Here is a 57,671-nt window from a genome sequence, read left to right as displayed (position 1 = left end):
TCCCTCTCGCGCCGGGCGATTATTCAATGAAACTGGCTTTGACCGATCGCAACTGCGAGGTCGATGCAGTCGAGCATGCCATGCTGTTTACCGTTCAGGATGCTGAACAGTTTGGCGAGGGCAGGGTGTTTCATCGCGGCGTGTGTATCGCACCATCCGTGTGGTCCGTTAAACCTTCAGGTAATTAATTTGATGCCATCCATTCAGGGCATAGTCTGGCGTGGCATTAAGCCGGTAGTCAAGCCATGGATGATGTCTCGCTTCTGCAAAGGTAATCTTCCATCCTTCAGTTGGACTGCCTGGAAAAAACTGAGTAGAGATTTCTGGTACAGCCTCGATCATCACCTGATCCAACCAGGTGAAAACCTGGCCGCTGAGGAAATTCAGAACAGGCATGTTTTGCAAAACATCATAACCAGAGTAGATCTGGAAAATGCATGGGCTGCTTCACCTGCAACCATTCTGTTTATCTGGAGACAGTTACAGCTCAAACAGCCCAAAACCATTGTCGAAATGGGCTCAGGCGTATCAACACGGCTCTTTTCGTTCTTCGCAAAACAACAGGAACTCAAGGGCAGAGATGTTCCCCGCATTTATTCTTTCGATCATGATGAACACTGGCTGCACTTGACCGAAAACAGGCTGAAGGAATGTGGACTGAATCAATTCGTTAAACTTACGTATGCTCCGTTGTCTCCTTTTACCTGGAATGGCCACCCAGATACCTGTTATGAAATTCCATCTGGAATCCTCATTGAACTGGACAGATCGATAGACTTCTTCATGATCGACGGCCCGCCCAAAGATGTTGGCAGGTCTGGTACATTACCTCGTTTATCGAATCATCTTGCGTCTGGTGCGCGTATCTTCCTGGATGATGCACGTCGCCCGGGTGAAATTGCCGCTGTCGATCTGTGGATGAATGAGTACTCAGGTTTCATGTCACAAGTGCGTGGCCGCCCAACAATTCGCGGCATGATTGATTTTCAATGGCAACTAGCCTGATCAAGTTACCCCATGTCTAATCCCACCGTCTCAGTCGTCATCCCCTGTTATAACGGAGCGAAGTTTCTGCGCGAAACGCTCGACTCTGTCTTGGCCCAGACCTATCCGGTACTGGAAGTACTGGTGATCGACGATGGCTCAACAGATGATTCCGCCGCGATTGCCGAGTCGTATGGTTCACCCATCCGTGTGATCCGCCAACCCAACCAGGGAGAATCCGTAGCCCGCAACCGGGGAATTGACGAAGCTATAGGGGATTGGATAGCATTTCTCGATGCGGATGATACTTGGTTACCAGATAAGAATAGAAAACAGCTTGAGGCCATAACCCGAACGGACGCAAGAGTATCTGTAACATGGTTCCATTATTTTGGTGCACAGAATGGGGTGCCAGATATCCATCCTGCTCAACTGCAGAAGCAGATCAGGATTAGCGATTTGCTTTTTAATTATGTGCTGAACATGTCATCAGCATTGGTAAAAAATGGCATCGAAACCCGATTTCCTACATGGACCAAACATGGTGAAGATAGAATTTTTATGATCGATATTCTACTCCGATATCCAGGGGCAATGGAATTTCTGCCCGAGAATCTGGTAGGCTATCGCAAACATTCAACGCAACAAACAAGTCAGACGCGTTTTGTAGTCGATGGAACGAATTCGATGTTGAAGTGGCTGAAACAGAATCCGTTGCTTTCCCAAGATGATCTATCGGAATGCGAAAAACAGATCATTACAGTACTGACCGAGAGAGCTCAGGCATTGAAGTATAAACGAAACTGGGAAGGTTATTGGCAGGTGAGAAGACATCTCGAATCAATTGATAATGACAAGAAGTCAAATCCTGTGTGCAGGGAGATTATTCTTCCTCCATGGATTTATCAGTTGAAAGATATGTTTGATAGACGTTCAAAACCATCACAAATAGCTAATTAACAGGCAAGCTGTGAACGTCATGATTTCAATTGTTATACCAAGCTTTCGTCGCGGGGCGAAGATCGAGAAGACGCTTCGATCTATCGAAGCGCAAGCATTGCAGCCCGACGAGGTCATCGTTGTCAACGATGGTGGCTTTTTCGAAACCACCCAGTACGTTCATGAACATTTTCCAAAAGTAACTGTTCTGGATATCGCGCACGGTGGAGCAGCCATTGCGAGAAACACCGGCGTGAAGGCTGCCCGTAATGCCATCGTTGCACTGATTGACGATGATGACACGCTGCGTCCTGAAGGGCTGAAGCTACTTTATGAGACCCTGACAACTTTCCCTGAAGCCCGAGCTGCACACGGTGATAACAGTTTCACTCACCTGGGAACGGGTGAACATCGCGAACGAAATAATCGCGACATACCTGCATTGTCTGAGAAACTGGCCAGGATAACGCCTCTGAAATCGCAGGCACGAGCAAAGCTCTTTGGAAAGAATCTCTACTATGCCATGCTCAAGGGAAATCTGATTCAGCAGCCGTGGATGTTTTATCGTGATATTTATCTAGAGGTGGGGGGCTTTCAATCAGGATTAGTCTCGGCAGATGATTGGGACTTATATCTGCGAATTACTCGCAAGTATCCGGTGGCCTTAACGAATGAACTCATTGGACATCAGTATGCAGAGCCGGGAAGGCCTCATCTTACCACTGATCCGCGTCAGCGGCAGGGACAGATGGAAGCAGCGAGACGGCAACTTGTTCTTGCGGGGTGGGCAGATTTCCGTGCAGTGATATCGCTACGCAAGACTCTGGGAGGCCATCACAAGGCACTGGGTGATGATCACTTGCAGGAGAGCCCTTCAGATGCCTGGCAGGAATACTGGCAATCATGGCTATACTGGCCATTTGATACGATGGTTGCATTGCGAACCTTACTGATACTTCCGTTACGAGTGGCTGCTCACAGGATCAGCAGAAGTCCCAAGCCAGTTAAGCAAGGTCCAGCAAGCTAGAAAATGTAATGCGTAACTACGTCAAAAAGCTATTGCATAGTCCCCGATGGCAGTTTCTCAAACCTGTTCTGGGGCCTTACGTTCTGGCCGGCTCACCTGATAATCAATGGTTAAGAATCGTTCTCAACAAGGAAACACAACGCATCGTTGACTCACTGGAGCCTGGGAAACTAAAGGCACTAGAGATTTCGGGTGAGAATTGGAACAGACCGGGGTACTTCAAAGAATACCGATCAGTGGAGTATCCGGAGTTTGACATTACGAAGGATGTTCTCGACGAGCAGTTTGATCTGATCATCGCTGAGCAAGTGTTTGAACATCTGTTGTGGCCTTATCGGGCTGCAAAGAATGTCTTTCAAATGTTAAACGAAGGTGGGGCATTTTTTATAAGTACGCCTTTCTTAATTCGTATCCACCATCACCCGGTAGATTGTAGCCGCTGGACTGAGACTGGTCTCAAGCACTTCCTGGCAGAGGCTGGATTTGAATTAGATAAAATTGAAACTGGTTCATGGGGAAATCGCGCCTGCATCAAGGCGAACCTTGATCATTGGCAGATTTATCAGCCTCAGCGCCATTCACTGCAAAATGAACCAGATTATCCGGTAGTCGTTTGGGCCTTGGCACGAAGATAAACTCAATCATCATTCCAAAGCGGACAGGAGTAATCGTTGAATTCGGACAGGAAGCAGGAGCTATCACAACATTATGGCTCAGATTTTTACCAGAAGGAAAACAGACATTCTCAGTCATCTGCGCAGGTGATTGTCCCATTGATTATGGAGTTGCTTGCTCCTTCCAGTGTTATTGACATCGGCTGTGGGCAAGGCGAATGGCTCTCTGAGTTCGCAAAGACAGGTGTGGAGATATTTGGTGTAGATGGTCCGCATATTCAGGAAACTCAGTTGCTGATCCCGAAAGATAAATTTCAGCAATTTGACTTATCGAAGAGTTATTCCACGAATCAAAAATACAGCTTGGCCATATCTTTGGAGGTGGGAGAACATCTGCCGGAGAATATATCTCAAGAGTATGTGAATTCTCTGACCCGTCTTGCTCCAGCCGTCGTTTTCTCAGCAGCATTGCCGGGGCAGGGTGGAGTCAATCATGTGAATGAGCAATGGCCCTGGTATTGGAAGTCTCTCTTCGAAAAGCAGGGTTATGTACGACTTGATCCGTTTCGCCATCGAATTTGGCACAATCCGAAGGTAGCCTTCTATTATCAACAGAACTTGTTCTTATACGTCGACCCGAAGCATCATCACAAGCTGATTAGTGAATCGGTTGTTGAAGATAAGTATTCGGAATTAACATTGATAAAAACGACACTATTACAGGATATGACAGCAGACAGTACCTTGTTGCGAGCCTGGAAGAAAACAAAAAGAATGATTGGTTTAAGTTAATCATGAGTTCGACAATGCTCTCCGTCATTATCCCCACCTACAATCGAGCCTGTTATGTGCTCGATTGCATGACGGCGTTGCAGCGAAGTGGGGTTGCTGATCTGGAAATCATTGTTGCTGATGATGGTTCAACGGATGACACGCGGGAAGTGGTGAGCCGGGTTGATCCCCGTGCGAAATATCACTGGCAGGCCAATACGGGCACACCTTCGACAGCCCGCAATGCTGGATTTACCTTAAGCACTGGAAAGTATGTAGCGTTTCTTGATTGTGATGATGGCTGGCTTCCCGATGCCCCACGAAAAGCAGTGGAATTACTTGAGCGCTATCCCGAAGTAGATATTCTGTTTGCAGATGCAAAGATGGGGAACCTGACACAGGGTTTTGTTTCCTGGATTGAGGAAGCAGGGCAGCAGGCCTTTTTCGATTTGCCTCATCGTGAACCGGAATCGGGGTTTCGCATTCTGGAGCGACGGCCTTTACTACGGCGAATGGCAGTTCGTAACCCTGTTTTCATCGGCGCCTGCATACTTCGCCGAGAAGTCTTTGAAAAGAGTGGAGGCTTTCTGCCTCGCTTGCGCGGAGCAGCAGACTGGGATTTATGGCTGCGGCTGGCAACGCGGCACACCTATGGGTTTATGAGTGAGCCTATGGCGATCTATACCAGGCACGATGACAACATGTCGAGTAATATGGATCACATGAGCGAAGAGTTTTGCGATGCATTAGCCAACACGCTGGCTCTGGATTCATTGGAAAAAGAGGATCGAGAGCATATTCGTCAGCGATTGCTGCATCACCGGTTTGGTTATGCTTATATGGCGTATGATCGAGGCGATACGAGGGAAGCACGGAAACGCTTTCGCCAGGCGATTCATGCAGGCGACTGGAGCCCCCGAACGCTGGCACTGGCCACGACCTGCATGCTGCCTGCCTGGGCTGTATCGCGATTGAGAAACATCAAGAGAAAAGTCTCGTAATGCAACCCTGGCTCGTCATCGTCAATTACAACGGCTGGGAAGATACCATCAAGTGTCTTCATTCAGTGGAGCCATTGATTTCGCAGTGTCAGACAGTGCTGGTGGACAATGCCTCCAATGACGATCGTTGTGACGAGATGCGGAAGCAGTTTCCATGGTGCCATGTTGTGCGTGAGGCAGAGAATGGCGGCTGGGCCGGGGGAAATAATGCTGGATTGAAATATGCATTGGAGCGTGACGCTCAATGGGTGGTGTTGCTGAATAATGATACCACGGTTGATGCAAGGATTATTAATCAACTGCAGCAGGCGATTCGAGAGAATCCTGAATATGGCATCATCGGGCCGGTGATTAATCACATGCATCAGCCTGATGAAGTAATGACCGATGGCTGTCGGTTCAATCGGCCGGGTTGTCCCGGCTTTTTCCAGCGTTTGGAGGTTCCTGTTGATGCACAGGCGCCTTTGCAGATGACCGAAGTAGATATTGTCAACGGTTGTTGTCTGGCAGTTTCCCATGCAGTATGTGAGAAGATCGGGCTGGTGGATGAATCGTTTTTCCTCATCCATGAAGAATCAGATTTCTGTTTGCGGGCACGCGAAGCGGGGTATAAATGTGGTGTCTTTAATCGTTCGCTGGTACTGCACAAAGGTTCCAGCAGCTTTAAGCGTACGGGGCAGCGAACCCAGCGGTATTACGACTCACGCAATCTGCGGCTGTTGCTTCGGAAACACCTGGGCAAGCATCGCGAAGGGCGTGGAACTCTGAGTTCCTATCGTCACTATTTCAATTATCTGTACTACCGCTATGATCTGGAATGCGAAAATGGTAGTCATGAAGCTGCATCCGCGGTGTTGGATGGCTTATATGATGGGCTTACTGGCCGATATGGGCCATATCAGGTGAAACGCAGGCGTTGGGGCATCAGCATTTTGAAGTGTCTATTTGAGTTTCGACGGGCCGTGACAGGCTGGCTGTCGCCAAGCGTGAAGGAGTCACCCAGCAGTGCGACTGCTCTTCGTTAAGGAACAGATGTCGTGGCCTCGTTCCAGCGGCCATGATGTGCATTCCTATTACAGCATGCAGGCCCTGGTGAAACAGGGCCATGTTGTTGGACTGGTTACACTTCGAGAAATCAATCCGCAGGCAATTGCAGGATGTGGCTTAGCTGAAACATGGTGTCTCAACAAGGAGCAATTGACCAAAGATTCTCCACTGCTGTTGAATGCATCGCAGGAGAAATTCCGCAACTACTGGGGGATTGAAAAGAAGAACATTGTTCGCATTGGTGAGATTGCGAAAGAGTTTCAGACGGATGCAGTGGTGGTCGTCGGGTTAAATGTATTGCCTTATTTGGGAGCTGTGGATCAGGCATTGCGAATCTGGTATGCCGGTGATGAGTGGGTTTGGCATCATCTCTCGCAAGTGAAATGGTTACGTCCCTCCACCTGGGGAGAACTCAAGCAGGCACTGGTGAAAGGATTGTATGAACGTGCATATGCACCATTCCTTGATCGTGCCTGGATGGTTTCACAGGCTGATGAGAAGGCCATTCATCGCATTGCAAAAATCAAAGCGGTTGATGTGCTGCCCAACGGTGTGGATACGGATCATTTCAAGCCAATGGATGTTCCACAACAGCCACGCTCGTGTACCTTCTGGGGCAGACTGGATTTCGGGCCGAACATTCAGGCATTGGAATGGTTTTGTCAAAAAATCTGGCCTGCAGTCAGGCAGGCAGTCAAAGATGCGAACTTTACTATCTATGGTTTCATGCCAACTGATCCTGTTAAGCGACTGGTAATTGCTGCACAGGGAATTGAGTTAAAAGCCGATCTGCCTGATCTACGTGAAGAGATCGCAAAACATGAACTGGTAGTGTTGCCTTTTGTCAGCGGGGGTGGCATTAAGAATAAATTGCTGGAAGCCAGTGCGATGGGGAAGGCAATCGTCTGTACGCCTCGAACAACGGAAGGATTGAGTACAGGATCTTCCGTACGTATTGCATCAACGCCGCAAGAATGGTTGCAGGTCATTCAGTCGTTATGGAATAGTTCAGCTGAACGTAACCATTTGGGACAGGAAGCGCGTCGTTGGGTGAAGCAGGAACACACGTGGGATGCAGTTGCAAGCAAAGCAGTGCAGGGGATCGAAGAATCGATCAGGATGCGTAAGTCAGCATGAAGCAGATGTTTTTCATGGTCCCAACCATGGCAATTGGGACTTTGGGAAGTTTTTTCTCACACCCTTATCAGGGTGTGTTGATTTATTATTTGTATGCAGTTCTCAGGCCGCAATTTATCTGGCAATGGTCATTGCCGTTGGTGGCCTGGTCTTTTTATGTTTCACTCTGTGCCATCTTAGCCACTATCGCCTGGCGAATAGGCATTCTTGATTTTGATGGTGATGAGAACAAGCTATCGAACAATATAGGACACTATTCGGTTTTTGCCTTTGCAACGTGGATCAGCTTGACGTACTTTACCGCGAGGCATCCAGAAGTTTCATATCCGTTTTTCATTGAATACCTGAAGATGTTTACCATGTTTATTGTTGCACGATATGCAATAGCATATTTACAGCATGTATGGTTTATCTATTTATCGATTACAATAACATTGTGTTACATTGCTTATGAAGTAAACGAAATTTACTTATCGTTAGGTTACTTATATGTTTATCGTCGAGGATACGGTGGGCTGGATAATAACGGCGCTGCATTGATGCTGGCCATGGGAGTTCCGCTCTGCCTGTATGCATGGGATGGGATAAGACACTGGGTACGATGGGGGTTCTTGTTGTTCATTCCCGTTATTATTCATGCAGTGCTGACATCTTATTCCAGAGGGGCAATGCTCGCTACCGTACTATGCATTCCATTGTTTTACATGCGATGCAGAAGTAAAAAGCAATTGGCCATCATTCTGCTTGGGATTGCGGCAATTATGCCTTTTCTAGCTGGTAAGGAAATTCAGGAACGTTTTTTTTCAATACAGCAACATGATATTGATGAAAGCGCTAATAGCAGAAGGAAGAGTTGGTCAATTGCAATACAGATGGCGACTGAATCGCCCATTGTTGGTTTTGGTATTCGTAATTCAAATCTTTATACCTATGCATACGGTGCTGATATGGAGGGTCGAACCATTCATTCGCAATGGCTTCAGACAGCTGCTGACAGTGGATATGTTGCACTAGGACTGTACTTAGTATGTTATGTCGGGATGTATCTTTGTTGCCGACGAGTACGTAAAGCGCTTGGAAAACGGGATGACTACGATGCCAGGCGTGCCAGAATAATCGTTAACGGGTGCGAAGGAGCCTTAGTCCTTTTCGCCATTGGAGCCACATTCTTATCATTGGAGAATTTTGAATTACCTTACATCCTTTTTCTTTTAGCAGCACAAATCTGGTCAATTTGCCAGGCAACTAACTCATTCACTGATGCTGGTCAGGCAGGTCAGGCAATTGATGAACAATCACAGTGTGAACAGCATTGATATTCAAATGACCTTAAGTAACAGACAAATCAAAGTAGGTTTTGTTCTTCATGTCATGCAGGTCGCTGGTGCTGAAGTTTTAGTCGCCGAGACGATTAGAAGATTACGAAGGGAGATTAATGCCACAGTTTTTTGTCTTGATGCCATTGGAGCGATTGGGGAACAACTGCGAAGAGAAGGTACAACAGTAATCTGTCTACACCGAAAACCAGGGCGTGATTGGAGTTTGAGTAAACGACTTGCAGATGCTTCCAAAGCAGAGAATATTGATGTCATGCATGCGCATCAGTACACACCGTTCTTTTATGCAGCATTAAGTCGAATCTTCAACAATACCGATTATCGATTAATATTCACAGAGCATGGCAGGCACTATCCAGATCATGTTGGTGCAGTCAGGCGAAATGTGAACCGAATGATTCTATCCAGATACGCTGATGTCATTAACGCCTGTTGTGGCTTCAGTGCAAATGCGCTGGCTGTCAAGGACGGCTTTTCATGCAAACCAGTAGATGTGATTGAAAATGGTATAGATTTTCAAAGATACCAATCATCAGTTAATAAATACGCAAGCAAACTCAAGTTAGGTCTCGCGCCTGAAAAACGGTATATTGCCTGTGTTGCCCGGTTTCATCCTGTAAAAGATCATTTCACACTGATCAAGTCATTTGCTAATTTAGCAGATGACATTTCAGATGTTGAATTGCTCCTGATCGGGGATGGTGAGTTGCGAGAATCGTTAACGCAACTTTGTTCAGAATTAAAGATCAGTGATCGCGTTCAATTCCTGGGAATACGATCCGATGTCGCAGAAATTCTTCAAGCTGTAGATATTTTTTCACTGACATCATTATGTGAAGCCGCATCATTGACAGTACTTGAAGCCATGGCTTCCGGTTTACCTGTTGTGATTACTGATGTAGGTGGTAACCCTGAGATGGTCAGAGATGGCATCGAAGGATTCCTTACACCCCGTCAAGACGTGCAGGCTATTGCCTCAGCATTAAAAAAGCTGCTTCATCAACCTGATCTTGCACTTACCATGGGGCAGGCAGGTAAAAACCGTGTCCAGAAGCATTACTCATTAAGTGGAACTATTGATCGTTACTATCAACTGTATCGACAACTATCCACGCATGGCCTAACTGCGAGCATGCAGGCACAATTGGCATGAAGTAAGGAAGCTAACAAATAAAATGCGGAACATTACAAAGCTGGTCTCGAGAGCTATCGCACACATTATCATATTTCCAGTATTGTTGTGGCATTGGCTCTGGGTACCGCTGCTGGGCAGAGACAGATGTTTACAAGGATCAAGTGAATGGTTGAGCTTATTGCCGGGAATATTTGGTCAATATTTAAGAAACGCATTTTTATCATGGACCATACAGGCATGTCACCCAACTGCGACCATCTCATTCGGCACAGTGTTTTCCAAAACTAATGCCCGCATCGATGAAAATGTCTATGTCGGTCCGGGCTGTTTTCTGGGCTTAGTACATCTTCAAAAGGATGTGTTGATTGGATCAGGAGTTCACATCACGAGCGGTGCACAAACGCATGGATTCAGCGATGTAAGTAAACCCATCCGTGAACAGCAAGGTGTTCTGACGTTGGTTACCATCGGTGAAAGATCATGGATAGGAAGTGCTGCCATTGTCATGGCTGATGTAGGGCGCAATTCAGTGGTAGGAGCAGGTGCTGTGGTGACCAAAGCAGTCCCCGATAACGTTATTTCAGTGGGGGTGCCTGCAAGAGTAGTTCAGCATCGCATTCAACATCGAAACAGCCAATAAATAACCATTGCAATCAAAATGAGGAAAGTGAATCCAACAGTAGCTACTATCAATTTTGCTCGTTTCAGGGCAATAACCTTCTGTGGAACAAAACGCAAGGGGTTTCCAAAAGCATGATTTCCTGAAGGTTCGGGAGCTTTAATAGTAGTATTCATTCTGTACCAGTTATGTGAAAAACCAAAATTCAGCATCAGAACAACAGGTCGACAGAGGGTTCGAGTGGGCATCGCCAGTAATGTTGAAGTGGAATAGCGAAAGAAAAAGTCAGCCTTACTTCTGAACAGTTCTGCTTCCTTTTCATCACTGCAATATAGAGAAGCAAGATTGAATATCTCGCATTTTCTCATGTCTTGGGCAGCCCAGGTTTCTGTTGGATATTCAAGAATTTCAGGCTTCTCAAGGTATGGATATTCGTGCAGAACCATCCAGCGAACATAGTGGAGTAAGCTAGCGCGTGCGTAAGCATACATCTTGTCAATCTGATTCAGTTCCTGCTTATACGCCAGGTATTTCCCTAAAGATTGCAAAAACATGGTGTAGAACCAGCGGTTCTCAGCATCCAGAAGTTGATGTTTTTCAATTGTATCTTCTGGATGAATACACCGACGAATAAGCTGTTCGGCTTTATCAAGAAAGTTCTGTGAACGTGAAAGTCGATGTCCATCCAGGAGTACTGAAATGCTGTTAGCAGCACCGCGACCCGGTCCGTGATACTCAGGTGTTCTACTTTTGCTCGCCAATCCGGTATCGGCTCTGCTGAGCCAGCGAAAGACAGTTTTGTTACCATCATCCATATCGATCACCCACTGAGCCAGACCCAGCGCTGCACGGCGGGAAGCTTGGTCGCCAGTCAGGAAAAAATGAAGCATCAAACCTGCAGCATAATTCTGTTCATTAGCAGGCCCACCACCAGGAACAGGGTTGCCATGAGGCGGTACTCGGGCATCTTTAGGGTAGCTTCGATGTGTTCCGGTATGAGCATCGACATAGTGAAACGTGTGCCAGAAAAGGCCATGGTTGTAAGCTGATTTATCCTGATCGGTGTGATAGATATCGATGTCAATGACGTGCCTGACAAGATATTTCATCTCATGTAACCAGCGAGAGTCTGTAGAACGCAGGTACTGATATCCTAAACCCGCCACCGCATCGTACTGATTGTTGTAATGTGAAATCAGGGGAGCAGGTCCCTGGTGAAACACTGCTTCGTGATCACCATAGATATCACCAAAGTGCCTCCAGCCATATTCATCAATAGCTTCTCGTTTAGTTTGAAGTGTATCGGGTCCATCCAGCGCCGCATCGACAAGAGTTAGATATTCAGTATGTGGGTCATCCTTCCGCGGGGTTAAGCAGGGTACCACCTGACAACTTGCATACCATTCAGGAGTAGCAGCAGCGTGACCTGGTGATCTGCACCAATCGAGATGAGTTTCTGTAACGGTATCGCGATCGAATGCAAGATAACAACAGTGAGTTATCTGTTCCCCACCCTGTAGCTCAAGAACATCGGCAGTTTGCCTGGGAATAAACCTGTAAGTCAATTCCCCTGGCTTTGCTTCCACAGCTTGTGGAAACCTCTGCCAGAATTCAGGAACTGTCAGTCCAAGCGATTTCTCTTCATGATGCATTACCAGACTTGGTGTCGCCCGCAACCCCTGGGTTGAAATCTTGTCGTATTTTAATTGATAACCTCGAAATCGCAGTGGTACTTCGCCAAATCGATTTACATGGTTACTACTGTTCCAGTTTTCTCCTCCGCTTGATTCCTGATAAAGTTCCATATGCGAAGTGAAATGCTGAGTTTGGCCGTGCTCTGGCGAGATAGATCCATTCCACTGACCCGAATTGCTGGATATTGAAATCTGTAACGATGCATCGCGTAGATAAATCGATCCGCCATTACCCAGATCCCAGAGCCCACCGGGGTGTTCCGCTTTGCGAGAATTTGTCAGAGTAATTTCTGTACGAGTCGTGCTCGATCCAGCATAAAAGTGAAATCGAAGAGTTAGGTCACATAGTACTCTGTTCTCACTATCTACTAGATGTCCTCGAAAGCTGCAGACAGTGCGAAGTAATCCCGATAATTCAATCTCTATCTGACTAATGATAGGATGATAAAGTTGGCGTTGCTCATCTAGAACCGAAAGATTGCCAATCACAGGATGTTGCTGCGGACTATTATTCTTTATGTAGGTGAGAATAGGATTGCCGCGAATTGAATTGAGAGTAAAGACACCGTTGCCAGTATCAACTCGAAGTTGATTATTACTTTGAGAAGTTACAATGCCCTGAATGGCTAATTGGGATTGAGATGTGTGCCTCTTGATCTGAAACGTGGAATTACCCTGATATGTTGCCTGCCAATCGAGCAATAACCAACGAATTGACCCATCTTGCCAAGTATCAAGAATGGTGGTTTGTAATGGAATCTGAACTTCTCGTTGAACCAGTTTCAGGCTTTGGGGATCAAAGAGCGTTCCACGAGGGATTGGTATTCCACAGGTTAGAGGTTCATTCTTCCTTTTCGAAGGATCATTAGCTTCAACATTGAGTCCAATGGTCTGCCAAAATTCGCTGCTGCTCATAGTCGGTATCGTCAAATGTGTAATGTCCTGCTTTACGTTATGAATTCTGAAGCAATATGATTACAGATCAATTGATCCAGAGTCTGTCATTCGCAGCGTTGGACGTATTGTCCGGTTCAAACTGCTCCAGTTACCTTCGGAGATCCATTCAGCATCAATTCGCCAGTTCCGAATCCAGGCTGCGAAACCAGCAGCGAAAATGGCAACTGTTATGCCATTCAGCGAGGAATACTGAGGTGTATCGAACTAGATTTAAGAACCATAACGTTGCAATTGAAGAGCTTGACTATCTAATCCCATTAACCAAATCAGAAATACGGTTACATTACCCGTCAGGAATTTGTTCATCATCCCCCAAATCAGACTGGAGATATTTATCAACGTCGGGCACAACAGATCGATTATCAGTGATCTCAGATTTTCAGAAAAGGGACTACAGGCGGTCCTGTGAATTCCATGCCTTGATTATCGCTAACGGCGCATCCATTGCAGTTGAAACAATAGAAATACCTCCCAATGCGTGCAATGTTGTGTGTGGTATCGCGGATCGAGCCCCAGTGACATTTAAGGAATTTCTCAAGCAGTCGATTAGGAATAACAGTCTCTTCAATCAACAAGGTCTAATTAATCTACGCGGCGTCATTGAAAGACAGTGGGTATTACGAAAACAAACTCTTGCTCCGATCGAACCGGGGATAGACTCTGCATTTCTCAGAACACTGGATCATCATCTGGATGTGATTGCCCGAATTGGCCCACGCATTCTTCGGGCATATCCGCTTTACCTTATGTGGTTAGCTGATCGAGCCAAACAGTTATGCATGCGATTCCCGTCTATTCAGTGCATCATTCCCTATGGTGGTCTGGCATCTCCAAAAATGATCAATAGGGTAGAGACCGGTTTTCGTGCAGCATTCCGCAATGTTTATGGAACCAGTGAACTGGGAATAATAGCAGCCTCCTGTGGTCAAAGTGAGGGTATGCATGTTTTTGATGATCTTTTTCTTGCAAGAGTCGAACAGGTTGTGCCACATGAATCAAATGGATTGTTGTTGCTGACTGATTTATCGAATACCGTGATGCCACTGATCAATTATCAGGTTGGGGATGTCGGCAAGCTTGAATACGATGCTTGCCCTTGTGGCAGAAAATCCCCTAGACTGCATATCCAGGGTCGACTGCAAGAATGTTTGATAAGTGATAATCAGCTTATAACTGCCAGTCAAATCGCAGATTGTATGTTTGAAGATATGGCCATTGCCAATGGTCGAGTTGACGAGGTTTCATCAGGCTGCTTTGAGGCCTACATCGTTGCAATGCCAGGCTCTGAGCATAAACCTGATCTCGATGCATGGGAACATCGTTTTCGTAAACTACTTGGCAAACGACTCAAGAGATTGAAAAGTAGATTTATCCCCTATATTGTCCCAGAATCGAGTGGAAAATATCTGATGCATCGCCCATTCGCCAATCGTTCAAAGTTAATGTTCACAGCATGAACAACTCACTTCCAGCAACTGATGATTTTCCGTTTCTCCTTCAAATGCATGCCAATGCTGAGCCATGGATTTATCTGGACAGTGCAGCGACAACGCTAAAACCCAAAGCTGTAATTCATGCCGTTACTCATGCCTTAACCAATCACAGCACCAATGTACATCGTTCTGTGTATGAATTAGGCGATATCACAACAGAACTCTATGAACAGTCTCGACGCAAAGTCGCCAGCTTTTTCGGAGCAATGGAACATGAAGTGGTGTTTCTCCGAAACGCCACCGAAGGAATTAATTTGATTGCCAGTGGATACCCGAGGAACGGAGTATCTATCGTTTCAATCAGTGAGCACCATTCCAACCTATTACCCTGGCGAAAATCAGCTTTTAGACAGATTGATCCACTGTTCAATGAATCTCAGTATCTGGAATTACTCAGTCAGGAATTGAAAAAGGGTGATGTCTCACTGGTTTCCATATCACATGTCAACAATGTTACTGGATTGCAAACCAATGTTAAAAAAGTTGCACAACTGGTTCATCAATATGGTGCAGTGCTCGTGGTGGATGCAGCACAGTCTGCAGGCAGAATCTCTATAGATGTTTCTGAACTCGATTGTGATTTTCTCGTATGCAGCGGGCACAAAATGTACGGGCCGTCGGGTATCGGCATTCTCTACGGAAAATCTGAACATCTACATCGACTTCAGATTCAGAATCTTGGAGGTGGCACCGTTGAGAAAGTTTTTGACGAACGATTAGAACTAAGAAAACCACCATGGTGTTTTGAAGCAGGCACACCAGCTATTGAATCTGCCATTGGACTTGGAGCAGCCATAGACTATCTGCAAAACTTGGGCATGGATGTTGTCGAGAAATATGAAAAGGAACTTACGCAATACGCTTTGCAAAGGCTAGGTGAAATCAAGAAGTGCCAACTCATAGTACGCGACAGTTCGCATACACCTGCTGGAGTAATCAGTTTTTTCCTCAGATCAGAATCCTCTCACGTCGTAGCAAGAACACTGAGTGACAGGTATGGTATTTGTATTCGATCTGGGTTTCACTGTACCCAGCCGTTTCATGATTCGCTGAGTATTCCTCCAAGCTTGCGAATCTCATTTGGCTTGTATAACACAGTGGAAGAAATCAATCGGTGTATGGAAGCATTACAGGAAATTACAAGAAACAGTCCTCGCTGATTTTGATCAACATGGATGAACCATTACTCATATTTTCTGATGATTGGGGGCGTCATCCTTCAAGTTGCCAGTACCTGATTCGGGAACTTCTACCAACCAGAAAAGTTATCTGGGTAAACACGATAGGCACACGTCCACCCAGATTGAATCTGGCAACTGTCAAACGTGCATGGGGAAAACTGAGACAGTGGAGCAATAAGAATCGAGAAGCAAGTGAGCTTCATCCAAATTTAACTGTCCTGAATCCACGCATGTGGCCTGGATTCTCCAACGCCTGGCAACGGAAACTGAACTGTAAACTGCTTTTTCGTCAATTGATGCCAGTGATTCAAAGACTGTCAACGCCATCAATTGTAGTCAGCACGATACCGATAGTTGCTGACATAATTAAAGAATTGCCGAGGCAGTCATTTGCTTACTATTGCGTTGACGATTTCAGTGTCTGGCCTGGATTGGATGGTACCACGCTTGGAGCCATGGAAACTGAGATGTTGCCGCTGGCGGATACCATCATCTCAGCTTCCGAGCATCTGCAACAGCGATTACTTGCACTTGGCTATCCATCAAAATTATTAACGCATGGCGTGGATTTGGATTTCTGGACGTACACCAAAACTGATCAGACTGTGATGAAATTGTTTAGCTTTGAAAAACCCTGGGTAGTTTTCTGGGGAGTTGTTGATCGACGGATGGATGTAGAATATGTGCAGCACCTGTCCTGTAGTCTCCAAACCGGATCGATTATACTCGCTGGTCCAGCAGACGAGCCTGACTCCAAGCTTCAAGCATTGAAGAATGTTTACAGTGTCGGATCCCTCAAGTTGTCTCAATTACCAATACTCGCGAACGAGGCAGCAGTGTTGATGATGCCGTATGCTGATTTACCAGTCACTCGAGCGATGCAGCCTTTGAAACTGAAAGAGTATCTGGCGACTGGAAAGCCAGTAGTTGCCAGTAATTTGCCAGCGAATCTGGAGTGGCAAGATTGTTTAGATATTGCTCGATCACAAGATGAGTTCGTTGAGAAGGTAAAATGGAGAATCCAGAAAGGCATATCTGATCAACAAAAAAAAGCGCGAGTTCGTCTGTCGCATGAATCTTGGAAATCTAAGGCAGAATTGTTTGCACACTGGCTCTCTCACGATAAGAATAGTGTCTCGCCTAGCTCACAAAGTTCAGCCTCGAATTGAATGTTATGACTGTAGTTCTTGATCTGCGGGTGATAAAAGGTTCTGGTGGTGGACCAGATAAGACAATCATAAACTCGCCTCGATATCTGGCAGAGCGGGGTTATGAGATGCTCTGCGTCTATCTGCATCATCCAGATGATGTGGGTTTTCCCAAGCTGAGAGAAAAAGCTCACGCCAAGGGAGTTGAACTCATTTCGATCCCAGATCATGGGCCGTTGGATTACAAGGTTATTTCTCAAACTTTGAAATTGTGCCGAGAGAGAAACGTGACCATTTGGCATGGTCACGATTATAAAACGAACTTATTGGGCTTATTGGTTTACCCATTCTGGCCTATGCGATTGGTAACCACGGTTCATGGATGGGTCGAGCAAACGCAACGCACACCGTTATATTATCTCATTGATCGGTGTACACTTCGCTTTTATGAAAAGGTCTTCTGCGTATCGGATGATCTTTTTCAGATTTGCCGTCAATCCGGTGTGCCTCGCAGCCGGTGCATCCTGTTGAGGAATGGAATTGATTTATCAGAGTATCAGAGATTCAAATATACTTCACAGGCAAAAACAGAATTAGGGATAGAACAGGATAGATTTCTAATCGGTGCAGTAGGTAGGCTTTCGTCAGAAAAGGGTTTCGACTTGCTGATTGAAAGTGTCAAATCGCTGATCGATCAGAAACTGCCTTTACAATTGATGATTTTCGGTGAAGGCAAAGAAGAGTCTTTGCTTCAGAGAAAAATTGATGAAAGTGGTTACGGCGGCCAGATTCAATTGATGGGTTTTCAATCTGACCTTCGACCCTTCTACGAAGCCATGGATCTTTTTGTTTTAAGCAGCATGCGAGAAGGTCTTCCAAATGTGGTGTTGGAAGCGATGGCATTGGGAGTGCCAGTGCTCTCTACCCGTGTCGCTGGCATTCCAAAGTTAATGGAACACGATGTGAATGGCTACATCATCGATCCTGGATCGACAGATGCTCTGACTGATGGTTTACGCATACTCTACCACGATGCAGAACGCAGGGAGCGATTCAGCAGGAACGGTCGAGTTACGGTTGAATCCCGTTTCAGCTTCAGCAATCGGATGTCTAGGCTGGTGGATGTGTACGACAGTATGCAGGCAAATGCACCTCGTCTAGCAGGAGCCTGTTCATGAATTGTCTGGTTACCGGTGCTGCCGGCTTCATTGGATCACACTTGTCTGAGCGATTACTTGCACTCGGTCATCACGTGACAGGGATAGATTCCTTTAATCCCTATTATGATCGACGTATCAAAGAAAGAAATTTGAGCGTATGCAAACGACATGCAGATTACCAATTTAATGAACTGGATCTTCGGACAGACCAGTTAGACCACCTGGTGAAGAATGTTGAAGTGATTTTCCATCTGGCAGCCATGCCAGGTCTAACTCAAAGCTGGGTTGATTTTGAGAATTACTGGACATGCAATGCCCTTGCCACCAGGCAATTACTGGAAGCTGTCAGAAAAAGTTGTCCGAAGCTGCATCGATTCATTCACGTTTCCACTTCATCTGTCTATGGCAAGTTTGCTTCAGGTGATGAGATGTTAGCTACGCGGCCCATTTCGCCATATGGTGTCACAAAACTGGCAGCGGAAAACCTGTGCTGGTCGTTTGCAGAAGCATGGAAATTACCCATTGTCATTCTTCGATATTTTTCGGTTTACGGTCCGCGACAACGACCTGATATGGGTTATCAGCGATTTATCGAAGCCTTTTCTCGTAAGCAGGCAGTTCATATTTACGGTGATGGTCTTCAGGTCAGAGGCAACACATTTGTATCAGATTGTGTAGCAGCCACTATCGCAGCAGTTGATGCACCCGTTCATGAAGTGTTTAATATAGGTGGGATGGAGATGGCGAATGTGTGGGACATCATTCAGAAATTGAAAGGTATTACAGGAATCGATCCTGAAATTGTCATACGCCCAGAACGACCTGGCGACCAACGGCATACCTTTGCTGATTGCAGCAAAGCAGGCAGGCATCTTCGCTGGCAACCGCAGATATCGCTTACGGACGGGCTGACACAACAGTGGAACTGGCATCTTCAAAACAACTTGTAAACATGAGCGCTCTTCACCATCGAATAGAAATGGGTTGCCAGTTGCCCCAGGTCAGCCTGATAGAAGGCCCTGAACTCGATGTTCGTTTAGATGCAGTCAATCAACTACTTGTTGCGTCTCAAACTTCTTCGTTAACACGCGATCCACGCTGGTTATTGATTTTTCGTGATGCAATGAAGCATCGAGTCTTTCTACTGACTGCGACCATACAGCAGGAGATAGTTGGCTTTTTGCCTTTAGTGTTGATGAAAAGCTGGTTATTTGGCAACAGGCTGGTAAGTCTTCCGTATGTCAACACTGCTGGTGTGTTGACAAGAATTCCTGAATTGCAGCAACTACTGGTTCAGCAAGCCATGGAACTTGCGGATCGACTCAGGGTCAAATCTCTCGAACTACGAAATGAAGAACTGGTAGATGTAACGGACCTGACACAACCTGCGACTCAAAAAGTGCATATGCGATTAAGTTTACCGGCTGAAACTGAAACACTCTGGAAAGCATTTAATCCGAAAGTACGGAATCAGATTCGCAAGGCTGAGAAAAATGAATTAACAGTGCGTTGGGGTGCCTTGGAAGAACTGCCTGCCTTTTATCAGGTTTTCTCGACGAACATGCGTGATCTTGGAACGCCGGTATTCAGTCGGAAGATGTTCAGCCGCATTCTTTCAACTTTTCCAGATGCAGCTGAACTGTGTACCGTGTACAAGGGAATGAATCCTGTTGCTTCCGGATTACTGCTTCACGGTCATGGGGTGACTGAAGTTCCCAGTGCGTCATCACTGCGTGAGTATAATTCAACCTGTGCCAACATGCTTATGTACTGGAATATGCTCAAACGCGCAGTCGAACGAAAACAGCGAGTGTTTGATTTTGGTAGAAGTTCGCCTGATAGTCCAACTTACCAGTTCAAGAAACAATGGGGCGCTCAAGCTGAAGCTGCAGCCTGGCAGTATTATCTGCGAGGAGGTTCGACTTCAGACTTACGGCCCGATAACCCCAGATTTCGATTGCTGATCAACACCTGGAAGAAATTGCCGCTCTGGCTCACTCGATGGATAGGTCCGCCTATTGCCAGAGTGATTCCATAAAGGAGTCATCACCATGAACCGCAAGCTGAATGTTAAGGTACTGCTGATTGTGCTGCTGGTCGTTGGCATTACCGGAGCCGGGCTGTATTTCCTGCAACAATATCAGGTGAAAAGCCAGGTTAAATTTTTTCTGCAGAAGGCAGATGAAGCGGAAGCAACAAAAGACCTGGCTAATGCCAGGCAGTACCTTGAACGCTATATCCTGATGACGCCGAACGATCGCAAGAATATGGATCGCTACGCGATTCTGGTGGATAGTACTGCCAATAATTATGCAGAGAAAACGCGAGCCTATCTGACGCTCGAAAAGGCAATAAGACAATATGTCGCTTCAGATAATACTGCAGATGCCAGGCAGGTGCCCGATGAACTTCATTTCCGGGCAGCGAAACGCGCCATTGAGCTCCAGCGATTTAAAGATGCCGAAGAGCATTTGGAAAAGCACTTGTTGAGATTAACCAACGAACCATTGGAAAAGCAATTGCAGAAAATGGAGTCTCAACAAGTTCCATATTGGGAATCATTAGCCAAAGTTAAATTTGGTCTCCGCGATCCGGACCTTGCGATCAAGGTATGCGAAGGAATAATCGAGAAGGATCGAGCCAATATTGATGCATTCAAAGAAATTGCCAGATACTACCTTGAGCGAAAAGAACAGGGCAAGTTGAATCAAGTACTTTCCAAGATGGTGCAGTATAACCCTGACTCAGCTGAAGTACGACTGATTCATAGTACATATTTGAGAGAAATGGGACGCAACCAGGAAGCGTCTCAGGAATTAGCAATCGCACAACAGAAACCTGTTGATGAAAAAAGTCAGGCGCAAATTCTTTTGAGTTCAGCCGAACTTCTTATGGCTGATAATTCCACTGATCAGAAGGTAAGGAAAAAGAATCAGGAAGATGCCTTGGCACTGATCAATAAAGGGATTCAGCAATTTCCCACTGATGTTCGATTTCTAATCTTGAAGGCACAACTGGAATTTCAAGATGGCAAAAAAGGGCGCGAAGCAGCGTTAAGTACCATCAAGCTAGCTATTCCCCTCGTTGGTGAAAATCTAAAACATCAGTGGTATGTGGCTAAACTTTTGCTTGATGCTGGTGATCAAACAGAAGCCGTTAAACTTGTAGATAGCTTGCGTAATAAATTTGGTAAAACACCTGTTATCGAATACTTGCAGTCGCGCATACTGAAAAATGATGGCAAACCTGGGGAAGCAGTATCGATATTAGAACGTATCAAGGATGGTTTGAGTAATGAACCCAAACTTGCAATAGAATCAGACTTTTTTCTCGCTTCTCTTTATCAACAGTTAGGCAATCCTGAACGGCAGTTGGCTGCTTACGAACGCATTATCAGACAGGATGCAAGTATCCGTGAAGCACAACTCGGTAAAGCTGATTGCTTGGCTGCCCTGGGTAAGAATAAAGAAGCGGAAGCCATTTATCAAAGGTTTGTCAAAGACTTTCCTGTTGCACGTCTGGGTTATGTTCGGCAGTTGATCATTATGGAATCCAGAAAACCTGCTGATCAGAGAAAATGGACGTCCATTGAGAATGAGCTTGAACAATGCTCGGCTGAAGTCAAGGCGACCCGTGATTACCGCCTTCTGCAATTTCAGTTACTAGCTAATATGGGAAAGATCAGTGAACTGGAATCAGCCGTTGATAATGCCATTTCCAGTCAGCCCAAAGAGGTGATTTATTGGCTGACTAAAATGAATCTGGCAAGAAGAAAAGCTGGTCAGGAAGCAGAGTCTCAATCTCGTGCGATTGAAGCAGTATTGTCAGAAGCGGAAAAGGCAGTTGGTGATGCAGTAGAATTGCGACTTGCACGTGCGGCAACAGCTCTTTCCAAATCACGAGCAGATGCGTTGTCTATCCTGGGCCGTTGTGAAAGCAATACCGATGCATTCAGTATGCCTCAAAAAGTAACGCTTCTATCCGGACTTGCAGATTTCTATATCTCAATGGGACTTTACAAAGATGCTAAACGATTGCTGGAAACATGTAACAAGCTCGATCCATTGCATCTTGCTTCACTTGAGAGATTGATCGAAATAGCCAACTTGGAGAAAAACGAGGATGAAGCCAAACGATTACTTAAGTCGATGCGCGAAGTCGAAGGAGAAGAAGGGTTTCGATGGAAATTGAGCAGTTTAAACCGAATGTTTGAGAAACTCCAGAACGGCGATCGAAGTCAACTGGTAGACACGGATGATCTTGTTAAAAAACTGAATTCAAGTCGTCCAGGCTGGTTTAAAACTGCCTATGTTCAGGGGCGATTGCTGGAACTGACAGGGCAGATTGATCAGGCCATCGATCAGTACAAACTTGCAGTGGAATTAGGCGAACGCAATCCGGAAATCATCAAACGCACAGTTCAGCTGTTGACCGCTCGAAGACGGCCAAATGAAGCCAGACAGATTCTCGCACAGGCAATGAGTCAATCATCAGGTACTTCGGCTTTCAGCAAGCTGGAAGCTGAACTGACACTCAGTGAAGCGGATTCAAAGCAAATGGAAAAAGTCCTGGCGCAGGCCAGGCAGGCGATTCGTTCAGATTCCAAGGATTATCGTGACCACCTTTGGTTGGGTAATGTTCACTGGGCGGCTCAAGACCGAAAAGGTGCTGAAGAGTCTTTCAGGAAGGCCATCGCCCTGGCCCAGGATGAACCGGATGCCTGGGCTACCTGGCTGGTATATCTGGTAAGAATGGACCGAAAACCAGAAGCTGCTCAGGAACTCAAACGTGCTGAAGCTCTATTGAAGGAGAAAGCCAACTATGCATTAGTTCCTTATTACGAATCACTCGAAGAATTCGACAAAGCGGAAAGCTACTTTGTCAAACTGGTAGAAAGTCGTCCAAATGATGCGCCACTGTTCCAGAGTCTGATAGGTTTTTATTTCCGTCAGGGGCAGATGGTGAAAGCGGAAACACTTCTGAAGAAATACATCGAATCAGCAAAAGTCGATGCTACTACCTTGGCTTGGGCTCGTCGAACTTACGCCTTGACGCTGGCGGCTAAGGGAGATTATGCACAGTATAAAGAGGCACTGGATCTTGTTGAAGGCAATCTCAAGACCAACTCGATTTCGCCTGAAGATTTGCGTACGCGTGCCCTGATCAAGGCTACCAGACCTGGTTCAAGAAAGGAAATTATCAAAGATCTCGAATCATCGTTTACGAACTTGAAGCCTAAACCTAATGAAGCAATTCTGCTTGCTCATCTCTACGAAGATGAAGGCGATTGGAATAAAGCAAACAGTATTCTGAATGAAATGCTGAAAGAAAACGAAGGTAAAGCTCCGCAATACCTTGCCTATTACATCATGGCGCTCATTCGAAATAATGATGTGAAAAAAGCCAGTGAATTAATGACCCAATTGGAGGAAAAATCAACCAAACCTTCTGAGTTGCTCGAAGCCAAGACACGACTGTTATTCGCACAGAGTAAGAATCGCGAAGCAGTTGAATACCTCGAAAAAGAGGTTGAGCGTATTTATGGTGAGAAGAAAGATGCCTCCGTCTACATGTCTGCAGCTGGTCTGCTCGAGCAGGTCAAAGAGCCTCAAGCAGCTGAGAAAATGATCAAACGTTACGTCACGGAAGGATCTCGAAAAAATGACAATGCAATACTGGCTCAAGTGGCCTATTGGGCAAGACAGGGCCGAATTACAGATGCCATTTCATTGTGCGAAGAATACTGGAACAAGCTTCCAGTTGGAAATGTTGCTATGGCATGTGTTGCAGCCTTGAATACAGGCAAAGCAACCAAGGAACAGATGGGCCGTGTAGAACAAAAACTGACAGCAACCTTGAATTCAGGAAAATCTGATATTGGTGTCCTACTGGCACTGGCAGATTTGCATAGTTTGCAAAACCAACCTGCACATGCTGAAAAACTGTACAGAAAAGTACTCGAGATCAATCCGAAGAATCCAGTTGCATTGAACAACTTGGCCTGGCACCTCCGCGAGAAGCCTGATGCATTTGATGAAGCAATGCAATTGATCGACAAGGCTATAGAACAGGCAGGACCTGACGGGGCACTTCTCGACACTCGTGGAATGATTCTATGCATTAACAATAAACAACGAGAAGCTCTCAAGGATATCTCGGAGGCGGTTGATAAATCGCCAACTGCAACACATTTGCTGCATATGGCCTTTATTCAGGACAAGTCGGGTAATCGATTTGAGGCTGAAAGATATTGGAAAAAAGTTCTCGCTTCCAAGCTTGATCCAGAGACTTTGTCAGTCTCAGACCGTAAACTCTACCAGGAAATAAGCAAGCAGTTTCAGAGTATCAAGCCTTGACTCATAGTTCACAATTGATGAATGTCAAATATTTTTGTGGAAATTGCTTGACGAAGACTGAGGTAAAGTTTAAAAATTGACATATCGCCCGAACGGAGAAGTTCCTCTTATCTGAATATTCATCATGTTCAGGAAATTCGTCAGGGGGTTTGCTATGCGACGCTTGCTTGTTATTGCCTCTCTTATTTTAGTTGGATTCACGCAGGTGAATGCAGCAGATGTGAGATTGCAATTTGATGGTGTACGCCAGTGGGATGGTGTCACTGGTGCGGGAAATTCATTTCATGGTGGTGCAGGTTTATTTACATGGAATCATGTAAGTAACCTTTCACCTGTTGGAACAGCTGTTTTTGGTGCGACAGGTGACAAAGCTTATTCATTCTGTATCGAAATTGGAGAGAATATCTCTTCTGGAGGTTCTTATAATTACACGATAACATCTAATCTTGCTTCTTTGCCACAATCATCCGTTCCGGGTGGAATGGGACCAGTCAGGGCAGCAGCTTTGCAAAAACTGGCTGCTTATATTGGTGCCAATCCAAGTCAATTTGTGATGGGTGGATTGTACGATGCACCTGAAGTACAGGCTGCAATCTGGAATATTGTTTTTGAAGCTAATGTTGCAGATATATGGAATGGTACCGGTGGAAGCTTTGCCATTGCTAATCCAGGCGGAACTCTCGTCGCTGCAAATGTGAATGCGTTACTAACTGCAGTAAGTACATTTTCGACAACCAATCCACTCAAGTATTTTTTGGGAATAACCAATTCCAGCAATCAAGATCAGATTGTTTTGGTTAATCCTGAGCAATATCAGGAAGGTGGCGGAAACATTGTTCCAGTCCCAGCTGGTGTCGTTCTGAGTGGAATCGGCATCTTCTGTCTCACTGGTGTCAACTATCTGCGTCGTCGGAAGACAATTATGACTGCTTAATTGGTAAAACAGCCAGAACTTGCTATTTGGTGCGATGAAACACTTGATTTCATCGCACTTTTTCGTTTATCCTTTTATATCCACCGAAATTGCATGAATCACCATGATGACGCAGGCTATCGATAAACTCCTGTCTGACAGTTGCGGGCAGATTCGTCCCATTTCCTTGCAGGTTTGCAATCTCAATACTCGCAAGATCAACAAAGTTGTTGTTTCCAAACCCTATCTGATCATTGGCAGAAATGCAGGATGCGACATCGTCTTAAATGACGAATCGGTTACCAAACAGCATGCATACCTGCAGGTACTCGATGGCAGGTTGTTTTGCATTGATCAGGCAAGTCGCACTGGTATCTTCTGGAAAGATCATCCGCGTTTGTACGGCTGGCTTGATCAGGACGAATGGATACAGATCGGTCCTTATCGCATTACTCTGGAGCAGAAGGTAGGCGAGGATCATCCTCCCGCAAAAGAAAGACGCAATACAGCCCCTTTTCTTGCCAGATACAACGTCAAGGAAGGAGCAGAAGCACTGTTGATGGTGGGTGACGCAGTCGAATTACCTCTCACCAGCCAAGTAACCATTATTGGGCGCAGCAAGTACAGCAACCTGGAACTGGATGATGAAGATGTCTCCAGATTTCATGCGAGCGTGATACGAACATCTGATGGCAATTACTGGTTGATTGATCTCATCAGTCGAACAGGTGTGAAAGTAAATCAGCAGATGTGCCATACAGCACTACTAAACGATAATGACTTGATCAGCGTTGGTCCCTATCTGATTGCGTTCCAGATGCTGCAAACCGATATTAACCATGAAACAAATTCCAAAGATGAACCATCACACGTTTTTCTGAACGAATACGATGACGAAATCAACGAAGATGATTCAGATGAAACTTCGTTGCCGACCATTTCTGAACTGGAACTGCCTGCGAATAACGTGATCGTTGAATCAATTGACTCGACGCCAGATGTGGTGATACCTCAAACCGTTCAGCCAAAGTCCGATTTAGTAGTTAAAAAGCCAACTCCAATCAAGACAATCGAATCATCTCGAGTTGCAGTGCCGCAGGCATCACTGGTCAAGGCAAAGCGCTCTGCGCTGGCATCAGTTCCTGTAGCCAGGAAGAAAACTGATCTGTCAGAGACAGCGTCTGAACACGAATCGTGGCTCGCTATGCCTGAAGAGCATGTGCTGTCTCAAATGATGACGCAGATGAAACAAATGCAGAAAGACATGTATGATCAGATGCGCATGAACATGGAAATGATGGCTGAGTTCATGGGCACAATGCAAAAGCAGCAGATGCAGATGATACGTGAAGAACTGGCAGAACTCGGCAGGATCAATCTGGAACTCATGCAGCTGAAGCAGAGTCTGGCAACAGCAGCAGTTGTCAGTCAACCTTTGACACAACCAACTTTGCCTGCTGCTCCAGAAATTGCAATAAAGGATGATAAAACAGAGAAGGAACCTTCGGCAACCAAAGTATTCAAACAGAAACCTCAGCCGCCTGCCATTCAGCCTGCCACATCTCCAGTCGAAGACTCGAAGCACTCTCATACATGGATCAGCAAGCGAATTTCAGTGCTGGAGACTGAACGTACCAGTCGGTGGGAGAAAATGAAAGCTGCATTAATGGGAAAGTAATCCCTGTTGTAAGTCGATAATTATATTTTTTGTGAAAACTTCCCAGAAGTTATGATTGCAGCAGGATTCAGAGAGGTTAGACTATACCTACTGCCGGTTTACCCTGCCTGATGGAAGTATTGTTCACAGGAAGATTCAATGTTGTGTCGTACTCTCTCCAGCGGCTTGCTGTTGATTGTCTGGTTTGACTTGATTGTTGTTTCAACCCTTGCGCAAGAGACAACACAACCTGTTGCGGTTAGTTTTGAAAAGCAAATCAAGCCGATACTGCAGGCGCATTGTCAGGGGTGTCATCAACCTGCCAAAGCCAAGTCTGATTATGTAATGACTAGCTTTGAGAAGTTACTGGCCGGTGGCGAATCGGGCAAAAAAGCGATTGTTCCAGGCAAGCCTGAAGCCAGTTACCTCGTGGAGGAAATAACACCTCATGAAGGCAAAGCAGCCATGCCACCAGATGGCCGACCACCACTATCTGATTCAGAAATTGAACTCATCAGGAAATGGATTGCTCAGGGTGCGAAGAACGATTCGGCAACTGTTGCCAGTTTCTATGATCAGGCTCACCCTCCGGTGTATTCAAGACAGCCAGTCGTAACTTCCATTGATTACTCGCCAGATGGTAAATGGCTTGCCATTGCCGGGTTTCACGAAATTCTTCTCTACCGATCCGATATGAGTCAGTTGGAAGCGCGTTTGATTGGCATGTCGGAGCGCATCCAGTCGGTAAAGTTTTCGCCAGATGGTCAATATCTTGCTGCTGCCGGCGGGTTGCCAGCACGGATGGGTGAAATACAAGTCTGGAAGCTGGCTGATAGAAAACTTGTGATATCAGCATCTTTCGGATTTGATACGCTGTATGGAATCAGTTGGTCGCCAGACGGCAGCAAGATAGCGTTCGGCTGTTCTGATAATACTGTCCGGGCCATTGATGCTAAAACTGGCAAACAGGTTCTTCAGCAGGGCTCACATAGCGATTGGCCACTCGATACCAGTTTCAATCCCAAGGGAACTCATCTCGTCTCTGTCAGCAGGGATATGACTTCCAAACTCACGGAAGTGGCGACTCAGCGGTTCGTCGACAATATCACCTCTATCACTCCCGGTGCTTTACGCGGCGGCATTAACAGCGTTGCGAGCCATCCATCACGAGATGAAATCGTCGTGGGTGGTTCGGATGGCATTCCCAAGGTCTATCGCATCTTCCGTGATGTAGAACGCAAAATTGGTGATGATTCCAATCTCGTTCGCGAATTGCCTGGCATACCTGGTCGGATTAATGGTGTTGCTGTTTCTCGTGATGGGAAACGGATTGCTGCTGTCAGCAGTCTGGATATGTCAGGCACACTGGGAGTATATGGCTACGAATTCGACACCAAGCTCCCCGAAGAGTTGCGTAAGATCATGGCCAAGGAAGTATTTGGCCGCAATGCGGAAGAAAAGAAAAAACTGGAGAGTTATCACAAAGAAGGTGTGAAGCAGATAGCCCAGGTGAAGATAGATAACTCGGCATTGTTCGCGGTAGCGTGTCATCCGCATGGCGAGCAAGTTGCAACAGCTGGTTCTGATGGGCTACTGCGAATTGTTGAGACATCCACTGGCAAAATCCTGAAGGCAGTTCCAGTTGCCCCCAAGGTGAATCAGGATGCAACACAAACCGTAGTTCGTGCAGATCGACCACAATCAAAGAACGAACAGGAAGCACTGCCAGCCGGCACGGAATTGATCAGCCTGAGTCCTGTTGATCAGACGATTGCATTACAAGGGCCCTATGACTATGCCCAGGTTTTGATTTTCGGCACCATACGACAAAAAGATGGCAGCACTGATGTTGTTGATGTTACCAGACAGGCCAAGTACAAGGCCGATTCAAATCTACTGGTTATCGAACCAACAGGCCTGATTCGATCAACCGGTGCAGGGCAGGCAAGAGTCCAGTTTGCGCTTGGCAACCAGCGTGGATATATTCAAGTGGAATGCAAGCAGAATCAAACCGAGTCGATTGATTACGTTCAGGATGTCATGCCAGTCTTATCCAAAATGGGATGTAATGCCGGTACATGCCATGGAGCGCAGGCCGGCAAGGCTGGATTCAAATTAAGTTTGCGGGGATACGATCCAATCTTCGATGTTCGGGCATTTACTGATGAATTAGCTTCCCGCCGAACCAATGTCGCTTCACCCGACAATAGTTTGATGCTCCTGAAAGCCTCTGCCGCAGTTCCACACGTCGGAGGTCAACTCACCAAACCAGGAGAGGCTTATTATGAGATAATCAAGAAGTGGATCGGCCAAGGCGCAATTCTCAAGCACAATTCGCCTCGAGTAGCGGAGATCGAAATCTTCCCCAGGAATCCGATCATTCAACGGGAAGGCAACAAGCAGCAGTTCAGAATCATTGCCAGATATGCAGATGGAACTCAGAAAGATGTCAGTCAGGAAGCGATTGTAGAAAGTGGCAACACTGAAGTAGCTACTCACAATAAAGCTGCCTTATTAACTGCAGTACGCCGAGGGGAAGCACCCATCCTGGCTCGCTTTGAAGGTGCCTATGCTGCTACAACACTAACAGTAATGGGCGATCGAACAAGCTTCACCTGGAAACAGCCACCATCGTACAATCGAATCGATGAGTTAGTCGCTGCCAAATGGCAACGGTTGAAAATTCTGCCTTCGGAGCTTTGCACCGATCTTGAATTCATTCGTAGAGCTTATCTCGATCTTACCGGTTTGCCTCCGACACCAGAAGCAATCCAGTCTTTCTTGAACGAGAACACGGGTAGCAAGAACAAGCGAGAAGCGTTGATTGATAAGCTGATTGGTTCAACAGAATTTATTGACTACTGGACTAACAAATGGGCTGATTTGCTTCAAGTGAATCGCAAGTTCCTTGCACAGGAAGGAGCAGCATCGTTTCGTCAGTGGATTCGTGAAGAAGTGGACAAGAATACTCCGTACGATCAATTCGTGCGCAAAATTCTGACCGCGAAGGGCTCAAACAAGAATAATCCTGCAGCATCGTATTACAAAATTCTGCGTGATTCTACCAGCATGATGGAAAACACCACGCACTTGTTCCTCGGGGTAAGGTTCAATTGCAACAAGTGTCACGATCACCCCTTTGAACGATGGACACAGGATAACTACTATCAGACTGCAGCTTACTTTGCTCAGGTTCAATTGAAAACTGATCCAGCCAGCAACAATCGAACCATTGGTGGCACCGATGTAGAAAGACCTAAGCCCTTTTATGAAATCGTGGAAGACACGCCAAACGGTGAGATCAAGCACGAACGGACACAGCAGATAACGCAGCCTCAATTTCCTTACAAGGCAACAACATCGGCTACCTCACCTGCTTCACGGCGTGACCAGTTGGCACATTGGATTACAGCTAAAGATAATCAGTACTTTGCTAGAAGTTATGTCAACCGCATCTGGGGATACCTGATGGGCGTTGGCCTGATTGAGCCACTTGATGACATCCGTGCTGGCAATCCTCCATCCAATCCTGAGTTGCTCGATTTTCTGACTCAGGAATTTATTAAAAGTGGCTTTAATGTTCGGGCAATGATATCCCTGATTGCCAAATCCAGAACGTATCAACTTTCAGTATCCAGTCACCGCTGGAATGCAGATGACAAATTGAATTTCTCACATGCTACGCCAAAAAGACTACCTGCCGAAGTGCTCTACGACTCGGTCTACAAGGTAACTGGTTCAGTAACTAATATCCCGGGTGTGCCTGCTGGTACTCGTGCAGCTGCATTGCCCGATGTAGGGGTAGAACTTCCAACAGGCTTCCTGGCAGCACTGGGCAGGCCGGTACGAGAAAGCGCCTGTGAATGTGAACGTAGTTCCGGGTTGCAACTGGGTCCGGTTATGGCACTGGTGAATGGCCAGACAGTGGCGGATGCAATCAACGATACCAATAACGCGATTGTGAAACTCGTTCAGCAGGAAAAGGATAATGCAGCACTGGTCAATCAGTTGTTCTTGCGAATATTGAACAGACCTGCTTCTGCAGATGAGTTGAACAAAGCACTAGCAACATTTACTGAAGTCAACAAGGATCATGCATTGCTGATGAAGGAACTGAATGAACGAGAGCAATGGTGGAAGCCTGTCTTTGCCAACAAGGAAAAGGAACGACTGGATGCCATCAATAAAGCTAAATCCAACCTCGAAAATCATGAAAAAGCCATCGCCCCGGAGTTGGCAAGGAAAGAGAAAGAACGACTGGAAACGGTAAAGCGACTGGAAGCCGAAATCGCAGGAATGGAAAACGTGCTTCTTGCCAGGAAGGCTGAAGAACATCAGAAGTCCAAAGCGAGTTTGACGGATTGGTTCCGATTGAACCCGTCAACCTTTACAGCATCCAATGGATCACGGCTGGACAAGCTTGATGACTTGTCATTGCTGGCATCCGGCGAATTAAAAAAATCGGACTATACCGTAACTGTTGCTACCGATGTTAAAGGCATTTCGGCACTGCGGCTGGAAGTGTTAATGGATGAGAAACTGCCAGGCACAGGGCCAGGCCGTGCACCGAATGGCAATTTCGTCTTATCAGAGTTTGAAGTGACCGCTGCTCCCAGAAATGATCCAACCAAGTCGAAAAAGGTGGACTTCGCATCAGCTACCGCTGACTTTGCTCAGGGTGAATTTGCAGCAAGCCAGCTAATAGATGGTAAAACCAATGATCAGCGAGGCTGGGCTGTGGTGCCTCAGACAGGCATCTCACATTGGGTGATCTTTCAACTCAAGGAGCCAATCGCTCACGAAGGCGGTACGGTCATTACCTTCAAGTTGCTGCAGAGGTTCAACCAGGTCGATCATACTCTGGGTCGATTCAGACTATCTGCAACGACAGCTCCGAAAGCAACTGTGATAAATGGCTTGGTAGACGAGTATCGAACGATTCTTGAACAGCCGATTAAATATCAAAACGCCAAGCAGAAGGATGCTCTGCTCAAGTATTACCGTTATGCTGATCCTGAACTGCAGAAGAAACAGCAAATGCTGGCAGCAGCCCGGATGCCACTTCCTGTCGATCCTAAGCTAAATGAATTGCGGAATCTGCTGGCGGAAGTCAGCAAGCCTGTTCCGCTGGATAACAGGCTCGTGCAACTCAGACATGACGCTCAAATGAGCACTTCACAGATATCCAACCCTCGACTGACGGCGGCACAGGATCTGGCCTGGGCCCTGATTAACAGTCCTGCGTTCCTCTTCAATCACTAATCGCCTAGCGGAGCTAAAGATGATTATTGTTCCTGGTCATGCTGGAAAAGACCTGTGCGATCGTCAGTTGGGATACAGTCGTCGAGATGTCCTTCGCGTGGGCGGTTCAGGCCTGCTCGGCATCAGCTTGGGCACACTCTTTCGTTTGCAGTCTGCCTCAGCCAGTGAAAAAACACCAAAAGGTGGAAAGGGCTTCGGCAAAGCGAAAAGTGTGATCATGGTTTACCTTCAGGGTGGTCCCAGTCATATCGATCTTTGGGATCCAAAGGAAAACGTGCCTGACAATGTTCGTAGTCAGTTCAAACCAATTAAGACCAAGCTGCCTGGTACGCAATTCACTGAGATTCTGCCGAAATTAGCCGAGGTGAACGACAAGTTCACGATGATTCGCTCCATGAGCTATACGCCCAATGGATTGTTCAATCATACTGCTGCGATCTACCAGCTCATGACGGGATACACGACTGACAAAGTCAGCCCATCAGGTCAGTTGGAGCCACCCGATCCCAAGGATTTCCCAAACTTCGGTTCAAACATCGCCAAGCTCAGACCGCCTGAAACACCGATGTTGCCTTTCGTCATGCTACCCAGACCTTTGCAGGAATCCAATGTGGTAGGCAAAGGCGGCACAGCAGGCTTCCTGGGTCGTGCCTATGATCCATACACTCTTTATCCCGATGGGGATGACATGGATATGTCCAAGATGGAACGTATTCGTGTGGATGATTTGAAGCTCCGTCCGGAAGTTTTTGCTACTCGTCTGCAACGTCGTGCCAAGTTGCGTGACATCATCAATGCAGGCATGCCAGATGTAGACAAAGCGGTTCAGGAATACAACCTGGGACCATATTACGATAAGGCTTTGAGCCTGGTGTTGTCGGGTAAAGCACGCGATGCCTTCGATCTGAGCCAGGAATCTGCCAAGACCCGGGACAGTTTTGGCAGAAATACCTTCGGTCAAAGCCTGCTGCTCGCACGAAGGCTGGTAGAAGCAGGCACCCGCGTGGTGGAAGTAATCTGGCCCAAGGTTGCCAACTCAGATAACCATTCGTGGGATCATCACGTTGAACTTACTAAACGCATGAAAACACAATCGGGGCCTATGCTGGATGCCGGCTTGTCAGCATTGTTTACAGACCTTGATGAGAGAGGCATGCTTAACGATACCATGGTCGTGGTGATCGGTGAGTTTGGAAGAAGTCCACAGAAGGGCGTCAGCACCAGTGGTAACGGGAACAGCGCTGATGGTCGCGATCACTGGCCATACTGCTACACCGCCATCGTTGCTGGAGCAGGAATCAAGCGAGGCTATGTGCATGGCGAGTCGGACAAGACGGCCAGCAGCCCCAAGAAAGATCCGGTTCACCCCATCGAAATCCTGGCGACGATCTACCATGCGTTCGGTATTGATCCACACACCCTGGTTTACAATCATCTGAACCAGCCTCGGGAACTGGTGCAGGCACAACCTGCCAGTGCGTTGTTTGCTTAAGGAATGATCCATGAAAATGCATCGTCGCATCTTTCTGGTGAAGACAGTCTTCACCAGTGCAGGGGTGTATGCCGTCTACACATCTGGTACATGCAAGGCAGTTGGACCCAATGACCGCATTACTTTGGGCTTCATCGGCGTTGGCATCATGGGTCGTGGCCACCTGTCAGGTTTCCTGGGACAAGTGGATGTGCAGGTGCTGGCCGTTAGCGATGTAGTGAAAGAAAGAAGTGAACATGCAGCAGAAATGGCCTCGAAACGCTATGCTACGCAGAAGCAGCAGGCCAGTTATAAAAGTGTTGAACAGTACCATGATTTTCGTGAGATGCTCGCGCGCAAGGATATTGATGCAGTCGTAATCAGTACGCCGGATCATTGGCATACGATACCTTGTATTCTGGCGGCCCGTGCGGGTAAACATATCTATTGCGAAAAGCCGTTGACCCGTACCATTGGAGAAGGTCGGCGTATCATGGATGAAGTGGCAAAAGCCAATGTAGTTTTTCAGACAGGTAGCCAGCAACGCAGTGAATTTGGCCATCGCTTTCGCAAAGCAGTGCTCATGGTACGCCAGGGACTCTTGGGAAAAATAAAGACTATTCGAATTGGCGTTGGCGATCCGGCAATACCCTGTGATCTTCCAACGCAAGCTGTACCCGATGGAACGGATTGGGATCGATGGGTTGGCCCTGCTGCCATGCGTGGGTACAACGAAATACTTTGTCCCAAGGGTAATCATCAGCATTTCCCCCTGTGGAGAAATTATCGGGAGTATGCGGGTGGCGGGCTGGCAGATATGGGTGCTCATCATTTTGATATCGCACAATGGGCACTCAACATGGATGATTCTGGCCCGGTATCCATCGAGCCACCTGGAACCAGTAACTCGGGTCTGAAATTCACTTATGCTGATGGAACCATCATGATTCACGGCGGACCGAGCGGATGTACCTTCGAAGGTACCGAAGGCACGCTTTACGTGGATCGCGGTGAATTCAAGACAACTCCTGAATCGTTGATGAACGCCAAGATCAATGATGACAGAAAAGAAGTCTATTATTCCACCAATCATCATCGGAATTGGATCGACTCGATCAGGCAGAAAAAACAGTGCATCTGTACTGCTGAGATTGGTCATCGTTCTGCAACAGTCTGCCACCTGGCAAATATTGGTTATCAACTGAGAAAACCGCTCAAATGGGATCCAAAAAGTGAACGCTTTATGAATAACGAGGAAGCACAAGCGTTGGTTAATCCCGCTTATCGGGAAGAATGGAAAACCTTCTAATTCCAATTAGTTCCAGACGAAGTATGATAGTATCAGCCTGTGTACTTCGAGTCTGACATGATTTCCAAACTGGCCAGTGGTTGTTTCCTGGGAACTGTGCTGAGCCGCCGTGCTTACCAAGGCATTGTGCTGACAGAAACCCGTCACCATCAGCGAGACTGGTTGCCGGTGCATGCACATCAGAATGCATACTTCTGCCTGGTGCGTCGCGGGCAGTTTGTGGAGCGATATGGGCAACAGGAACGTCTCTGCAAACCGATGATGCTGACCTTTCATCCGCCTGAAGAACTCCATTCGGAGAAAATTGAGTCACCGGTTTCTTGTTCGTTCAATATCGAGATTGAAACAGGAGTACTGGAACATGCCGGGCAGGCCTGCGCGGTTCCTATGAAATCACAGGAATGTATGGATAAATCCATGGCTCATCTGGCCATGCGGTTGCAGCAAGAATTCAGTCTGCATGATGCAGTTTCACCTCTGGCGGTAGAAGGGCTCACGCTGGAACTGCTGGCAGGGCTTTTGCGCAGTCAGCGGCCCCGCGATACAGTTCCGATTTGGCTGAAGCGCATTCGCGATCTATTGCAGGATCGCTTTCAATCACCACTTTCGCTGGAAGAGTTGGCTATTGAGGCAGGTATCCACCCTGTTTACCTGGTACAGTGTTTTCGGCGGCATTTTCACTGCACCCCTGGGCACTATCAGCGACGATTGCGTGTTGAATGGGCCAGGGACAAGTTGTCGAAATCCACATTGAGCCTTTCTGAAATAGCATTACTGGCTGGATTCGCTGATCAAAGCCATCTCACTCGCTGGTTTAAGCAATTCTTGGGAGTTACCCCGGCACGTTATCGAGCTACCCATCGAGTTTAGTTTTCCAATTTCTGCTTCCAGAAACTACATTTCATTCAAGATTTATCTGTATACCACAGGCAAAATGGTGGAGTGTAGGGTGATTGCTCCAAAACTGGGGATATCGTCATGAATCAGTACATCAAGAGTCTGGTAATTATCTTATTGGCTGTAGCAGGTGTACAGGCTCAGAGCGCATCGAAACCAGAGGCACCATTAACTATTGATGCCAAACAGCGAGAACATGCTGTTGAGGCCATGCTCAAAGAGTTCAACGACAGGTATGTTTTTCCTGATGTTGCTTTAAAGGTAAAAGAAACAATCACAAGCAGAATGAAGAATAAAGACTTCGATAACATTCAGACCGGCCAGGAGTTGGCAGCTGAAATGACCAGGCAAATTCAGGAAATAACAAAAGATAAGCATGTACGTGTATTATGTAGCACTAAGCCTTATCCCAAACAGATCGAACGACGCATGGCTCCTTCTGCTGAGGAATTGAAAAAATACCGGGAGGAAATGCGAATCAACAACGCTGGCTTCGAGAAGGTTGAACGACTGACCGGTAACATCGGCTATATCAAGTTGAATGGATTCATGGATCCGGAAGCTGGCCGCGAGCCGTTAACTGCAGCTATGACCTTTTTGAAAAATACGGATGCACTGATTCTTGACCTGAGACAAAATGGCGGGGGTACACCGTTGATGGTTCGCGATCTCTGTAGCTATTTCTTTGGGGAAACACCCATACTCCTTAACCAGATGTACTTTCGAAAAGACAATCGCAAGGAAGAGTTCTGGACCAACAAGGAAGTACCAGGCCCACGCTATCTCAATAAGGATGTCTACATCCTTACCAGTGCATTTACTTTTTCAGGTGCAGAAGAGTGTGCTTACAATTTTCAGACACAGAAACGAGCAACACTGGTTGGTGAAATCACTGGTGGCGGCGCTCATCCCGGTGGCATGGTTCCAGTAGCAAACCATTATTCGATTTTCATCCCTACTGGCCGTGCCATCAACCCCATCACCAATACCAACTGGGAAGGTGTTGGTGTGAAGCCTGACATCGAAGTGGATGCTGATAAAGCACTGGAAACGGCACATGCCCACGCCATCAAAACGTTGCTCAAATCTTCGGACAGTAAAATCCGGGAACGGGTACAACAGGATGTCGATTCAGCAGCCAATCGCAGTAAACGGATCGCGGAACGCAGGCAAGCCAATCTGAAGGATCGACAGGCCAAAACGAAGCAATAACCAAGGGTATTCATGATGCATTGGCACTCCATTGGTTGTGTTTTGTTACTGATCTGCATGGAGCCTGTTTTTGGACAGGCTTCGCGCACTGCTTTGTCGAAAGAAACATTTGCTATTACCAATGTTAATCTGATCTCGATGACGAACGATCAGATCCAACCGAAAACAACAATACTGATTCGAGAAGGTAGAATTGCCGAGTTAGGAACAAATATCACCATACCGGATGGTACTCGCATTATTATTGATGGATCGGGAAAATTCCTGATTCCCGGTTTGGCAGATATGCACGTCCACCTCTACTCCGATGATGTTGCTCCCAAGAGCAAGGCGCCGGATGAACTGGGCGTGATCGTGGCAAACGGTGTAACTACAGTCAGAATGATGATCGGTACGCCCGATCATTTACAACTGCGTCGTTCGATTCAGGAAGGTAAAGTGCTTGGGCCGCAGATGTGGATTGCCAGTCCACAGTTCACAGGTCGTAAAGACACCAATGCGAAAGTAGTTACAACCCCCTTGGAAGCTCAGAACGCAGTCAAGGAATGTGCTGATGCAGGATACGATTTCATCAAATTAACATTGTTTATAACACCTGAAGTGTTTGAAGGTATTTCCAGTGAAGGTGCCAGGCAGGGGATTCGACTGGTCGGGCATGTTGATCCACGCGTAGGTGTGGTGAAGTCGCTGGCTGCTGGGCAACATATCGAGCATCTTGATAATTACCTTGAATCGATTCTGAAGGATGATGCGCCGATGAAAGAATCGGTATCTGATCGCGGCGTATTCCGTCCCAAAAACTGGGAGAGCATTGACTACATAGACGACAAGAAAATCAAAATACTGGCGAAAGCCACTGCAGATTCCCGTACCTGGACGTGTCCAACTTTGACGATATTCAAGAAAGCATTTGCTCAAGGACAATCGCTGGAGGAAATACGTTCACGACCCGATTGGCTGCTGCAGCCTCAGAAACATCGTGATATGTATCTAGCGGCTCATGAACGCTACTGGAAAAACCCACCCAGTGAAGCACGTCGTAAACGCTGGGTGGAAGTAAGAAACCAGCTAGTCAAAGAGATAGCAGCAGCTGGCGGAAAAATCGTTGCTGGTTCTGATACTCCTGAGTGGTTTTTTGGATATGGATTTACTCTTCATCGAGAATTGGAAAGTCTGGTGAATGCAGGTTTGACGCCATATCAGGCGTTGTCCGCAGCAACGTGCAATGCTGCTGAATTTCTCCATGCCAAAACGGAGTGGGGAACCATTGAAAAGGGCAAGCGTGCTGATCTGGTTCTTCTTTCTGCCAACCCGCTGGATAACATTCGAAACACTACGCAGATCGAGGGTGTTTCAATTGGTGGGAACTGGCTTGATAAAGACAAGCTGAAGGACATGATTCAAACCGCGTCTCGTTGAGATGCAGATAATTTCATTTTGCGGCTGTAATTCATCGGCCAAATAGGGTAGGGTACTGTTACTACCAGTACTCATGCTCCGAATTGCCGTGTGGAATTGCATATGCTCACGGGACTTGGTTTAGCTCATCCATACTTGTCACGCAGAACTTTTCTAACTGCCTGTGCTGGTGCAATCGCTACTAGTGCAGGTGCGAACAGTGCATCTCGTGCATCAGCCAAGTCGACTATCTTGATCTGGTTGAGTGGTGGAGCTTCGCACATTGATACCTGGGATATGAAGCCCTCTGCCCCGGCTGAATATCGAGGTGTGTTCAAGCCGATCTCGACAAGTGCCCCTGAGATTCAACTGTGTGAACATCTGCCTTTGCTGGCGAGGCAGGCCCATCATCTGGCAATCATCAAATCGCTGGGGCACGATGGACACGGTACCGGCGATCATCATGCAGGATACTATTACAATTTGACAGGTCATCCACCGGATGAGACATTCAGGCAGCAGGGCAATAATCGAAAACCGTATCCCACCGACTGGCCATTTGTTGGCTCAGTAGTTGCTGCAAAAAGGCCCACCCATGCACAACTTCCTTCACTCATAGCTTTACCGCAGAAACCGGGATTCCCTGAATACACTCGTCCAGGGCAATTCTCTGCACGCCTTGGCTATGAGTATGATCCCTTTTACCTGCTGGGCAAACTCGAAAAACCGATGGATTTTGTAGCTCCAACACTTTCGCTCCACGGAGCAATTAGCGGAGACAGATTGCAGGATCGCAAATCATTACTATCGGCACTCGATACTGCATCGCGGACACTTGAATCTTCTGTTGGCTATACGCGGATGCAGCACAAGGCATTTTCATTGCTGACTGCATCCCCAACCAAGAGTGCGTTTGATCTCTCGCAGGAATCAACTTCGACACTGGAACGTTATGGGAAGACACTCAACGGGACGAGCATGCTGATGGCCAGACGCCTGGTGGAAGCGGGTGTGCCTTTTGTTGCAGTTTACTGGATGGAAGATCTCAAACTGAATGACCTGTGTAAAAGTGGTGGTGGCTGGGATACGCATGGCAACAATTTCGGTTGCTTGAAGGATCATCTTCTGCCTGAATTTGATCGTTGCTTTAGCGCTCTGCTGGCCGACATGCATGAACGGGGTTTGCTCGCGCAAACACTTGTACAGGTAAACAGTGAAATGGGCAGGCAACCCCGCATTGGCGATCAACGTTCGGGAGGAATTTATGGTGGCGGACGGGATCACTGGACCAACTGCATGAGTGTTCTTCTGGCCGGTGGCGGCGTTCGGGGCGGGCAAAGTTATGGCCAGTCAGACAGAGTAGCTGCTTATCCGTACGAGAAGAAACTAACACCCAGCGATATTGCTCATACAGTCTATCATGCCATGGGCATAGAGAACCTTGAATGGACTGATCGGGAAGGTCGCCCGATGCAGTTGTTGCCTGACGGCAAACCGTTGACGGAACTATTCTAATCTCAAGAGTTGATATGAAATCCATCATAATCTGGTGTTTGAGTGTTTGTTGCCTGGTTGTGTTGCCGGCAAATGAACATGTCAGCGGAGGCCCACGCTCCGTTGATCCGAGGCTGGAAGTCAGGTTATTTGCGCAGCAACCTGATATTGTGCATCCAGTAGCGCTGACCTTTGATCATCAAAACAGGTTGCTGGTAATTGAAAGCCATACCCATTTCAGACCGGCCAACTATGTCGGCCCAAAGCATGACCGGATTCGAGTTCTGGAAGACACCGATGGTGATGGGAGAGCCGACAAATTCACCACATTCTTCGAAGGTACCTCTGCGAGTATGGACATCGCGGTACATCCCGATGGTTCAGTATACCTCGCTACACGCAAAGAAATTCTCCGGTTGCGAGATACGGATGGCGATGGGAAGGCTGATGCTCAGGAACGTGTGATGTTTCTCGAAACACGAGGTGATTACCCTCATAACGGTCTGTCGGGATTGGCGTTCGATCCAGATGGAAACCTGTACTTTGGAATGGGAGAAAATCTTGGTGCGAACTATCGCTTGATCGGCAGCGATGGCGTCGTTCATGCTGACGGTGGTGAGGGCGGCAATATCTTCTGGTGCACTAAAGACGGGAAAAAACTCAGACGAGTTGCAACGGGCTTTTGGAATCCATTTGGCATTCATGTTGATTCGTTTGGCAGGATACTGGCTATCGATAATGACCCGGATTCGACGCCTCCCTGCCGATTATTGCATGTTGTTGAAGGTGGTGACTACGGCTATCAATTTCGCTACGGCAGATCGGGAAAACATCCGTTTCAGGCATGGAATGGACAACTGCCAGGCACATTGCCAATGATCGCAGGAACCGGTGAAGCACCCTGCGAGATTATTCGTTATGAGCATTCAGCGTTGCCTGCGGAATACTATGGTTCATATCTGGTGACCAGCTGGGCGGATCATCGTCTGGAACGATACGACCTCAAGCCTCAAGGAGCTTCATACTCAGCTGATCAGAAAATTGTTGTTCTGGGCAGCGGTGATTTTCGTCCTACCGGACTTGCAGTTGCACCCGATGGATCGCTATTCATGGGAGATTGGGTCAAATCTGACTATACCCTGCATGGCAAAGGTGCGATCTGGCAGGTTAGACCTGTAAAGCCCCTTAGTTATGAACAGAAATCAGTTAACGAATTACAGCAATTGGATTTGCAGAAAAATCGTGAGCTAGTTGAAGCCCAGAAAGTGAGAAAGAAACGGCAGAATGGGCAATCGGTTTCCGAATATCTCAACAAACTGCAATCACCGTATGTCATCCTGGAAGCGATACCCTCATTGAATCGGCAGGATGATTTACCTGTGTTGTTGGAATTCTTGACACACTCTGATCCATTTATGCAGCAGGCCGCCCGGCAACATTTAGCGAAGACTCCAGAACTGTTGGATAAAATTCAACAAAGCAAACTGAATTCAACAACCAGATTGGCGGTGCTGTTAGCACAACAAGCATCGAATCTCAGCCGCTTTCACAAGAACCTTCCTGATTTTCTGCACGATTCCGATGAGGAAATTCAGTTCCAAGCTTTGAAATGGATTTCAGATAAAGCACTGAAGGAATATGAACCACAGGTTCAGCAAAAGATGTCGCAGCCTTCACGAACCAGTCGCTTATCCTTGGCTTTGGCGACTACGCTCTCCAGGCTGCAGGGTAAGGAAGTGACTGAATCACAGCTTGCCGATCATCTGTTTGAAATCCTGAAACGTCCGGAATCATCGCCTGATCAAAAGCTGCAGGCTCTCAGGCTGATTCCACCTTCGCATCCACCCTTGTCTATCGCGTTTCTCGAACAACTCATTAATAGTTCTGACAACAGTATGAAGCACGAGATTGCCTTGACTCTCTGTCTGCATCCCAGCAAGGACAGAAATGCAGTGCTTAAAAGAATTGCTAAAAATACAGAATATTCATCCGAAGTCCGAGCTTGGGCATCACAGGGGTTACTCGAACAAACAACATTAACTCAAACAGTAGAAAACAAGAACCTGCCAGGCGATACTGATATCGATGCCTGGCAAAAGCTTATTGGTTCTGGTGGAAACCATGAAGCAGGCTGGCAAGTTTTTTACCATCCACAAAAGGCAGGCTGTTTCCGTTGTCATTCCGTCAATGGACGAGGCAGTGTATCTGGGCCAGATTTGTCAACCATTGGACGTATGGAACCAAAAAGAATTCTGGAATCATTGCTGCAACCCAGTGCCACCGTAGCGCCACATTTTCAAAACTGGACGCTGTCCATGCATGATGGCAGAACATTACACGGAATGCTCATCCGTACTTATCTGGATGAGTACACCTATCTGGATCAACAGGGAAAAACATTTACTGTTAAAACCCATGACATTGCAGAAACGAAGGCATCCAGTCAATCATTGATGCCTCAAGGGTTGTTGCGACAGTTATCAACCAAAGACGCACGCGACTTGTTTGCCTTTCTGATTTCCTGCAAATAGGTCATTTCGGTTCAGGCCATTTCAAATGTCGATGCAGGAACTCGAAAGTTCCCTGGCCATGAATGGTATGAGGCCCATCAAAAAACTCAATGGCTGTGCGATCTGGAATTTTCAGGTCAGCGTAATGTCTTCGCACTTTGGCATACTCGTAAGCCACCTGTTCATCGGGAGCCACGCCATCCCGATGACCACGTTCAACCATAAATGGGCGAGGTGCGATGAGCGCAGCCATTTCCGCGTAGTTAAAAGTGTGCCCCAAGTTCCACTCCACCATCTCCCATTCGTTGGTAGTCATATACGTGTAGCGATTGTCGTTTGAAATATTCTTCCAGATCCATTCATTGAAATCAGCAGAGCAAATCGAAAGACAGTATCGAGGCACCAGGGCAGGGACCCGCATAGCTGTTTTTCCGCCATAGGAAAGGCCATAAAAGCCAATGCGATCAGGATCGACCATGCTTAATCTGGCGAGCCATTCGGTGATCTGCCGATGTTGTGCAACGATGAAGGAGAACAGGGATAATCCCAGTGGGTTGGCTTTGCGTTGCAGCAAGCGGAATCGATCATTAAACAGGTATGGGTTCTGTGGTGCAAAAACAATAAACCCTCTTTCCGCCAGCCTGCATGCATAGCGATGATAGGCGGGGTGATCAATTTTGGGATCAGCCAAATCAGCAGGTCTTCCTTCCAATCCATGTTGACAAACGACAACAGGTCTTCGCTCGCCAGGTTTGATGTTTCGAGGCACCAACAGCCAGCCGTAGGCTATGAGGTCAGGGGCGATGACATCCATTTCCACTTCGTACGTTACATAGCCAGGCTGTTCGTTAATCAATCGACTTCTAGCTTTGTTCGCTGAGAGTGGCAGATCAATCTTGCCGATCACCTCATGTTCGAATTGTTGCCGAAATGGAGCAACAGAAGCCAGGTAGTTGTCCAGACTGGAAGGATTCAATTTAGCCCAGAAATGTTTGTCACGATAAGGTTCACTCTTGCGACGCAGCTCCTGTATATGATTGGATAGACTTTCAACCTGTCGTTTCATGCGTTCAGAAGAATCAGGTAATGCTGCTGTCGGAGTGATAACCTGCTCCTTGCTGACCTGAAATGGCTGACCAGTCAGAGCCTGGAAAAATCGAGAATGTATTGTTGCCCCCGATTGTTCATCAAGCTGTATAGCCGTTGAATATTTCAATCGAAACGGTTCCAGGCGTTTCCATTCCGCCTTGTGCTGGGTTGTTTCCAGCTTACCTGGGGCTGCTCCGCTTCTTCCACTGCGCACAGCAGGTGGTCCGTTGACCTTCGGGGGATTCTGAATGCCCAGGAGCAGTTGTCGTGGTGGAAATAGCTGAGCTATTTCAGCATCGCCAAACTCTGTCAGTTGCCTCCAGACATTGCGATAGATGGGTTCCTGCCAGAGATTCTCCCGTACGCCAAAATAGCCATCGACTGCAGTTACTTTGATGCGTGTATCGATAGCTCCTGTATGAAATGCGATCAACCCGCCTTCAGCGTAACCTATTACACCCAGGGGTCGCGATGCGGTCGACGTTGATTGGAACCAATCAATCCCAGCTTGCACTTTCAGGATTTCGTATCCAATGATATGCCTGCCCACTTCATATGCCTGCCTGTAGATCCACTCGCGGTGGGGCTGATTGGTCATACGGATTCCCGGTATGCCTGAGTAAGTATCAGCACGATCAATTAACACAGGGATGAGCACTCTGCAGCCTTGTTCAGCCAGTATGCGGGCAGTCTGCTGGTGAAGAGGTAAACCGGGAACCAGCCCGATGAGTTGTTCCGGAGTTTGATCTGCATCAGGCAATACGACGACATCTGCGACACACTTACCGGTAGGCAACAAAAGTAGTCCTTCAGCCTCGACATTGCCAAATGCACGCCAGCGGACGTTTAACACCTGGTAATAGTCATTGCGTCCCAGCAGCGAGGAAATGGTGGGCCACTTGGGAAAACCTGTATTCGATTTTTCGGGTTTCTCTTCCACAACCCCCAGGATACTTTTCAATCTTTGCCTGTTGGGTTCAACTGATTTGATGAGCGTTTCCAGGGAATCGTTATCCCGTTTCCAGAGTGATGCTCGTCTGGAAATAGACTCCTGTGTCAAACGATCCAGCATGCGATCGATGCCTGTCACCATCTTGTCTGCAAAATCAAAGGAAGGAGGTGCCTGCATGGGTGCGGTGTTTGGTAATTCCTGCGCAGGCTTATCGTTAGGTTGCTGCAGGTAGGCAAACAGGTGACGGATTTGCTGATCATCCAGTGGATCGAGAATGCCCTCCGGCATAAGCGACTGACGACTTGCTGAGAGTGAATCAATACGGTCGCGAGTAAGCTGAATCGTATTTGCCTGGGCATCAAGCAGTTTGATTTCCTGGGTAGTTTCTTCAGTGATTAACCCAGTCAGAGTTCGGCCATCGGTCGTGACAACAGTGTACGCAGAGTATTCTGGACGTATGACCAGATGAGGATCAATAATGTGGGTTGCCAGGAATTCCCGATTCGATCGATCCGCGCCGGTTAAATCAGGTCCGACTTTTCCCCCTTCGCCAAAAAGTTGATGACAGGTTGCACAATGCTGGGTGAACAATGCTTTTCCCATGTCAGGTGTACCCTGCCCCTGGTTCAGCATGTGCACAATGCTGCGGATGCGAGCCTGCTTATCCCCACTCGTAACAGGTTTTACGCTTCCCCAATATTTGGTGATAATTCGATCTACCGTTACATTCTGGTAGCGTCGCATCTGCTGAACTTGATCGAGTTGAATCTCCTTGCTGGAAATTTGCTGATGTTCAATTGCTTCGCACAAGGATACTGAGGTTGCAGGCCTTGAAATCAGCAGACTGATGATATTCCTGCGTACTGTTGATGAACAGTTGGTGTATTGCCTGATGAGAAACTGAATGTTATCTGCAGTAGGCACAAGGGCTACAGCTTCCAGCAACACCAGCCGATACGGGTCCGTTTTTGCGGATGAGAAAAGTTTCTGCAAATCCAGCACAGGTGCAATGCGGGATTGTTTGATCAAACATTGCAGTAGCAGAGCCTTTTCACTTTCATTGGTATTCTCTTCGATCAATTTTCCATGCGCCCATCGTATTGCGGAAGGTTCACCAGCCAGCAGTTGGATACGAAGTACAGCATTATCGGCAGGCAATCGCTTAAGCGCACGTTGCAAATCTGCAGGCATATTCTTCAATGGTTTAGCTGACAGTTCAGTTTCCATACCCGTTAGAACACTGTTTAACCAGCTATTCGGGGCTGCATGCGATGAACAATACTCCAGCAACCTGGCCTGACTCAGGTAACCAGCCTGAGTTTCAGCACTCATAAAACGACGGCTGATACGTTCCAGAAGGAACCTTTTCAGTTCAGTATTTGGTGTTGTTGAGTCTTTCTGAACTCCGAACAGACTACAATCAAATTGCAGGATCGATTGCGAAAGGATTTCTTCGATAGCCCACCATAATAGCAGTGGGCCAAGGCTATCATCGTTCCAGTGCTTATTATTCAATAATGATTGGAGCAGCGAAATACATACTGCCTTCTCCGTTTTCGATTGCACCAGACGACGGAGAGTAGATGCAAGTTGCGACAATACCAGGGGACTAGTTTCAATCTCGGCAACAGTTGCCAGGGTGGGTAACACGGGAATCCACTGCTGCATACCTTCTGGAGTGGCATGATCAGTTATCATGCGAATGACCCAGCAGCGAACTTCACCTCGAGGATGAGACAAGAGTTTTGCTGTCAGTGATATGTCAAGCCCCTTACAACCATAGAGTGCCCATAAGGTATCCAGTGAAAAATCTGCGTAATGGCTGGTCAATGATTCCTTGAGTTGTCTTCTGATTTCAGTGTCTTGTTTTTCAATTAACAATCGCCGAGCTTCGGATCGTTGCCAGCTATTTGGATGATTGAGCAAGGCAATGAGTTCTGTAGCAGAAGCATTGGTTAGATCGATTATTGCAGGTTTGGTTTGCGAATCCTGTGATGACACGAGTTTGTAGATTCTTCCGTTAGATTTGTCCCAGTTATCAATAGGATCAACATGGTTGGCGCGCTTGTCGTGCCAATCGCACACGTATACCGCACCATCAGGCCCTGTGAGCAAATCTATGGGTCGAAACCAGGTATCGTTACCGTGAAGCAGCGTTCCCTCATGTTTCATACTGAATGTGCTGCCATTGCGCTGAAAGCTGTACCAAAAGAGATTGTGATCGAGCAGATTGCAGCCCAGATACATGTTTTTGAACCTGCCAGGCAGCAGATTCCCCTGATAGACAATTCCGCCACAGGTTACATGTCCGCCACGAAATCCCTCGCAGGGCATATGCTCGAAGTAGCCATACGCATGAGGATGATGCAAGGGACCATGTTTGGAGAAACCTTTTACATAGTATCCACCTTGAACCATGTGGAGCGCAGCGACATTGGACCAGTTGGTGCCCGCAATCAATTGACCGTTACGGTCAAAATCCAGGCCCCAGGTGTTGCCTCCACCTTCAGCAAACAGTTCGAACTGTCGCGTTCGCGGATGATAACGCCAGATTCCTTGCTGGAATTCGAATACTTTTCCTGTTAATGGATCAGCAATACGGGCAGTAACTGTGCTGCCTTGCGCACCGTACAGCCAGCCATCGGGACCAAATATCAGAGAGTTACCTACTGCATGAGCATCTTCGATACCGAATCCTTTCAACAGCACTTCAGGATTACCATCCGGTATGTCATCCTTGTTTCGATCTGGATAAAAGAGCAGGTAAGGCGCTTGGAGTACGTAAGCACCTTCGTTGCCAAGTGCTAATCCACTTGCCAGATTGAGTCCGGTCACGAATTCTTTGGCTTGCTGAAAGCGTCCCTTTTTGTCCGGATCAAACAGAATAGTAACGCGATCTAGTCCGCGTGGGCCGTGAGGCGGTGGTTCTGGAACACGGTCATATCGGGTTCTCAGATACTGATCGACTTCAACTGGCTTTAAGCCAGCAGGAGCAGGGTACTGCAGATATTGAATTACCCAGAGCCTGCCTTGCGAATCGAACGTCATCGTGACAGGTTGCCTGATCAGTGGTTCTGCTGCAACCAATTGAACTTTCAAACCATCAGCAGGCCTCATCCGCTGCAGGGATTCAGCAGGTGAAAGCCCCTGTGCATATACAACGGTAGATAAAAGCAAAAAATGAAGCAGGAAGGCTACACGATACATCTATGAAAAGTCCTGGGAGGGACTGTAGCATACTCGTTTCCCCAACAGGATGCATCAGTTATTCAATCATTTGTTGTACGAGAGGTGGAAGACATCACATCAAGGAATCTGTTGTAACAGGCCTTTGATTTCAGCGGTTGCCTTCCAGAATTCACCCAGGGTTTGAACATAGTTTAATCGTGCTTGTGCCAGTGTTCGCTGGGCATCGAGCAGTGCGGTGTAATCATACTTGGCATCGCCACTTTCAAAAGCGGCTTTGGTCAGTCGGAGTGCTTCCTTGGCTTGCGGAATCAGGTCTTTCTCAAACTTTCCGGCCTGTTCTCTGGCAGTTACATATCTTTGATAAGCTTGTATGGTGCGCTCATTCAATTTGAGTCTCGTATTCTCCAGTTCATGAATGCGTCGAAGATGTTCAGCTTCTGCTGATTGAATGTTACCCTGGTTTTTGTTCCAGATGGGCAATTTCATACCTACTTCGAACGAAACCTGTCCAACACTTTCGGTGTAATCGTAGAGAGGCTGCACCTGTAGATCCAGGTTTGGCACATTCTCCAATCTGGCTCGCGATAACAGTTTCTCAGCTTCTGCGACGCTTGCCTGCAATTGTTTGATTTCGGAGTGATTCTCAGCAATTTGGCGTTGAAGTGAATTTAGATCGTATTGAGGCTTCGTACTTTCCAGATTGCCTTCAACAGGAACCAGAGCTACGCCTGTCAGTCCCATCGCGTTGATCAACAGTGGCCAGGCTGCTTCCAGTCGTTTCCTGGCAGCAATTAAACGATTCTTGTTTGATTCCAGTTCAACTCGTGCCCGCAATACATCAGGCAGACTGCCTCGTCCTGCCTGTTCAATCTTTCGTGATGCTTCCAGGTTTTCTTCAGCGATCTTGACGATGGCTTCGTTTTCGCTGACTTCCCGCTGAGCGGTGAGCACTTCATAAAAGGCGCTGCGAACTTTTGCTTCCAAATTAAATCGTGTGGTGATGGCTTGCCACTGCGTAGCAGTCATCGCATCCATCGCAGCGGATTGCGCAACCTGAAGTTTTCCGCCTGTGACGAGTTCCTGTGAAATGAACGGTCCCTGCTGGCCACCGGGTGCTCCCCGGCTGCCAACTTGGTCGCCTCGATAGCCAACCAATGGATTGGGATAGAGTCCCGCTTGTACTACTTGCCCTTGTGCAGATTGAATCAGGCTGGAAACTGCTGCCAATTCAGGGTGCTTTTGCAGCGCAATCCCCAGGGATTGGTCTAGCGTTAGTGGTGATGGTATCGCTATTTCTTCTACAGGTAGATTGGCAGAACGCGTTTCAATCGGCCCAAGCAGTTCTACCGGTGGAGGCGGAACAGATAACTCATGCGTGGTTGATGAGGACACGCATCCTGCTGACAGGCATGCAATGCCTATCAATGGAGTTCGCCATCTTCGCCAAATGCCACATCTTCTCACTGTCATGCTGCTCCCCCGCATCTTTATCGACGTTCAGGGAGAATATGCTTCATTTGAAACATCACCCGTACAGGTTTCAACGTTTGACATACTCTTCGGGTGGTTTTACCGCATTCGGTTCTTCCTTGGCTAATTTGACGAATTCATCGACGCAGGGTGGGCAGCAGAATTCATACTTCTTTCCCGCGATGATCCACGTGCAATCAGGATTGGCCTTGGTAAGTGTGACCGGGCAGATCTTGTCACCGGGTTTAGGTCTAATGTCATGGTTTGCCTTGAAGTTTTTGAACTTTTCAGAACCTATCGTATTGCCATTTGCCTTGATATCTTCTGAAGTGTAGACACCGGCAGCAGTCAGATAGAGTTTGCGTTCTTCTGCCATGTCATCCTGCCCAGCGGGCATGGTTGCATCCTTAGCGTGACTATCTCCTTCATGAGGTTTAATGGTAGTTTGAAACGCAAGATGATAACGCTCGTTTCCCAGCTTAAGCGCCGGTATTGTAACTTCCAGTTCCTGATTGACTAATTCAGTGGGTATGTCTCCAGCGAAGCGGGAGGTGTATCCTTTAGTGTCGCTTGCCAGCGGATCGGGTTTCAATTCAAATGTCGTGAATTCCTTATCGCCAATTTTTCGGACATAAGCAGTAATCTGATGAGATTCTGTTTCTACTATTTTGCTGAGGTCTTTTCCGAACAGAAACAAATGAACGGAACCGCCCTTATGCATGATGGCTTCTGCGTAGTATCTGCCTTGTGCAAATGCTACATGCACGCCACCGGGATGTTGTTCAAGTAAATGTCCTGTTTTCTTCTTATCGTGTTCATGATCGTGTTTGTCTTCAAAATCACCCGTGTAATGAAGTCCATCCACTGTGCCGCTGACATTGCCTTTGAGTTCCGCATCTTTGCCGAGAACATCATGCGTTCCGACGAAGGCAATGCCTTTGGCATCTGTCCTGGCCGGATCATGTTTCAATTCAAGTGATACCGGTGGGGTAACACTGGTAATGGTCAGCATGACCTTGGTGATCTTTGCTGGCTCTACCTTGGGTGCCTTTTTCGCTGAGGTATCGAGCACATAGATCACTGCAGTTTTGGTTTTGTGATCTACCGTGAACTCAGCATGAAACTCATGCTCACCCCATTCCACCAGGCTGCCACCGTGTGGTCCTTCTTCAGGATGATCATGGTCGTGATCATGTTTGTCTTTGGTCTTGGCTGCCGAGGCAGGTTTCGAAGCCTGTTCAGACTTCTGGCAACCAACAGGCAGAATGAATGCTGCTACCAAGGCCGCGCATCTGAAAGTGTATTTAAGTAACGGCATGATCGTCTCCTTTCGTAGCTTGAACATGCTTATCCAATTCCGATTCCATCTCATGAGCAATGCGTTCAGCGTCTTTGCCACTGAAACGCAAGAACAATCCGGGGTGTAACAGATATTCGCAGAGTGTGGAAGTGATCAATCCGCCCAGAATGACCGTTGCAACAGGGTATAGAATCTCCCGTCCTGGCTTTTGTCCTTCTACTACCAATGGCAACAGGCCTATACCAGCAGTCAATGCGGTCATCAATACCGGTGCAAGTCTTTCCAGGCTGCCTCGCAGGATCATCGCTTCCGAGAAAGATTCCTTCTCATATTTCATCAAATGGAAGTAATGTGATACCAGCAAAATGCCATTCCGTGCAGCGATTCCGCCCAGAGAAATAAAACCTACCAGGCTGGCTACGGTCAGTGTCTGGCCAGTGAGCGCCAAGGCGATCACTCCACCAATAAATGCCGCGGGCAGAGCATTGAGAATTTGCAGTACTACACGAGCTGATGGGTACAACATGTACAGAACCAGGAACATGCCAACCAGGCTTACACCTGCTAACACTGCGATTAACTGAGTGGCTCGCTGCTGGCTTTCAAATTGCCCTGCATACTCGACAAAATATCCTGCAGGCCAGTTACTGCCGGCTTGCAGAACCGTTATTCGTTCACGAATATCATTCACAACACCTGCCAGATCTCGGCCCAGGGCATTGCTCCGTATGACAATTCGCCTTCTGGCATTCTCACGGTTAATGGTGTTTGGTCCGGCACCAGCCTCAATCACTGCTAGTTCGTAGAGAGGCACTTGCCCACGACCACCTGGCAATTCCATTCGCAGTTTGCCGATATTCTCTGGCTGGTTGCGGATTGCTTCTTCCATCCAGACTACGATGTCAAATCGTCGTTGCCCTTCCAGCACCTGGCTTAAGGCTTCACCTCGAAGAGCTGTGCTGATGAACTCAGCGACCGTGGCTCGATCAAGTCCATAATAAGTTAGTTGTTCCGGTTTCAACCGAATATGAACTTCATTGATTTGCTTCTGGGCTTCGATAGCCAGTGATGACACTCCTGGTACGTCACTGATGCCTGCTTTGATTCTCTCGGCAAGTCGCCGAAGTTCGTCGAGATCATCGCCATACACTTTGATGGCAATTTGAGCAGTAACTCCTGAAAGCATGTGACTGATCAAATGTGCGAGAGGTTGTTCCACCTCGACCTGCACTCCAGGCAAGCCGTCTTTTAAATCGTCCAGAATGCTTTTGATCAACTCCTCTCGTTGTTGATGCACATGCTGATTCATGGTCAGAATGTACTCAGTACTGCTGACTGGTTCTGCATGCTCGTCCAACTCAGCACGACCGGTTCTGCGAGTAAAGCTGACAATGGGACCATCGGGTTGAGATGCTGACTTCTGCATCTTTCGAAACATCGCATCAGCAACTTTGCCAATACTGGTGGAATCCTGCAGTGAGGAACCTGGCGGCAGGGAGAGATTGACTTGCACACTGCCTTCGTCAAACGGTGGCAGGAAATCAGCTCCTAGATGTGTAAGGATGTAGGCTGAAAAGCCTACCAGTATCCATGTCACGATGAGTAAGGTGCCTGCCAATCGCATGCTGAAGCGAATGACATAACCAGCAAGCCATTTCAGCAATCGCAACAAAGGGCTATCATGTTCCCGATGAGTGGATTTGGTCCTGCTGAGCAGGTAATACGATAGAACGGGTGTAACAGTTAGTGAAACAATCAGTGATGATAAAATAGATACGATGTAGGCAACACCTAACGGGGTGAACAGCCTGCCTTCAATTCCTGATAACGCAAACAAGGGAATAAAGACCATAATCACCATGGCTGTTCCGTAAACGATGGCGCTTCTGATTTCCACGCTTGCCTCGTAAATCACTTTCAAAACGGGTCTTGGTTGTTCGAGACTCGAATTCTCCTTTAAGCGTCTGAAAATGTTCTCGACATCGACAATGGAATCATCCACCAACTCACCCAGAGCAACAGCGATTCCCCCCAGTGTCATGACGTTGATGCTTAACGGCGTGCCTGTCAGCCAGCTGATGAGTTTGAACGACAGACCGGTCATGACCAGAGACAATGGTATGGCAGTCAGAGAAATGAATGTGGTTCGAACGTTGAGCAGGAAAAGAAAGAGAATGATCAGTACCAGGCCGGCTCCAATCACCAGCGCTTCCGCTACATTGTAAATGCCTGTATCGATGAAAGTCTTCAACTGAAAAAGGCCTGTATTAATTTCGATGCTTTTGGAGAGGCTGGGTTCCAGATCTTTCAACGCAGATTTAATCTCATCGGTCAATCGTCGCGTATCAACATGGGGCTGCTTGGTTATCGTCAAAATAACGGCGTCTTTTCCATTAACACTGGCATCACCGCGCTTGAGTTGCGGTGCTTCCACTATTTTGGCGACATGCCGAATTTGAACGGAACGTCCGCCTGCAAATCTGATGGGAATGCTACTCAGTTCGTCGATGACGCGTTCAGGCTGAGGTCCGAGTCGCCCTAGTACCCGAATGCTTTGTTCTCCTTCTGAATTGATGAGGTATCCACCACTGGCATTCAGATTGTTGTTACGAACCGCTTCTTCAATTTCCTTCAGTGTGACAGACTGCTCTACCATTAATTGTGGATCGATCAAAATCTGATACTGTTTGCGCCCGCCACCCATAACGACCACCTGAGCCACACCCGGAATCTTCAGTAGTCGTGGTCGTATGATCCAATCTGCAATGCTTCGCAATTCCATGGATTGCTTAACATCGGTCTGGTCGTTTCGCCTCACCAGTCCAAGATGCATGATCTGTCCCATGATGGAACTGATGGGGGACATTTGCGGTTTGATGCCGACAGGCAGAGAATCAGCAGCAGTGCTGAGGCGCTCCTGAACCGTCTGTCGGGCCAGATAGATATTGGTGTTCCAGTCGAACTCGGCATATACGACAGATAGTCCCATCGCAGATTGACTGCGAACAGCCTGAACACCAGTTGCACCCAGCAAGGCGGATTCGAGAGGAAAGCTGATCAGCGTTTCTACTTCTTCCGGAGCAAGACCCGGCGCTTCTGTCATGATGGTGACACGAGGTCGGTCCAGATCGGGGAAAACATCAATAGGTAGAGTCGCTGTCACATAACTGCCGTAGAGAAAGGCAGCCAGGCTGAGGAAAACGATCAGCAGGCGATATTTCAATGCAAACCGTATCAGTGCATTCACGGTCATGTTCTCCTAGTGGGAATGACCATGATGGTCGTGGCCATGGCCACCAGAATCGCCTTCAGCCTGTGCTTTCAAGGCGCGGTTCAATTGCACAGCGGCATTCATGGCGATGATATTTCCTGCAGTAACACTGCCATCGTTGGCGAGCACTGCATGATCCTGATCAAGGTAGCGGACATAAACCGGCTTCCGTTCCAGCAGGTTTCCATTTTGCCTGAAGACATAAGCTTCCGGCCCTTCATGAACTACCGCTTCGCGAGGAATGACGAATACTTGATCATGTTTCTCAATGGGAACGCCTAGTCTGACTCGCTGACCGGGGCGATACCGCCAGACGCGACGAATAGCGCCGCCAGCTTCCCTGATCTCCCGCAGGGGGTTCTCAACTGGTAGATAGAAGGAAAGCATGCGTGTGGCTGCATCAACATGGTTCGCGATAAAGCGTATTGAAAGTGTCGTGGGAGTAGCTGGCCATTCGGAAGCATTTTCCAGCAGCACCATTTGAATCGGCCAATTCTCGCGGGCAGCACGGTGGAGAAGAGCTGATTCCTGTTCAAATGCTTTGCCTTCGACATCCAAAGCCTGGTGGTTGGCAAGATAGCCCAGTACTTGACCGGCTTGAACAAGTTCACCCAGTTGTACTTTCAATTCTTCCATTTCATAAATCAGTTTGTCGTCATTCTCCTTGCGGGGCACACGCACAACAAATTCAGAAAGAAACTTACCGGCGATAACCTGGTTAATGTCTTCCAGCGTCAGGCCACGCGTCAGCAGGTCCTGACGATAAGTATCCAGTGCTGCCAGCAATCTTCGTTCTTCGTAACCCAGATCGAGCAGCTTGCCTTTGAATAGCGATTGACTGTCAGAAACGCCTTTCAACCGCTGCTGCTCATCAGCATTGATCTGAAGATCGCGGGAGGTCTTATAGAGTTGTGCCTGGGTGTTTTGCAGATAATCGCTGACAAGCCTTAAGTGAAAAAGTTCATCGCCGGGGCGCACTAACTGGCCGGGCAACACTTGAATTTTGGTCACAATACCAGCAAGCGTAGTTGAGATGCCTCGATTGCTGAGGCCAGGCCGTTCAATGATGGTGCCGGGCATCTGCGTGGTTCGCCAGTAAGTGGTCAGTTGCAGAGCAGCCGTTTTTAGCTGCAGGTTGGCTTTTGCCTGATTACTGAGCTTCAGCCGATCTGGACTGGCGTGATCGTCGTGTGCTTCTTCCGGTGCCTTTTGGCCAGCTTGTTCTCGAAGGATCCAGCTTTTCCAGGTATCGCGTGTGATCCACCCACCAATGAGGATACCTGCAATTACAGTAAGAGAAATCAGCCAGCGTAATACTGACATCAATGATTGCATGACAGTTCTCAGCAAGAACTTGAAAAATGGTGTAGTCAAACAGATTAGATCACATCAACCATGCGTGAAAAGGTGCAGGATTGTGCAGAAGGAGATGGACTAACAGCGCAGGTTGTTCGAAATGCAAAGTAAATTATCTGTGCTGAAATGCAGATACTTCTGGTGCAAGCAGATTGAAATGCTACAGGATGCAAAATTACCTGTAAGTGAAGAATAATCCAGTGACCATTCGCTTGGATGTGAATAGTGTTGGGTAATATCTGATGATGGTAGTAGCATCGCAGTCGAGGAATAATGCTGTTTGCATGGGCAAAATGGTGCAGGTAAATGAGGCTGTTTTTGCCCTGGTTCGTGCTGGTTTTGTTGGCAACAGGAATGGTGGCTATCTTCGTCTGCGACTAATGCAGTCTCTTCTTTTGTATCGTGTGACCTTGCTGCGACAGTACAACAGCACAATCCCGGCCCCAAAATAGCCGAAAATATCAAATACCAGGCTATGAAATACTTAAACATCTTCATTCCGATCAATGGCAAATTATAACCGCGTCTCGAAAACAGACAATGCCAGTCTGACGACTCGTTTCGAAGCAAAACATTGAATCCGAACCTGGAATTCGTGTACTTTTCCAGGCCAGCGGGGTACAAACACTACTGTAGAAATCTGATTCCAGAGAACGATCATGAATGTGAAGAGAAAAACATCCAGTCGACATTCCGCTCAAACCAAAGTTAAAGTCGCCGCCAGTTCTCAGTCTGCGGCAGAGAGTCGATCGGCAGAAGCCCAGGTGACTAAACTGATCGGCCAGTACGCGCCTGCGCATTTCAAACTCATCACTGCCATCCGACGGTCGCTGCGAAAGCGACTACCCACGGCCCATGAAGTGGTGTACGAATATCGCAACCAAGGTGCCGTGGTCATCAGCTTTTCGCCAAGCGGGCAGGGTTACGAGGGCGTTCTTGCAGTCCGGGCGGATGCAGACGGCTTGAAACTCTACTTCACTCAAGGCAGGCAATTGCCCGATCCTGAGAAACTGTTACAGGGATCCGCCAACGCCCGCTGGATTCTCGTGGAGGGCACATCCACGCTCACGCGCCCCGGGGTCACAAGCCTGATCGACCAGGCCATCGCCTGCAATAAAGTGCCGTTCGCCAACCTGGGCCGAGGATCGGTGGTCATACGTTCGGCATCATCCAAGTAGCGTCAATCAAAAATGGTAAGGTTAAGCATTGGGACAAAGAAATTATATTGACAACTATCAATATAGACCGTAATCTATCTATATGAATCAACTTGACCAAGCTTTTGCCGCCCTGGCGGATCCCACCCGACGAGGAATCGTGCTACATCTGGCCCGTGGTGGAGAGGCTTCGGTCACAGAACTGGTCGACCGTTTCACGTTGACGCAGCCCACGATTTCGTCGCACCTCAAGGTGCTGGAATCGGCCGGGCTGATTTCGCGTAGTCGACTGGCCCAGTTGCGGCCGTGCAAACTGGTACCGGAGCGGCTGAAGGCCGTCACCGACTGGCTGGAGCAGGTGCAGGAACTCATGGAAGGCAACTACAAGCAACTCGATGCGTTGCTGGCAGAGTTAAAACAACAAGACAAACAGGAGAGAAAAAAATGAAACCTGCTGAAGTGAGTACGCCGTCAGATCGCGAAGTACTGGTGAAACGATGCTTTGATGCACCGGTCAATCTGGTGTGGCAGGCGTATACGGATCCTGCGTTGATGCGCTGTTGGCTGACGGCTATGCCCGGATGGACGATGCCCGTGTGCGAGATGACGACGCAGGTGGGGGGGAAGTATCGCTGGCGCTGGCGAGATAGCGATACTGGCCAGGAGTTTGGGTTCATGGGGGAGATGCTGGAGGTCGCGTTGCATGCGAAGATCGTGCATACGCAACACTACGACCCGGGCGACTGCGACTTTGGATCGATGGGAGGCGAGCCGTCGATTATCACGGTCACGTTCAACGAGACCAATGGGATCACGCACGTGACAACCTCGATCAAGTATGCTTCTAGGGCGGACCGCGATGCGGCGATGTCAACCGGTATGACGGAGGGAATGGAGATGAGCTACCAGGCGCTGGATGGCGTGCTGGCGGGTTAGTTCTCACGGGTGCCACGTTTGGTCGTACTCGACCTGAATATGGTGAAATCTTGAAAAGCCCTCGTGCAACTGGTAGCCCGGAACGCGAGAGCTTTTTGCGTCATGCAACGTAAGTCCTTAATTGTCCGTGCCGTTTGAGTGCTGTAAGGACAAGTTTGGCTTGCACAAAACGATGGACGCGTCGGTGGCCGCGTACCCAGGCGGGGAGGCAGGTTAGTCCGCCTCCCC

Annotated in this window: 38 protein-coding genes (1 of these 38 running past the window's edge); 32 read left to right on the top strand and 6 right to left on the bottom strand. The window is 47.6% G+C overall.

Features of this window, described 5'->3' with window-relative positions; all coding sequences use genetic code 11:
* The 12 genes in view from JNJ77_03105 to JNJ77_03050 are tightly spaced (at most 36 nt apart) and all read left to right on the top strand, a layout consistent with a single transcriptional unit that may run on beyond the window.
* A protein-coding gene (locus JNJ77_03105) for an ABC transporter ATP-binding protein (protein MBL8821549.1) crosses the window boundary here: on the top strand, positions 1-188 show its 3' portion. It extends 1,084 nt beyond the left edge of the window; 188 of the gene's 1,272 nt are visible here — the last part of the coding sequence; the start codon falls outside the window, past its left edge; the stop codon is at positions 186-188.
* 4 nt (positions 189-192) lie between these two features.
* Positions 193-1,005: a class I SAM-dependent methyltransferase gene (locus tag JNJ77_03100; protein MBL8821548.1), complete on the top strand. Its 813-nt coding sequence runs from the start codon at positions 193-195 to the stop codon at positions 1,003-1,005.
* Between the two features lie 12 nt (positions 1,006-1,017).
* On the top strand, positions 1,018-1,944 hold the full coding sequence (locus tag JNJ77_03095) for a glycosyltransferase family 2 protein (protein ID MBL8821547.1): 927 nt from the start codon (positions 1,018-1,020) through the stop codon (positions 1,942-1,944).
* A gap of 19 nt (positions 1,945-1,963) precedes the next feature.
* Positions 1,964-2,950, top strand: a complete 987-nt coding sequence (locus tag JNJ77_03090; protein MBL8821546.1) for a glycosyltransferase family 2 protein — start codon at positions 1,964-1,966, stop codon at positions 2,948-2,950.
* 8 nt (positions 2,951-2,958) lie between these two features.
* Positions 2,959-3,585, top strand: a complete 627-nt coding sequence (locus tag JNJ77_03085) for a methyltransferase domain-containing protein (GenBank protein ID MBL8821545.1) — start codon at positions 2,959-2,961, stop codon at positions 3,583-3,585.
* A gap of 36 nt (positions 3,586-3,621) precedes the next feature.
* Positions 3,622-4,356: a class I SAM-dependent methyltransferase gene (locus JNJ77_03080; GenBank protein MBL8821544.1), complete on the top strand. Its 735-nt coding sequence runs from the start codon at positions 3,622-3,624 to the stop codon at positions 4,354-4,356.
* Positions 4,357-4,358: 2 nt separating this feature from the next.
* A complete protein-coding gene (locus JNJ77_03075; protein ID MBL8821543.1) occupies positions 4,359-5,336 on the top strand; it encodes a glycosyltransferase in 978 nt (325 codons plus the stop codon).
* Positions 5,336-6,361 carry a glycosyltransferase family 2 protein gene (locus JNJ77_03070; protein ID MBL8821542.1) on the top strand — a complete coding sequence of 342 codons (1,026 nt, stop codon included), beginning with the start codon at positions 5,336-5,338 and terminating at the stop codon, positions 6,359-6,361. Before JNJ77_03075 ends, JNJ77_03070 begins: the two co-directional genes overlap by 1 nt.
* Positions 6,342-7,520 carry a glycosyltransferase gene (locus JNJ77_03065; GenBank protein ID MBL8821541.1) on the top strand — a complete coding sequence of 393 codons (1,179 nt, stop codon included), beginning with the start codon at positions 6,342-6,344 and terminating at the stop codon, positions 7,518-7,520. The genes JNJ77_03070 and JNJ77_03065 overlap by 20 nt, the downstream gene beginning before the upstream one ends.
* Positions 7,517-8,836 (top strand): O-antigen ligase family protein, encoded by a 1,320-nt coding sequence (locus JNJ77_03060; GenBank protein MBL8821540.1) that lies wholly within the window; start codon positions 7,517-7,519, stop codon positions 8,834-8,836. The genes JNJ77_03065 and JNJ77_03060 overlap by 4 nt, the downstream gene beginning before the upstream one ends.
* A 7-nt stretch (positions 8,837-8,843) precedes the next feature.
* On the top strand, positions 8,844-10,010 hold the full coding sequence (locus JNJ77_03055) for a glycosyltransferase (protein ID MBL8821539.1): 1,167 nt from the start codon (positions 8,844-8,846) through the stop codon (positions 10,008-10,010).
* 22 nt (positions 10,011-10,032) lie between these two features.
* Complete coding sequence (locus tag JNJ77_03050; GenBank protein ID MBL8821538.1) at positions 10,033-10,632, top strand: acyltransferase; 600 nt, start codon at positions 10,033-10,035, stop codon at positions 10,630-10,632.
* On the opposite strand, the gene JNJ77_03045 is transcribed toward JNJ77_03050, so the two are convergent.
* On the bottom strand, positions 10,611-13,220 hold the full coding sequence (locus tag JNJ77_03045; GenBank protein ID MBL8821537.1) for a hypothetical protein: 2,610 nt from the start codon (positions 13,218-13,220) through the stop codon (positions 10,611-10,613). The genes JNJ77_03050 and JNJ77_03045 overlap by 22 nt on opposite strands.
* 461 nt (positions 13,221-13,681) lie before the next feature.
* Between JNJ77_03045 and JNJ77_03040 the strand changes: the two genes are divergently transcribed.
* The 17 genes from JNJ77_03040 (at position 13,682) to JNJ77_02960 (ending at position 42,744) form a co-directional block, all read left to right on the top strand.
* The gene (locus tag JNJ77_03040) at positions 13,682-14,719 is read left to right on the top strand and encodes a phenylacetate--CoA ligase family protein (GenBank protein MBL8821536.1); all 1,038 of its coding nucleotides are present in this window, start codon (positions 13,682-13,684) and stop codon (positions 14,717-14,719) included.
* A complete protein-coding gene (locus JNJ77_03035) occupies positions 14,716-15,915 on the top strand; it encodes an aminotransferase class V-fold PLP-dependent enzyme (GenBank protein ID MBL8821535.1) in 1,200 nt (399 codons plus the stop codon). The genes JNJ77_03040 and JNJ77_03035 overlap by 4 nt, the downstream gene beginning before the upstream one ends.
* An 11-nt stretch (positions 15,916-15,926) precedes the next feature.
* Positions 15,927-17,105: a hypothetical protein gene (locus JNJ77_03030; GenBank protein MBL8821534.1), complete on the top strand. Its 1,179-nt coding sequence runs from the start codon at positions 15,927-15,929 to the stop codon at positions 17,103-17,105.
* A gap of 5 nt (positions 17,106-17,110) precedes the next feature.
* Positions 17,111-18,262 carry a glycosyltransferase family 4 protein gene (locus JNJ77_03025; GenBank protein ID MBL8821533.1) on the top strand — a complete coding sequence of 384 codons (1,152 nt, stop codon included), beginning with the start codon at positions 17,111-17,113 and terminating at the stop codon, positions 18,260-18,262.
* Positions 18,259-19,194 carry a GDP-mannose 4,6-dehydratase gene (locus JNJ77_03020; protein MBL8821532.1) on the top strand — a complete coding sequence of 312 codons (936 nt, stop codon included), beginning with the start codon at positions 18,259-18,261 and terminating at the stop codon, positions 19,192-19,194. Before JNJ77_03025 ends, JNJ77_03020 begins: the two co-directional genes overlap by 4 nt.
* A gap of 29 nt (positions 19,195-19,223) precedes the next feature.
* Positions 19,224-20,282: a FemAB family PEP-CTERM system-associated protein gene (locus JNJ77_03015; protein MBL8821531.1), complete on the top strand. Its 1,059-nt coding sequence runs from the start codon at positions 19,224-19,226 to the stop codon at positions 20,280-20,282.
* 13 nt (positions 20,283-20,295) lie between these two features.
* Positions 20,296-24,600, top strand: a complete 4,305-nt coding sequence (locus JNJ77_03010; GenBank protein MBL8821530.1) for a tetratricopeptide repeat protein — start codon at positions 20,296-20,298, stop codon at positions 24,598-24,600.
* Positions 24,601-24,754: 154 nt separating this feature from the next.
* On the top strand, positions 24,755-25,534 hold the full coding sequence (locus JNJ77_03005; protein MBL8821529.1) for a hypothetical protein: 780 nt from the start codon (positions 24,755-24,757) through the stop codon (positions 25,532-25,534).
* 103 nt (positions 25,535-25,637) lie between these two features.
* Positions 25,638-27,191: an FHA domain-containing protein gene (locus JNJ77_03000; GenBank protein ID MBL8821528.1), complete on the top strand. Its 1,554-nt coding sequence runs from the start codon at positions 25,638-25,640 to the stop codon at positions 27,189-27,191.
* Between the two features lie 138 nt (positions 27,192-27,329).
* Positions 27,330-32,432, top strand: coding sequence for a DUF1553 domain-containing protein (locus tag JNJ77_02995; protein ID MBL8821527.1), 5,103 nt, complete (start codon positions 27,330-27,332; stop codon positions 32,430-32,432).
* A gap of 19 nt (positions 32,433-32,451) precedes the next feature.
* On the top strand, positions 32,452-33,924 hold the full coding sequence (locus JNJ77_02990; GenBank protein ID MBL8821526.1) for a DUF1501 domain-containing protein: 1,473 nt from the start codon (positions 32,452-32,454) through the stop codon (positions 33,922-33,924).
* 10 nt (positions 33,925-33,934) lie between these two features.
* Positions 33,935-35,212 carry a Gfo/Idh/MocA family oxidoreductase gene (locus JNJ77_02985; protein ID MBL8821525.1) on the top strand — a complete coding sequence of 426 codons (1,278 nt, stop codon included), beginning with the start codon at positions 33,935-33,937 and terminating at the stop codon, positions 35,210-35,212.
* A 57-nt stretch (positions 35,213-35,269) separates the two neighbouring features.
* On the top strand, positions 35,270-36,082 hold the full coding sequence (locus JNJ77_02980; GenBank protein ID MBL8821524.1) for a helix-turn-helix transcriptional regulator: 813 nt from the start codon (positions 35,270-35,272) through the stop codon (positions 36,080-36,082).
* Positions 36,083-36,190: 108 nt separating this feature from the next.
* Positions 36,191-37,321 (top strand): S41 family peptidase, encoded by a 1,131-nt coding sequence (locus JNJ77_02975; GenBank protein MBL8821523.1) that lies wholly within the window; start codon positions 36,191-36,193, stop codon positions 37,319-37,321.
* Between the two features lie 12 nt (positions 37,322-37,333).
* Positions 37,334-38,740 carry an amidohydrolase family protein gene (locus JNJ77_02970; protein MBL8821522.1) on the top strand — a complete coding sequence of 469 codons (1,407 nt, stop codon included), beginning with the start codon at positions 37,334-37,336 and terminating at the stop codon, positions 38,738-38,740.
* 102 nt (positions 38,741-38,842) lie between these two features.
* Complete coding sequence (locus tag JNJ77_02965) at positions 38,843-40,234, top strand: DUF1501 domain-containing protein (GenBank protein ID MBL8821521.1); 1,392 nt, start codon at positions 38,843-38,845, stop codon at positions 40,232-40,234.
* 14 nt (positions 40,235-40,248) lie between these two features.
* A complete protein-coding gene (locus tag JNJ77_02960; protein MBL8821520.1) occupies positions 40,249-42,744 on the top strand; it encodes a c-type cytochrome in 2,496 nt (831 codons plus the stop codon).
* Between the two features lies 1 nt (position 42,745).
* On the opposite strand, the gene JNJ77_02955 is transcribed toward JNJ77_02960, so the two are convergent.
* The 5 genes from JNJ77_02955 to JNJ77_02935 all read right to left on the bottom strand — a co-directional run bounded on the left by JNJ77_02955 (position 42,746) and on the right by JNJ77_02935 (position 55,329).
* A complete protein-coding gene (locus JNJ77_02955) occupies positions 42,746-47,971 on the bottom strand; it encodes a c-type cytochrome (protein MBL8821519.1) in 5,226 nt (1,741 codons plus the stop codon).
* Between the two features lie 99 nt (positions 47,972-48,070).
* The gene (locus JNJ77_02950) at positions 48,071-49,345 is read right to left on the bottom strand and encodes a TolC family protein (GenBank protein MBL8821518.1); all 1,275 of its coding nucleotides are present in this window, start codon (positions 49,343-49,345) and stop codon (positions 48,071-48,073) included.
* A 148-nt stretch (positions 49,346-49,493) separates the two neighbouring features.
* On the bottom strand, positions 49,494-50,741 hold the full coding sequence (locus JNJ77_02945; protein MBL8821517.1) for a hypothetical protein: 1,248 nt from the start codon (positions 50,739-50,741) through the stop codon (positions 49,494-49,496).
* The gene (locus tag JNJ77_02940) at positions 50,728-53,976 is read right to left on the bottom strand and encodes an efflux RND transporter permease subunit (protein ID MBL8821516.1); all 3,249 of its coding nucleotides are present in this window, start codon (positions 53,974-53,976) and stop codon (positions 50,728-50,730) included. Before JNJ77_02940 ends, JNJ77_02945 begins: the two co-directional genes overlap by 14 nt.
* 6 nt (positions 53,977-53,982) lie before the next feature.
* Positions 53,983-55,329: an efflux RND transporter periplasmic adaptor subunit gene (locus JNJ77_02935; GenBank protein MBL8821515.1), complete on the bottom strand. Its 1,347-nt coding sequence runs from the start codon at positions 55,327-55,329 to the stop codon at positions 53,983-53,985.
* Positions 55,330-56,009: 680 nt separating this feature from the next.
* Between JNJ77_02935 and JNJ77_02930 the strand changes: the two genes are divergently transcribed.
* From JNJ77_02930 to JNJ77_02920, 3 genes are all read left to right on the top strand, one after another.
* On the top strand, positions 56,010-56,528 hold the full coding sequence (locus tag JNJ77_02930) for a hypothetical protein (GenBank protein MBL8821514.1): 519 nt from the start codon (positions 56,010-56,012) through the stop codon (positions 56,526-56,528).
* Between the two features lie 82 nt (positions 56,529-56,610).
* The gene (locus JNJ77_02925; GenBank protein ID MBL8821513.1) at positions 56,611-56,955 is read left to right on the top strand and encodes a helix-turn-helix transcriptional regulator; all 345 of its coding nucleotides are present in this window, start codon (positions 56,611-56,613) and stop codon (positions 56,953-56,955) included.
* Entirely contained in the window at positions 56,952-57,443 is a 492-nt protein-coding gene (locus JNJ77_02920; GenBank protein ID MBL8821512.1) for an SRPBCC domain-containing protein, read from the top strand. Before JNJ77_02925 ends, JNJ77_02920 begins: the two co-directional genes overlap by 4 nt.
* The last annotated feature ends 228 nt before the right edge of the window (positions 57,444-57,671 follow it).

Source organism: Planctomycetia bacterium (genome assembly GCA_016795155.1).
GTDB lineage: Bacteria > Planctomycetota > Planctomycetia > Gemmatales > HRBIN36 > JAEUIE01.
The sequence above is the reverse complement of the archived record's forward strand: the minus strand, read 5'-3'. Positions and strand labels throughout refer to the sequence as shown.

What these genes read in the sequence shown, in the direction of transcription:
- JNJ77_03000 (MBL8821528.1), top strand. Translation starts at nt 25,638, where the DNA reads ATGATGACGCAGGCTATCGATAAACTCCTGTCTGACAGTTGCGGGCAG.
- JNJ77_03005 (MBL8821529.1), top strand. Translation starts at nt 24,755, where the DNA reads ATGCGACGCTTGCTTGTTATTGCCTCTCTTATTTTAGTTGGATTCACG.
- JNJ77_03060 (MBL8821540.1), top strand. Translation starts at nt 7,517, where the DNA reads ATGAAGCAGATGTTTTTCATGGTCCCAACCATGGCAATTGGGACTTTG.
- JNJ77_02985 (MBL8821525.1), top strand. Translation starts at nt 33,935, where the DNA reads ATGAAAATGCATCGTCGCATCTTTCTGGTGAAGACAGTCTTCACCAGT.
- JNJ77_02955 (MBL8821519.1), bottom strand. Translation starts at nt 47,971, where the DNA reads ATGTATCGTGTAGCCTTCCTGCTTCATTTTTTGCTTTTATCTACCGTT.
- JNJ77_03055 (MBL8821539.1), top strand. Translation starts at nt 8,844, where the DNA reads ATGACCTTAAGTAACAGACAAATCAAAGTAGGTTTTGTTCTTCATGTC.
- JNJ77_03030 (MBL8821534.1), top strand. Translation starts at nt 15,927, where the DNA reads ATGGATGAACCATTACTCATATTTTCTGATGATTGGGGGCGTCATCCT.
- JNJ77_02920 (MBL8821512.1), top strand. Translation starts at nt 56,952, where the DNA reads ATGAAACCTGCTGAAGTGAGTACGCCGTCAGATCGCGAAGTACTGGTG.
- JNJ77_02990 (MBL8821526.1), top strand. Translation starts at nt 32,452, where the DNA reads ATGATTATTGTTCCTGGTCATGCTGGAAAAGACCTGTGCGATCGTCAG.
- JNJ77_02975 (MBL8821523.1), top strand. Translation starts at nt 36,191, where the DNA reads ATGAATCAGTACATCAAGAGTCTGGTAATTATCTTATTGGCTGTAGCA.
- JNJ77_02945 (MBL8821517.1), bottom strand. Translation starts at nt 50,741, where the DNA reads ATGCCGTTACTTAAATACACTTTCAGATGCGCGGCCTTGGTAGCAGCA.
- JNJ77_02940 (MBL8821516.1), bottom strand. Translation starts at nt 53,976, where the DNA reads ATGACCGTGAATGCACTGATACGGTTTGCATTGAAATATCGCCTGCTG.
- JNJ77_02925 (MBL8821513.1), top strand. Translation starts at nt 56,611, where the DNA reads ATGAATCAACTTGACCAAGCTTTTGCCGCCCTGGCGGATCCCACCCGA.
- JNJ77_02995 (MBL8821527.1), top strand. Translation starts at nt 27,330, where the DNA reads ATGTTGTGTCGTACTCTCTCCAGCGGCTTGCTGTTGATTGTCTGGTTT.
- JNJ77_02935 (MBL8821515.1), bottom strand. Translation starts at nt 55,329, where the DNA reads ATGCAATCATTGATGTCAGTATTACGCTGGCTGATTTCTCTTACTGTA.
- JNJ77_02965 (MBL8821521.1), top strand. Translation starts at nt 38,843, where the DNA reads ATGCTCACGGGACTTGGTTTAGCTCATCCATACTTGTCACGCAGAACT.
- JNJ77_03045 (MBL8821537.1), bottom strand. Translation starts at nt 13,220, where the DNA reads ATGAGCAGCAGCGAATTTTGGCAGACCATTGGACTCAATGTTGAAGCT.
- JNJ77_03015 (MBL8821531.1), top strand. Translation starts at nt 19,224, where the DNA reads ATGGGTTGCCAGTTGCCCCAGGTCAGCCTGATAGAAGGCCCTGAACTC.
- JNJ77_02980 (MBL8821524.1), top strand. Translation starts at nt 35,270, where the DNA reads ATGATTTCCAAACTGGCCAGTGGTTGTTTCCTGGGAACTGTGCTGAGC.
- JNJ77_03050 (MBL8821538.1), top strand. Translation starts at nt 10,033, where the DNA reads ATGCGGAACATTACAAAGCTGGTCTCGAGAGCTATCGCACACATTATC.
- JNJ77_02930 (MBL8821514.1), top strand. Translation starts at nt 56,010, where the DNA reads ATGAATGTGAAGAGAAAAACATCCAGTCGACATTCCGCTCAAACCAAA.
- JNJ77_03070 (MBL8821542.1), top strand. Translation starts at nt 5,336, where the DNA reads ATGCAACCCTGGCTCGTCATCGTCAATTACAACGGCTGGGAAGATACC.
- JNJ77_03100 (MBL8821548.1), top strand. Translation starts at nt 193, where the DNA reads ATGCCATCCATTCAGGGCATAGTCTGGCGTGGCATTAAGCCGGTAGTC.
- JNJ77_03095 (MBL8821547.1), top strand. Translation starts at nt 1,018, where the DNA reads ATGTCTAATCCCACCGTCTCAGTCGTCATCCCCTGTTATAACGGAGCG.
- JNJ77_03075 (MBL8821543.1), top strand. Translation starts at nt 4,359, where the DNA reads ATGAGTTCGACAATGCTCTCCGTCATTATCCCCACCTACAATCGAGCC.
- JNJ77_03010 (MBL8821530.1), top strand. Translation starts at nt 20,296, where the DNA reads ATGAACCGCAAGCTGAATGTTAAGGTACTGCTGATTGTGCTGCTGGTC.
- JNJ77_03020 (MBL8821532.1), top strand. Translation starts at nt 18,259, where the DNA reads ATGAATTGTCTGGTTACCGGTGCTGCCGGCTTCATTGGATCACACTTG.
- JNJ77_03025 (MBL8821533.1), top strand. Translation starts at nt 17,111, where the DNA reads ATGACTGTAGTTCTTGATCTGCGGGTGATAAAAGGTTCTGGTGGTGGA.
- JNJ77_02970 (MBL8821522.1), top strand. Translation starts at nt 37,334, where the DNA reads ATGATGCATTGGCACTCCATTGGTTGTGTTTTGTTACTGATCTGCATG.
- JNJ77_03035 (MBL8821535.1), top strand. Translation starts at nt 14,716, where the DNA reads ATGAACAACTCACTTCCAGCAACTGATGATTTTCCGTTTCTCCTTCAA.
- JNJ77_02960 (MBL8821520.1), top strand. Translation starts at nt 40,249, where the DNA reads ATGAAATCCATCATAATCTGGTGTTTGAGTGTTTGTTGCCTGGTTGTG.
- JNJ77_03085 (MBL8821545.1), top strand. Translation starts at nt 2,959, where the DNA reads ATGCGTAACTACGTCAAAAAGCTATTGCATAGTCCCCGATGGCAGTTT.
- JNJ77_03090 (MBL8821546.1), top strand. Translation starts at nt 1,964, where the DNA reads ATGATTTCAATTGTTATACCAAGCTTTCGTCGCGGGGCGAAGATCGAG.